The organism is Mycobacterium scrofulaceum, assembly GCF_001667885.1.
Classification (GTDB): Bacteria; Actinomycetota; Actinomycetes; order Mycobacteriales; family Mycobacteriaceae; genus Mycobacterium; species Mycobacterium scrofulaceum_C.
The window spans coordinates 1-46446 of sequence record NZ_LZJW01000111.1 but is presented as its reverse complement, the minus strand read 5'-3'; the positions used below and the strand labels follow the sequence as shown (position 1 = coordinate 46446).

The 46446-nt window shown below is 69.6% G+C and carries 43 protein-coding genes and 1 riboswitch; of the genes, 21 read left to right on the top strand and 22 right to left on the bottom strand.

The annotated features are described in order from the left end of the window. On the bottom strand, window positions 1-856 hold an 856-nt coding region (locus A5681_RS17430), incomplete at its 3' end, for a PPE family protein (RefSeq protein ID WP_156738028.1). A gap of 166 nt (window positions 857-1022) precedes the next feature. After that, window positions 1023-1204, bottom strand: a riboswitch (cobalamin riboswitch). Between the two features lie 42 nt (window positions 1205-1246). Beyond that, window positions 1247-2824, bottom strand: a complete 1578-nt coding sequence (locus A5681_RS17425; protein ID WP_067277560.1) for a PucR family transcriptional regulator — start codon at window positions 2822-2824, stop codon at window positions 1247-1249. Window positions 2825-2905: 81 nt separating this feature from the next. On the opposite strand from A5681_RS17425, the gene pruA reads away from it, so the two are divergent. The 3 genes from pruA to A5681_RS17410 all read left to right on the top strand — a co-directional run bounded on the left by pruA (window position 2906) and on the right by A5681_RS17410 (window position 6346). Further along, complete coding sequence (gene pruA, locus A5681_RS17420) at window positions 2906-4537, top strand: L-glutamate gamma-semialdehyde dehydrogenase (RefSeq protein ID WP_067277558.1); 1632 nt, start codon at window positions 2906-2908, stop codon at window positions 4535-4537. Continuing rightward, entirely contained in the window at window positions 4537-5499 is a 963-nt protein-coding gene (locus A5681_RS17415; protein ID WP_067277555.1) for a proline dehydrogenase family protein, read from the top strand. The genes pruA and A5681_RS17415 overlap by 1 nt, the downstream gene beginning before the upstream one ends. A 100-nt stretch (window positions 5500-5599) precedes the next feature. Beyond that, entirely contained in the window at window positions 5600-6346 is a 747-nt protein-coding gene (locus A5681_RS17410; RefSeq protein ID WP_067277554.1) for an MBL fold metallo-hydrolase, read from the top strand. Window positions 6347-6426: 80 nt separating this feature from the next. Here A5681_RS17410 and A5681_RS17405 read toward each other — a convergent pair whose 3' ends face one another. From A5681_RS17405 to A5681_RS17365, 9 genes are read right to left on the bottom strand one after another with little or no spacing between them, the layout of a single operon-like run. Further along, window positions 6427-7026: a TetR/AcrR family transcriptional regulator gene (locus A5681_RS17405; protein ID WP_156738027.1), complete on the bottom strand. Its 600-nt coding sequence runs from the start codon at window positions 7024-7026 to the stop codon at window positions 6427-6429. After that, the gene (locus A5681_RS17400) at window positions 7026-8096 is read right to left on the bottom strand and encodes a zinc-binding dehydrogenase (protein ID WP_067277545.1); all 1071 of its coding nucleotides are present in this window, start codon (window positions 8094-8096) and stop codon (window positions 7026-7028) included. Before A5681_RS17400 ends, A5681_RS17405 begins: the two co-directional genes overlap by 1 nt. A gap of 11 nt (window positions 8097-8107) precedes the next feature. Further along, entirely contained in the window at window positions 8108-9277 is a 1170-nt protein-coding gene (locus A5681_RS17395) for a lipid-transfer protein (RefSeq protein WP_067277541.1), read from the bottom strand. Further along, window positions 9274-9729 carry a MaoC family dehydratase gene (locus A5681_RS17390; RefSeq protein ID WP_067277529.1) on the bottom strand — a complete coding sequence of 152 codons (456 nt, stop codon included), beginning with the start codon at window positions 9727-9729 and terminating at the stop codon, window positions 9274-9276. Before A5681_RS17390 ends, A5681_RS17395 begins: the two co-directional genes overlap by 4 nt. After that, window positions 9726-10838 (bottom strand): acyl-CoA dehydrogenase family protein, encoded by a 1113-nt coding sequence (locus A5681_RS17385; RefSeq protein WP_067277570.1) that lies wholly within the window; start codon window positions 10836-10838, stop codon window positions 9726-9728. Before A5681_RS17385 ends, A5681_RS17390 begins: the two co-directional genes overlap by 4 nt. 8 nt (window positions 10839-10846) lie before the next feature. Then, a complete protein-coding gene (locus tag A5681_RS17380) occupies window positions 10847-11242 on the bottom strand; it encodes a Zn-ribbon domain-containing OB-fold protein (protein WP_067277525.1) in 396 nt (131 codons plus the stop codon). Next, entirely contained in the window at window positions 11242-11787 is a 546-nt protein-coding gene (locus tag A5681_RS17375) for an FAS1-like dehydratase domain-containing protein (protein ID WP_067277521.1), read from the bottom strand. Before A5681_RS17375 ends, A5681_RS17380 begins: the two co-directional genes overlap by 1 nt. A 14-nt stretch (window positions 11788-11801) precedes the next feature. After that, window positions 11802-12989 carry an acyl-CoA dehydrogenase family protein gene (locus tag A5681_RS17370; protein WP_067277518.1) on the bottom strand — a complete coding sequence of 396 codons (1188 nt, stop codon included), beginning with the start codon at window positions 12987-12989 and terminating at the stop codon, window positions 11802-11804. A 4-nt stretch (window positions 12990-12993) separates the two neighbouring features. Next, window positions 12994-14178: a cytochrome P450 gene (locus A5681_RS17365; protein ID WP_067277515.1), complete on the bottom strand. Its 1185-nt coding sequence runs from the start codon at window positions 14176-14178 to the stop codon at window positions 12994-12996. Window positions 14179-14378: 200 nt separating this feature from the next. Between A5681_RS17365 and A5681_RS17360 the strand changes: the two genes are divergently transcribed. Further along, a complete protein-coding gene (locus A5681_RS17360; RefSeq protein WP_067277568.1) occupies window positions 14379-15848 on the top strand; it encodes an aldehyde dehydrogenase family protein in 1470 nt (489 codons plus the stop codon). Continuing rightward, window positions 15845-18076: a CaiB/BaiF CoA transferase family protein gene (locus A5681_RS17355; RefSeq protein ID WP_067277512.1), complete on the top strand. Its 2232-nt coding sequence runs from the start codon at window positions 15845-15847 to the stop codon at window positions 18074-18076. Before A5681_RS17360 ends, A5681_RS17355 begins: the two co-directional genes overlap by 4 nt. A gap of 125 nt (window positions 18077-18201) precedes the next feature. On the opposite strand, the gene A5681_RS17350 is transcribed toward A5681_RS17355, so the two are convergent. Beyond that, the gene (locus A5681_RS17350; RefSeq protein ID WP_067277509.1) at window positions 18202-18768 is read right to left on the bottom strand and encodes a dihydrofolate reductase family protein; all 567 of its coding nucleotides are present in this window, start codon (window positions 18766-18768) and stop codon (window positions 18202-18204) included. 240 nt (window positions 18769-19008) lie between these two features. Between A5681_RS17350 and A5681_RS17345 the strand changes: the two genes are divergently transcribed. The 3 genes from A5681_RS17345 (at window position 19009) to A5681_RS17335 (ending at window position 22792) form a co-directional block, all read left to right on the top strand. Beyond that, a complete protein-coding gene (locus A5681_RS17345; RefSeq protein WP_067277505.1) occupies window positions 19009-19917 on the top strand; it encodes an alpha/beta fold hydrolase in 909 nt (302 codons plus the stop codon). A gap of 29 nt (window positions 19918-19946) precedes the next feature. Beyond that, the gene (locus A5681_RS17340) at window positions 19947-21368 is read left to right on the top strand and encodes an acyl-CoA synthetase (RefSeq protein WP_067277502.1); all 1422 of its coding nucleotides are present in this window, start codon (window positions 19947-19949) and stop codon (window positions 21366-21368) included. A gap of 128 nt (window positions 21369-21496) precedes the next feature. After that, window positions 21497-22792, top strand: a complete 1296-nt coding sequence (locus A5681_RS17335) for an MFS transporter (protein WP_067277566.1) — start codon at window positions 21497-21499, stop codon at window positions 22790-22792. A 6-nt stretch (window positions 22793-22798) separates the two neighbouring features. Here the strand turns inward: A5681_RS17335 and dapD are convergent, their stop codons facing one another. Next, window positions 22799-23752, bottom strand: a complete 954-nt coding sequence (gene dapD, locus A5681_RS17330; RefSeq protein WP_156738026.1) for a 2,3,4,5-tetrahydropyridine-2,6-dicarboxylate N-succinyltransferase — start codon at window positions 23750-23752, stop codon at window positions 22799-22801. 36 nt (window positions 23753-23788) lie between these two features. Between dapD and dapE the strand changes: the two genes are divergently transcribed. Continuing rightward, window positions 23789-24853: a succinyl-diaminopimelate desuccinylase gene (gene dapE / locus A5681_RS17325; RefSeq protein ID WP_067277498.1), complete on the top strand. Its 1065-nt coding sequence runs from the start codon at window positions 23789-23791 to the stop codon at window positions 24851-24853. 47 nt (window positions 24854-24900) lie between these two features. Here the strand turns inward: dapE and A5681_RS17320 are convergent, their stop codons facing one another. Further along, window positions 24901-27015 carry an AAA family ATPase gene (locus A5681_RS17320; RefSeq protein ID WP_067277497.1) on the bottom strand — a complete coding sequence of 705 codons (2115 nt, stop codon included), beginning with the start codon at window positions 27013-27015 and terminating at the stop codon, window positions 24901-24903. 60 nt (window positions 27016-27075) lie between these two features. Here A5681_RS17320 and A5681_RS17315 point away from each other — a divergent pair, with 60 nt between their 5' ends. The 7 genes from A5681_RS17315 (at window position 27076) to A5681_RS17285 (ending at window position 32816) form a co-directional block, all read left to right on the top strand. Beyond that, window positions 27076-27639, top strand: a complete 564-nt coding sequence (locus A5681_RS17315) for a TIGR00730 family Rossman fold protein (protein ID WP_067277493.1) — start codon at window positions 27076-27078, stop codon at window positions 27637-27639. 69 nt (window positions 27640-27708) lie between these two features. Continuing rightward, entirely contained in the window at window positions 27709-29493 is a 1785-nt protein-coding gene (gene fadD6, locus A5681_RS17310) for a long-chain-acyl-CoA synthetase FadD6 (RefSeq protein WP_067277491.1), read from the top strand. Window positions 29494-29662: 169 nt separating this feature from the next. Continuing rightward, window positions 29663-30487, top strand: a complete 825-nt coding sequence (folP, locus tag A5681_RS17305) for a dihydropteroate synthase (protein WP_231996344.1) — start codon at window positions 29663-29665, stop codon at window positions 30485-30487. Then, a complete protein-coding gene (locus A5681_RS17300) occupies window positions 30484-31470 on the top strand; it encodes a glucosyl-3-phosphoglycerate synthase (RefSeq protein ID WP_067277485.1) in 987 nt (328 codons plus the stop codon). The genes folP and A5681_RS17300 overlap by 4 nt, the downstream gene beginning before the upstream one ends. A gap of 50 nt (window positions 31471-31520) precedes the next feature. Then, window positions 31521-31868 carry a DivIVA domain-containing protein gene (locus tag A5681_RS17295; RefSeq protein WP_067277480.1) on the top strand — a complete coding sequence of 116 codons (348 nt, stop codon included), beginning with the start codon at window positions 31521-31523 and terminating at the stop codon, window positions 31866-31868. A 2-nt stretch (window positions 31869-31870) separates the two neighbouring features. After that, complete coding sequence (locus A5681_RS17290; protein ID WP_067277478.1) at window positions 31871-32449, top strand: DNA-3-methyladenine glycosylase I; 579 nt, start codon at window positions 31871-31873, stop codon at window positions 32447-32449. Window positions 32450-32642: 193 nt separating this feature from the next. After that, the gene (locus A5681_RS17285) at window positions 32643-32816 is read left to right on the top strand and encodes a DUF3117 domain-containing protein (RefSeq protein ID WP_003878471.1); all 174 of its coding nucleotides are present in this window, start codon (window positions 32643-32645) and stop codon (window positions 32814-32816) included. Window positions 32817-32839: 23 nt separating this feature from the next. On the opposite strand, the gene glgA is transcribed toward A5681_RS17285, so the two are convergent. Then, on the bottom strand, window positions 32840-34003 hold the full coding sequence (gene glgA, locus A5681_RS17280) for a glycogen synthase (RefSeq protein ID WP_067277476.1): 1164 nt from the start codon (window positions 34001-34003) through the stop codon (window positions 32840-32842). Between the two features lie 149 nt (window positions 34004-34152). On the opposite strand from glgA, the gene glgC reads away from it, so the two are divergent. Continuing rightward, window positions 34153-35367, top strand: a complete 1215-nt coding sequence (gene glgC, locus A5681_RS17275) for a glucose-1-phosphate adenylyltransferase (RefSeq protein ID WP_067277474.1) — start codon at window positions 34153-34155, stop codon at window positions 35365-35367. Window positions 35368-35471: 104 nt separating this feature from the next. Here the strand turns inward: glgC and A5681_RS17270 are convergent, their stop codons facing one another. The 6 genes from A5681_RS17270 to A5681_RS17245 all read right to left on the bottom strand — a co-directional run bounded on the left by A5681_RS17270 (window position 35472) and on the right by A5681_RS17245 (window position 41878). After that, window positions 35472-37157, bottom strand: a complete 1686-nt coding sequence (locus A5681_RS17270; RefSeq protein ID WP_067277472.1) for a CocE/NonD family hydrolase — start codon at window positions 37155-37157, stop codon at window positions 35472-35474. An 18-nt stretch (window positions 37158-37175) separates the two neighbouring features. Continuing rightward, window positions 37176-37850, bottom strand: a complete 675-nt coding sequence (locus A5681_RS17265; RefSeq protein ID WP_067277470.1) for a methyltransferase family protein — start codon at window positions 37848-37850, stop codon at window positions 37176-37178. A gap of 7 nt (window positions 37851-37857) precedes the next feature. Further along, window positions 37858-39501, bottom strand: a complete 1644-nt coding sequence (locus A5681_RS17260; RefSeq protein WP_156738025.1) for an ABC transporter permease — start codon at window positions 39499-39501, stop codon at window positions 37858-37860. Further along, window positions 39498-40412, bottom strand: a complete 915-nt coding sequence (locus A5681_RS17255; RefSeq protein WP_067277468.1) for an ABC transporter ATP-binding protein — start codon at window positions 40410-40412, stop codon at window positions 39498-39500. Before A5681_RS17255 ends, A5681_RS17260 begins: the two co-directional genes overlap by 4 nt. Then, the gene (locus A5681_RS17250) at window positions 40402-41040 is read right to left on the bottom strand and encodes a TetR/AcrR family transcriptional regulator (protein ID WP_067277466.1); all 639 of its coding nucleotides are present in this window, start codon (window positions 41038-41040) and stop codon (window positions 40402-40404) included. Before A5681_RS17250 ends, A5681_RS17255 begins: the two co-directional genes overlap by 11 nt. A gap of 169 nt (window positions 41041-41209) precedes the next feature. Further along, window positions 41210-41878 (bottom strand): O-methyltransferase, encoded by a 669-nt coding sequence (locus A5681_RS17245; protein ID WP_067277464.1) that lies wholly within the window; start codon window positions 41876-41878, stop codon window positions 41210-41212. A gap of 202 nt (window positions 41879-42080) precedes the next feature. Between A5681_RS17245 and sigE the strand changes: the two genes are divergently transcribed. The 4 genes from sigE (at window position 42081) to tatB (ending at window position 45455) form a co-directional block, all read left to right on the top strand. Beyond that, window positions 42081-42848 carry an RNA polymerase sigma factor SigE gene (gene sigE / locus A5681_RS17240; RefSeq protein ID WP_067277459.1) on the top strand — a complete coding sequence of 256 codons (768 nt, stop codon included), beginning with the start codon at window positions 42081-42083 and terminating at the stop codon, window positions 42846-42848. A 105-nt stretch (window positions 42849-42953) separates the two neighbouring features. Beyond that, a complete protein-coding gene (gene rseA / locus A5681_RS17235) occupies window positions 42954-43349 on the top strand; it encodes an anti-sigma E factor RseA (RefSeq protein WP_067277456.1) in 396 nt (131 codons plus the stop codon). A gap of 186 nt (window positions 43350-43535) precedes the next feature. Beyond that, window positions 43536-45062, top strand: a complete 1527-nt coding sequence (locus A5681_RS17230) for a S1C family serine protease (protein ID WP_067277452.1) — start codon at window positions 43536-43538, stop codon at window positions 45060-45062. After that, complete coding sequence (gene tatB, locus A5681_RS17225; RefSeq protein ID WP_067277449.1) at window positions 45063-45455, top strand: Sec-independent protein translocase protein TatB; 393 nt, start codon at window positions 45063-45065, stop codon at window positions 45453-45455. Here the strand turns inward: tatB and A5681_RS17220 are convergent. After that, window positions 45456-46446 (bottom strand): Mrp/NBP35 family ATP-binding protein (locus A5681_RS17220; protein WP_067277447.1); only part of this gene is annotated, 991 nt, incomplete at its 5' end.

Genomic DNA, 46446 nt, shown 5'->3' with positions numbered 1-46446 from the left:
CGGCGAGGTCGGCCGCGATGAACGAGAAGGTCTGCGCCAGATAGGCGAAGTACGAACCGAAATCCATCGGATAGCCGAGGGCGAACGCGATGTTGAACGGGTTCAGAAAGCTCAGCGGATTGCCGAGGACCGGCAGCCACGGGTCGAAACCGGAGAACAGCGCCTTGAAGAACGGGTTGTTCATCAGCAGGTCGATGAGCGGCTGGATGAACCGGTTGTAGAAGTCGGTGAAGCCGATCCGGTCCAGCCAGTCCAGGACGTCGTTCTGCCGGTCGGGGGGCAGCGCCGACACGGAGGAGGCGGCCGCCAGCGTGTCGGCGGCCACGACCTGAGGGGCCGGCGTCGCTTCGGGGGCGGCGGCCACCGCGGCCGTGGCGACGCCCTCGTACGCGGTCATCACCGTCGCGGCCTGCCCCCACATGCGGGCGTAGTCCGCCTCGTTGAGCGCGATCGGAATAGTGTTGATGCCAAAGAAATTCGTCGCCACCAGCGCGGCGTGGGTGGCGTGGTTGGCGGCCAACTCGGGCAGGGTCGGCATGGCGGCCAGGGCGGTGCAGTAGGCGACGGCCGCCGCTTGCTGCTGGGCGGCCATGGCCGCGCTGTCGGCGCCGGCGCGCGCCAGCCACGCGAGATACGGCGTGTGCGCGGCCAGGTAAACCTCCGCGGTCGGTCCGTCCCAGGCGCCGGCCTGCACCGCGCCCAGCAGCGTGGTCAGCTCGGCAGCGGCCTGGCCGTACTCGGCGCTCAGCGAGCTCCAGGTCGCCGCGGCGGCCAGCAGCGGGCCCGGCCCGGGGCCACTGCTGAGTAACGCCGAATGCACCTCGGGAGGGGAGGCCATCCATATCGGGGCGGTCATCGGACGCCGCCTTCGGTGGCGGCCAAAGCCCTTGTCGCGGAGGCCATGCGGGCGGGGGCGGTGTGGGCGCGGCGGTGAGCCGCCGATTTGGTGGCGGCGTCGACGGCCGCCCATGCCTGGGGACGGGACATGGTGAGTGACAGCTCTCTCGGGGTGCTCCGCCCCGGGTCGCAGGATGCGATGACGCGAGTGTCCTGGCTCTCGGATCGCTGCTCGCCTCGCCTTCCAGCTTTTCAGCCGTGGCCGTTGAGGGTCGCTCCCCGATGACAGTGGCGGGACCGCGCCGGATTCGCACCGGCTTCCTGCATCGTCATCACCTTACGGGTGACATTCTCGCATGCGTTGCGACCGCCGGTTGGCAAATCCCCCACAGCGCTCGGCGAAGCCGGGTCAGCCGCCGTCCGATACCCGCAGGGCCAGCGAAAAGAGCAGTCGCGCCTCGGGATCGGCCAGGGACGTGTCCAGCAGCTGCTCGATTCGCCGGATGCGATAGCGAACCGTGTTCGGGTGCACCCGCAACTGACGCGCGGCGGAGGCGACATCGCCGAAGCCGTCCAGATACACGCGCAGCGTCTCGGCGAGGACCGGATCGTTGGCCCGCAGGCCGACGATCCGGGGGTCGGTCAGGCGCTGCTCGCGGCCGATCAGGGTGACGATCTCGTCGAGCAGCACGGTGGTGCGCGCCTCGGCCAGCGACGTCACCTGCGGAATCGAAATCGGGTGCCGCGCAGCGCTGTCCAGCACGCGGTCCAGCTCGGCTCGCGCGGTGGCGATCCCGTTGAGGCCGGCGACGGGTGCGGCGATCGCGGCCCGCAGTTGCACGCCCAGCTCCGTGCGCATCGCCGCAATGGTGCCGCGGACCCAGGAGGTGACCGCGCGGGTCTGCGTCTGGGGTAGCAGGACGTAGATGCGCGACCCCCGAGACGCCACCTGGGCGTCCCGGCGAAAAGCGCTGGCGCTGAGCGCCATTACATCGGCCAGCCGGACCTGCCGGGGCATGTCGTCCCCGGCGTCCCAGCCGATCAGCGCCGCGGCGCCGTCGGCGGTGAGGCCGAGCTCACGGGCGACCGCATCCACGTCGGCTTCGCCGTCAACCAGGCCCAACAGCTGCTGCACCCGCCGCGCGTGGGTGGACGGCCGGGCGGCCAACCGCGCCATGATGCGCGCGGCCAGCACCGCCGCGCCGCGCAACATCTCCTCGGCGTCGTCGGCCAAAGGTTGGCTGCCCTGCTGCACCCAGATGGTGCCCGCGAACTCCGGCGGCCGGCGCGCGTCGGGTTGGTAGATCCCGACGGCCAGCCGCGGGCGCAGACCCAACTCCGGGCGCTCGGCCACGCGGACCACCCCGTCGCCGGCCCGCAGCGCGTCGAAAATGCCCCACTGGCCGATCCATTCGAGATGCTCGGGCGGTCCCGCCCTGCCCAGGATCGACAGGCGGCGCAGCTCGTCGGCTTCGTCGTTGGAAGCCGAATACGCCAACACATGCGATTGGGCGTTTTCGATGCTGACCATGCCGTGGATGCGGTCGGCCAGCGACTGCGCCAGGCCGAACAGGTCGGTGCCCGAGTCGTCCGCCGCATCGGCGCGGTCGCCGTGATGTGCCAGGACGTGATTGACCAACTGATAGAGCCGCTCCCAGCGCGCCCGCGGCTCGACGGCCACCACCGCGGCCCCCGCCCCGACCGCCGCGCTCACCAACGCGTCCGACGGCTCCTTGGCGAAGATGGCCGCCGGCACGCGCTCGCGCGCCTGCTTGGCGATCCACCGCAGCGCCTCGTCGTCGGCGACCCCCAGCAGGAAGAACACGTCAGCCGAGCCCGCTGCCGCCGCCAGTCCCAGCCGCACGTCGTCGCTGTCGATCAGCGCCGCCGAGCCGACCGGAAGGTCCAGCCCCCGCGGCGCCTCGACGAGACTGACCAGGGTCGCGTCCAGCGCCAGCAACAGCTGCCCCAGCCCCACACCGACCATTGTTCGATCGTACTATCGAATGGCCTTGATCTTGTCCGATCGGCTAGTCCGGCCAGTCGCCGTGGCGAGGATCCTGGCAACATGGACACGATCACCGAAGTGCCGTTGCCGGCCAACGAACCGGTCCACGACTATGCGCCGCACTCGCCCGAGCGCGGCCGGCTGCGCGGCGAATTGGCCGCGCTCACCGACCACCCGATTGACCTCCCGCACGTCATCGGTGGCACACACCGAATGGGCGACGGTGATCGCATCGACGTCGTTGCGCCGCACCGCCATTCCGCCAGACTGGGCACCCTGACCAACGCCGGCCACACCGACGCGGTGGCGGCGATCGACGCCGCGATGGCGGCCAAGGGCGCTTGGGCCGCAATGCCTTTCGACGAGCGCGCCGCCGTGTTCTTACGGGCCGCCGACCTGCTGGCCGGGCCATGGCGGGAGAAGATCGCCGCCGCGACGATGCTCGGCCAGTCCAAGTCGGTCTACCAGGCCGAAATCGACTCGCCCTGCGAGCAGGTGGACTTCTGGCGCTTCAACGTGGCCTTCGCGCGCCAGATCCTGGCGCAGCAGCCCATCAGCGGACCCGGGGAATGGAACCGCAGCGACTACCGCCCGCTCGACGGATTCGTCTATGCCATCACGCCGTTCAACTTCACCTCGATCGCCGGCAATCTGCCGACCGCGCCCGCGTTGATGGGCAACACGGTGGTGTGGAAACCGTCGGTCACGCAGACGCTGTCGGCCTATCTGACCATGCGGCTGCTCGAGGCGGCCGGGTTGCCGCCCGGCGTGATCAACCTCGTCACCGGTGACGGCTTCGCGGTTTCCGATGTCGCGCTGGCCGACCCGCGGCTGGCCGGCATCCACTTCACCGGGTCGACGGCCACATTCCAGCACCTGTGGCAGCAGGTGGGCGCCAACATCGGCCGTTACCACAGTTATCCGCGGCTGGTGGGCGAGACCGGCGGCAAGGACTTCGTGGTGGCGCACCCGTCGGCGCGGCCGGATGTGCTGCGCACCGCGCTGATCCGCGGCGCGTTCGACTATCAGGGGCAGAAGTGTTCGGCGGCGTCGCGGGCGTTCGTTCCGCATTCGGTGTGGCGGCGCATGGGTGACGAGTTTCTGGGTGAGACGGCCGCGCTGCGCTACGGCGACGTCACCGACCTGACCAATTACGGGGGCGCGCTGATCGACCGGCGGGCGTTCGCCAAGAACGTCGACGCCATCGAGCGGGCGAAGAGCGCGGCCCACGTCACGATCGCGGTGGGCGGCGAATACGACGACAGTGTCGGCTATTTCGTGCGCCCCACGGTGCTGCTCTCCGACGACCCGACCGATGAGTCGTTCGCCACCGAGTACTTCGGTCCGCTGCTGTCGCTGCACGTCTACCCCGACGACGACTACGAACGAATCCTCGACGTCATCGACACCGGCTCGCGGTATGCGCTGACCGGGGCGGTCATCGCCGACGACCGCGACGCCGTGCTGACGGCGCAGGAGCGCCTGCGCTTCGCCGCCGGAAACTTTTACGTCAACGACAAGCCCACCGGCGCGGTCGTCGGGCGCCAGCCGTTCGGCGGCTCGCGCGGTTCGGGCACCAATGACAAGGCCGGGTCGGTGCTGAACCTGCTGCGCTGGACGTCGGCCCGCACCCTCAAGGAGACGTTCGTGCCGGCGACCGACCACACGTATCCGCACATGGCGGCCGACTGATGGCCGGCCTGTTCGCCAGCACGCTGCGGCCGGCGATCATGGCGGCCAGCCGGCGATCGGGATTGCGCCGCGCCGCCGAGGGGTTGCCGGTGACGCGCCGCGTGGTGCATCGCTTCGTGCCCGGGGAGACGGTCGGCAGCGCGCTGGACAGCGTTGCGGCGCTGCGCTCTTCGGGCCGCTTTGTCAGCATCGACTATCTGGGGGAGGACGTGACCGACGCCGCCGACGCCGACGCGGCGGTGCGGGTCTACCTCGACCTGATCGACCGCCTGGGGCGCTTGGACGACCGCGGCGCCGTCCGGCCGCTCGAGGTGTCGCTGAAGTTGTCGGCGCTGGGACAGGCGCTGGGGCGCGACGGTGCGCAGGTCGCCCGGGAGAACGCCCACGGGATTTGCGAAGCGGCGGAGCGGGCCGGCGTGTGGGTGACGGTGGACGCCGAAGACCACACGACGACGGATTCGACGCTGGCGATCGTGCGCGATCTGCGGCTCGACTTCCCCTGGGTCGGGCTGGCGTTGCAGGCCTACCTGCGGCGCACCCTCGCCGACTGTGCTGAATTCGCGGCGGCCGGTGCGCGGATTCGGTTGTGCAAGGGCGCGTACGACGAACCGGCGGCGGTGGCCTATCGCGACCCCGCCGCCGTCACGGACGCGTACCTGCATTGCCTGCGGGTGCTGATGGCCGGCTCGGGCTACCCGATGGTGGCCAGCCACGACCCGGCGATCGTCGAGGCGGTGCCCGCGCTGGCGCGCGAAGCGGGCCGCGCCACAGCCGATTTCGAGCATCAGATGCTGTACGGCATCCGCGATATCGAGCAGCGCCGGCTGGCGGAAGCGGGAAACCAGGTCCGCGTGTACGTGCCGTTCGGCACCCAGTGGTACGGCTACTTCATGCGCCGGCTGGCCGAGCGGCCCGCCAACCTGACGTTCTTTCTGCGGGCGCTGGCGCAGCGCGGGCATTGATGGTTTTGAGCGTGCCGGCAGGGCGACGACACGCCGGCGATCACCGCCCCGGCCGCCCGGTCAAAGCCCACAGCGCATTAACGGGCGTAGCCTTTCGGCCATGAGCCTGGTCATCGAGGAGATGCCCGATCTCGGTATCACCCGGGTCTCGCGCTGGGTCTTCAACTGCTACGTCCTGCGCGGCAGCGACGGCGCGGTGGTGGTCGACGCCGGATTGCCCCGCGTCGCCAGCGATCTGGCGGGGATGCTGTATCGGCTCGGCGGCACGGTGCACGCCGTGGTCGCGACGCATGGACACAGCGACCATGTCGCCGGCGCCGCCGAACTGGCCGCCCGCTATCCCGCCCCCATCTGGTTGCCCGCCCGCACGCTCACCTACCTCGACGGGGCGAAGCCGCGCACGCCGACTCTCGGCCGGGCCGCGAGCATCTGGCCCACCTTGATCGACCAACCACTCGATCGGGTCGGGTTCGGCGGGTTCCTCGGCGGCGCCCGCGTGGCGGGATACGGCACGCCGGCCGGCATGCGCTGGACCGGTCCGCCGCCCGACGGGGGACTGACCGACGGCCAGTCGCTGCCCGGCGCGCCGGAGTGGACCGTCGTCAACGCGGGCGGGCACACCGACGACAGCATCGCGCTGTGGAACCCGACGACCCGGACGCTGCTGTCCGGCGACGCCGTGCTGACCGTTCGCGGCAAGGTTTGGCACACACCGGAAATCGTCGACGCCGCCAGCGCCGCGGCCACGCGAAAGCGCCTGGAGCAGTTGCCGGTTGCGCATCTGCTGCCCGGCCACGGCCGACCGGTGCACGCCGCCGAGACCGTGTGGCCGGGGCAGCGGCGTTGACGTCAAGGAGCGTGCGCTCAGGGCTTTGAGTGTGCGCACCGGGCGGCGACACGCCGATGAGCGACGCCAACGGCGCACACTCAACGTCGTCGCGGCCGGTCGCCCGCGAAGCCGCGCACCACGTGCGCGCGCACGAACTCGGCCGCCACCTCGGGATCGTCCATGTCCCGCATCGACGACGGCGTGCTGAAGAGCGAGAACAGGATGCGCGCAAACCATTCCGCGGCGGCCTCTACGTCGAGGTCCTTGCGCACCTCGCCGGTGAGCCGCGCGGCCGACAGGTAGGGCGCGAAGAAGTCGACGCACTCCCGCAGCAGCACGGCGGCGTCCTTGGTGAGCAGCAGGCTGACCGCGTCCTCGTCGAAGTACTTCTCGGACGCGATCGACCGGCGGGCCTGGGTCACGAAAACCGCCGCCTGGCTGAGCTTTTCCTCAAGCGAGCCGCCCCGGTCCATGGCCTTGGACATCTCGCGATAGAACCGCTCGGAAGCGTGTTCGGCGCACGCCTCGATGATCGCGGCCTTGTCGCTGAAGTACTCGTAGATGGTGCTGCGGGAAACGCCTGCTGTCCTGGCGATGTCGACGATCGTCGCCTTCTGCAGCCCCTGCTTGCCGAAGCAGGCGTAAGCGGATTCCACGATCAGCTCGCGGGTGTCGATGGCCTGGGCCGCTTGGGTCATCACGGCACCAACGCCCCCCGGGGCACCAGCCCCGCGTCGGCCGAGGCGAAGGCGGCGTTGACGTCGGTCAGGTGAAACGGTTCGGGCATCAGGCGGTCGAACGGAAAGTCGGTATGCTGCAGGAAGGTCAGCCCGATCGCCAGCGTCACGGGATCGTAGAACATGACGCCGCGCACGGATTTGTTCCCGTAGACCAGCGCGCTCGGATCCAGCTCGAAGGTCCGCCCCATCCCGACGTTGCCGACCTCGAGCAGCGTGCCGCCGTTGTTGAGGAAGCCAACCCCGTCCGGGATGACGCCGGGCACCCCGACGACCTCGAGCACCCAGTCGGCGCCGATGCCGTCGGTGCGCGCGCGGACCTGCTCGGTAACGTCCGCGGTCGAGATGGCACTCGCGTCGATGCAGTGCGTGGCGCCGAAATCGGCCGCGACGTCGAGGCGTTCGGCGATCTTGTCGATGACGATGACCTCCGCGGCACCGGCGCTGCGCGCCACGGCCGCGGCGTTGATGCCGAGCCCGCCCGCACCCTGGATGACCACCGTGTCGCCCAACCGCACATCGCGCAGCGCGAACAGCACCTGGGCCAGCGCGCAGTTCAGCGGGGCGACGGCCTGGTCCGGCAGATCCTCGGGCACCCTGTACAGCGGCTGCCACCGGCTGGTGTAGTAGTACTCCCCGTAGGCGGCGACGAAGTGCGGCGCCTGATCGTGCGTTCGGTATTCGCCGGCCATCAGGTTCTGGCAGGCATACGACCGGCCCCGCGCGCAGGCGTGGCACCGGCCGCAGAACCAGAAATACGGCGTCACGACGCGATCGCCGACCGCCAGCGGCTTCCCGGTGGCGTCGGTGGTCAGTCCGTCGCCGAGTTCCGCTATCTCGCCGACCATTTCGTGACCCATGGCAAACGGGCACGGCAACGGCAGTTCGCCGCGGAAGATGTGCAGGTCGGATCCGCAGATGCCGGCCATCCGCAACTTGAGCGCCGCGGTGCCGGGTGCCGGCGCGGTCAACGGGAATTCGGCGAGCTCGATGGGTCCGCCGTGGGCGGTCAACAACGCGAGCTTCGGCATGATGGTTCCCCTCAATCGGCGGGCGCGAGGATCAGCCCGCTGGTCGGCACCCCGGTGCCCGACGTGACCAGGACGTGCTCGACGCCCTCGACCTGGTTGTACGACGTTCCGCGCACCTGGCGCACCCCCTCGGTGATGCCGTTCATGCCGTGAATGTAGGCCTCGCCCAACAGGCCGCCGTTGGTGTTGATTGGGAATTCCCCGCCCAGCGAGAGCCGCTCGACGGTGGCGAAGTCCTTCGCCTCGCCGCGCCCGCAGAACCCGAGTTCCTCCAGCTGGGTGAACACGAACGGCGTGAAATGGTCGTAGATGAAAGCGGTTTGGATGTCCTGCGGCTTGAGACCCGAGTCGCGCCACAGCCTTTCGGCGACTACACCCATCTCGGGCAGGCCGGTGATGTCGTCGCGGTAGTAGCTCGTCATCATCTCGCCGTTGGCGGCCGCGCCCTGGGCCGCCGCGGTGATGATTGCCGGCGGCTGCCGGAGGTCGCGCGCGCGTTCGGCGCTGGTGATAACGAGCGCGACGCCGCCGTCGCTTTCCTGACAGCAATCCAGCAGCCGCAGCACCGGTTCGACGATCCAACGCGAATTCTGGTGGTCTTCCAGCGTGATCGGGCGCTGGTAGAACCAGGCGTCCGGGTTACGGGCCGCGTGGGTGCGGTCCACGACGGCGATGCGGCCGAAGTCCTCGTTGGTGACGCCGTAGGTGGACATGTAGCGCTGGGCGTGCATCGCGACCCACGCCGCGGGGGTGAGCAATCCGAACGGCGCGTAGTGCGCCATGAACAGCGGGGTCCCCAGGTCGGTGCGCCCGCTGCCGCCGAACCGCATGCCGGAGCGTTCGTTGAAGGCGCGCCAGCACACCACCACGTCGGCGACGCCCGTCGCGACGGCCATCGCGGCGTGCACGACGGTGCCCGCGGCCGCCCCGCCGCCGTGGTGCACGCGGGAGAAGAAGCTCAGGTCCCCGATGCCGACGTTGCGCGCGATCTCGATCTCGTCGCTGGAATCCATCGTGAAGGTGACCATGCCGTCGACGTCGCCGGGTGTCAGCCCGGCGTCGTCGAGCGCAGCGCTCACCGCCTCGCAGGCCAATTGCAGTTCACTGCGCCCGGATTCCTTGGAGAACTCGGTCTGGCCAATCCCGACGATGGCGGCGGCGCCGGGCAGCGAGCCGCTCACGCGGACGCCCCGTCGAGCAGGCTCAGGACGGCGGTGCCCGAGACGTGGTCGCCGAGGCTGTTGGACCCCTTGAACGTCACCTCGACGAAGTTCTCACCCCCGGTGCCCTCGGTCTTCCCGGTGACGCTTCCGGTGAAGCGCAGCGGGTCGTCCGGAAAGCACGGCACGCCAAGGCGAATCGACAGGTTCTTGACCATCGCCTCGGGTCCCGCCCAGTCGGTGAGGAACCGCACGCAGTAGCCGTTGGTGGTCAGGATGTTCATGAACAGGTTGGGCGAGCCCTGCTTGTTGGCGTAGTCGCGGTCGTGGTGCACGGGCATGAAGTCGCGGGTGGCGATGGCACCGGCGACGATCATCGTCGTGGTGATCGGGACTTCGAGCGGGGTGACCTCGTCGCCGACGGAGATGTCCGCCCAGCGCAGGGTGGTGGTAGGGCTGGCGGTGGTCGTCATGGGAGTCCTTCCGAATACGTCGCGCCGAGGTGGGCGAGTTGAGCCGCGGCCGGGCCGAGCGTGAGCTCGTTGTGTTTGGCCCACAAGAAATAACGATGCAGGGGATAGGTGGTGTCGATGCCGATGCCGCCGTGGACGTGTTGGGCGGTCGCGGCGACGCGCGCGCCGGCCTCGGCCGCCCAGAACTTCGCGATCCGGGCGGCGCGGTCGGCCGGCCGGTCGTGCGCGATCAGCCACGCCGCGTGCCAGGTGGTCCACCGGATTGCCTCGACGTCGATGAACGCGTCGGCCATGCGCTGCTGCACGGCCTGGAAGCTGCCGATGGGGCGGCCGAATTGCTCGCGCCCCGTTGTGTATTCGGCCGCGATCCGCAGGGCCCGCTCCGCGACGCCCAGCTGGACCGCGCACAGGGCGACCAGCGCGCGGGTGCACAGCGACTCGATCAGGCCCGTCCCGACGAGCCGGTCGGCGTCGAATACCGTTGCGCCGTCGAGGTATACGTCGGCGTGTGGCTCGCGGTTGGTGGTCGGCACCGGCCGGATTTCGACGCCCTGGGCATCGGCCGCCAACAGGAACAGGCCGACCTGGCCGTCGTCCATCGACGCCGGGATCAGCACCGTGTCGGCGATTTGCGCGGCGGGAACCAACTCCTTGGCGCCGTCGAGCCGCCACTTGCCGCCGTCGCGCCGCGCGGTGGTGGCCGGCGCCGTCGGATCGGAGCGGCCCGGCTCGGCCAGCCCCGCGGTCAGGATGCGGTTACCGGCGGCGACGCCCGGCAGGAAACGTTGCCGCTGTTCGGGATTGCCGTGCCGCGCGATCGGGTCGGCGCCCAGCGCCAGCGTCGCGTAGGCCGGCGCCGGCGCGACGGCCCAGCCCACCTCGGCCAGCAGCACGCCGAGTTCGACGAAGCCGCCGCCGTTACCGCCGACCGACTCCGGCAGCGCGGTGCCCAGCAGGTCGGCGGCCGCGAGCTCCTTCCAGAGGGCGTCGTCGAAGCGGAGGTCGCCGCCCTCCAACTCGGTCAGACGCTCGGGGGCCGCCCGCCGCTCGAAGAGGTCGCGGGCGAGCTTGGAGATGGTCTCCTGCTCTTCGGTGAACGTGAAGTCCATGGCCACGCCTAGCCGGCCGGCCGAAACTGATGCAGCACCAGGTCGTCGAAATCCTGGTAGTACACCTCGACCGGCATTCCCGTTCTCACGTCCGCCGGGTCGATGCCGGTCAGGTTGGATACCAGCCGCACGCCCTCCTCGAGCTCGACCAGCACGACGATGTAGGGGTATTCGAAGAACGGGAACTTCGGTTCGTGCGGCATCACGTAGCTGTAGACGGTGCCGCGGCCCGACGACTCGACGGCCTCCCAGTCCAGGGAACGGCAGTGCGGGCACATCGGGCGCGGCGGGTGGCGCAGCCGCCCGCATCCGCCGCAGCGCTGGATCAGGAGCTTGTGGTCCCGCAAGCCATTCCAGAAGAACTCGGTGTCCTTGGTGATGGCCGGCGCCAGTCGGGTCGCCATCAGCGCTCCGGCCTGAATCGCAGCACCCGGAATCGTTGCCGTCCCAGAACCTCCCCGTTCTGGTCGGTGTAGGTGGTCAGCCAGGTCAGGAAGAAGCCGGTGCCCAGGGCCGTCTTCTTTTCCTCGGAGACCGTTTCGTAGACCGTCGTCGCGCTGATGACGTCGCCCAGGCGCGGGTAGCGCTCGATCTCGAACTCCGAGTTGGTCGCCACCGTGCTGGTGTATCCGGCTTCGTCCAGGAACGCCGTGGGATTGCCTTTGATCTCGACGGGAGCGCCACCGCGCTCGCCGATGCCCTCGAGGAGCGGTGACGGCATGGTCCAGGTCTGCAGCATCACCGGCGGTGACACGATGCCGCCGAACCGCGATTTCTCGGCGAACTCCGGGTCGAGGTACACGGGGTTCATGTCGGCCATCGCGTACGCCCAGTGCCGGATCATCGGCTGGTTGACCGGATCCGGCGCGAGCGATGGCTTTCCGGTGCCGCCGGTCGGCTGGCCGACGAGGGCCCGGACCTTGGCGCTGACGGTTTCTGAGTCGGTCACTTCGTGCTGTCCTCCTAATTTGCGGTGGCGCGAAGGTCACGAGGGGCGCGCGGCATGCCCAACCCCGCCATGGCGATGATGTCACGCTGAATTTCGTTGGCCCCGCCGCCGAACGTGTTGATGACGGCCTGACGGTATGCGGATTCCAGCGCGCCGCGCAGGGGCGCGCCGGCGCCGCGGCGCACGCCGTTGCGGTCGAGCACCTCGAGCAGTTGGCGGGCGACCTGCTGAGTTAGTTCGGTGCCGAACACCTTGGCCGCCGACGCTTCCCCCATGCTGAGCACCCCTTTGGTCATCGCGGCGTTGACCCGCAGGTTGACCAGCTTGTACGCGGCGACCTGGGCTTCGACCCGGGCCAACGCGAGCTGCACCCACGGCTGGTCGATGACCCGGCCGCCGTCGAGTTCGGTGTCGGTGGCCCACCGCAGCGTCCGCTCGAACAGCGGTTCCAGCGCGCCGAGGTTGCCCAGGGCCGCCCGCTCGAAATTGAGTTGGGTGGTGATCAGCTGCCAGCCCTGGTTCTCGCCGCCGACCAGCGCGCTCGCGGGGACCCGCACGTCGTCGTAGAACGTGTAGAAGGTGGAGATGCCCGGCATGGTGTGCAGCGGTTGCCAGGAGAACCCCGGTGATGAGGTCGGCACGATGAAGATGGAAATGCCCTTGTGCTTCTTGGCGTTGGGATCGGTGCGGGCGGCCAGCCAGATGTAATCGGCGTAGGCCGCGCCGCTGGTGAACATCTTCTGGCCGTTGATGATGTAGTCGTCGCCGTCGCGCACCGCCGTCGTCCGCACCGACGCCAGGTCGCTGCCCGCCCCGGGTTCGGAGTAGCCGATCGCGAATTCGACGCTGCCGTCCAGAATCGCGGGCAAGAACTTCTGCTTCTGTTCCTCGGTGCCGCACTGCATCAGCGTCGGGCCGACCGTGTTGAGCGTCACCAGCGGGATGGGGGCGTTGACGCGCCGCGCCTCCTCGGAGAAGATGAACTGCTCGATCGCCGAGAAGCCACGTCCCCCATACTCTTTGGGCCAGCCGACGCCGAGCAGGTTTGCGGCGGCCAAAGCGCGCACACACTCCCGCACCGCGGGTCCGCCCTCGATGTTGTCGCCGATCGCCGCGACGCGCTCGGGGGTCATCACCTGTTCGAGGGTCGCGCGGATTTCGGCGCGCAGCCGTTCCTGCTCGGGTGAGTACTCCAGCTCCATCGGTTCAGGTCCCCAGCCGCACCGGCATGCGCTTGACCCCGGGCACCATGGTGGCGCGCATTCGGTCCACCGCACCCACAAGCTCTAGTTTGGGGAAGCGGCGCAACAGCTCGTCGAACATCACGCACGCCTCCAGGCGGGCCAATTGCGCACCGACACAGGAGTGTTCGCCGCATCCGAACGCGATGTGCGGATTCGGGTGTCGCGTCACCTTGAACTCCTCGGAGTCGGCACCGAAGATCTCCTCGTCCCGGTTGGCGGAGCCGTAGAGCATCACGACCACGTCGCCCTCGGCGATTCGCTGGCCGCGGATCTCGACGTCGGTCGTCGCGGTGCGCGCCATGTGGACGACGGGGCTGGTCCACCGCAGCATTTCCTCGACGGCGCCCGGGATCAGCGCCGGATCATCGACCAGCAGGCGGCATTGGTCGGGGTGCGCGATCAGCGCCAGCGTGCCCAGCGCGATCAGGTTGCGGGTGGTTTCGTTGCCGGCGACCAGCAGCAGGTAGGCGAAATTGAGCAGGTCCTCGTCGGTCAGGCTTACGCCGTCGATCTCCGCGCCGGCCAGCACCGACAGCAGGTCGTCGCGCGCGTCCACGCGCCTGGCGGCGATCAGGTCCTGGAAGTACTCGTACAGCTGACCCATGGCGACCAACGGGTCCAGCTCGATCTCGGGGTCGGCCGTCCCGGTGGCCGCGTCCGACCACACCCGGAACTGCTCCCAGTCATCGGCCGGGGCACCGATCAGCTCGGCGATCATCCGGGTCGGCAGCGGGGCGGCGATTTCGTCGGCGAACTCGTGGACCGAATCCGGTTGGACCCCATCGAGGATGCCCCGGACGATCTCGCGGATCTTGGGCTCCAGCACGGCCACCCGCCGCCGGGTGAAGCCGGAGTTGATCAGCTTGCGCAACTGCCGGTGCCGGGGCGGGTCGGTGAAGATGAGGTTGCCGTCCTGCACCGCGTTGCCCATTTGCGGATCGGGGATCGTGATGCCCCGGGTGGAGGTGAACGTGGCCGGGTTGGTGGACACGAACCGGATGTCCTCGTATTTCAGCAGCGCCCAGAAGTTGGTGACGTCGTTCCAGCACACCGGCGCCGTCGCGCGCAGTTCTCGGTACGTCGGGTACGGATCGCCGGCGTAGAAGTCGGGGGAGTGCAACAAAGACGCGGGAAATGTGGTCCGCACGGCGGCCTCCCTGACCAGACGATCCGACACATTGACGCAATGTGTCTTGCGGCCTTGTGTCTACTCCGCGTCGCGCACCCGTGTCAATACCGGCGCGAAGCGGGAAAATACCGGGCAATTCGCGTGGTTGGTGATTGACGCCACGGGGGCATGGGTGTACACCAAGTGGTTAGATGACCGACGTTCGGGTGAGGAACCGCATGACCGACCTGCAAACTCCGGGATCTCTTGTCGACACCTATCAGCTCTACATCGACGGCAGATGGGTCGAGCCGGAGGACGGTCGCTACGACGACATCAACCCGGCGACCGAAGAGTCCATCGGCACCGCGCCGGATGCGAGTGTCTCCCAGGTCGGCGCGGCGATCGCCGCCGCGCGTGCGGCGTTCGACACCGGGCCCTGGGGCCGGATGGGCCCCGACGAGCGGTCCGGCTGCCTCAACCAGCTGGGGGAGGCCCTGCTCAAGCACGCCGACGAGATCTTCGCGCTGTCCCAGGTCGAGTGGGGCTGCGTAACCAACGAGCGCATGATGCAAATCGACGGCGCCGGCTACATGTCCATGCATGCCGCCCAGCTCGCCACCAAGCTGGTCGACGAGCCGGTCACCGGGATCGGCGCCGGAACGACGCTGCTGCGTCACGAGCCGCTCGGTGTCGTATCGATCCTGACGCCGTGGAACTTCCCGCACTGCCTCAACGTCATGAAGGTCAACAACGCGCTGGCCGCGGGCAACACCGTCGTGCTCAAGCCCTCACCGCTGACGCCGCTGGCCGGGCTCGCGCTCGCGCGCATCATCGACGAGGAGACCGACATCCCGCCCGGTGTCGTCAACGTGGTCACACCGTCGGGCCTCGAGGCCGCCAAGCTGCTGACGACGGATCCGCGCATCGACATGATCAGCTTCACCGGCAGTTCCGCGGTCGGGTGCGAGGTCATGCGGGCCGCGGGCGACGCCATGAAGCGGCTGCTGCTGGAGTGCGGCGGCAAGTCGGCGAGCGTCATCCTCGACGACACGCAGGTGACCGACGACATGCTGCGGCAGATGCTGTTCGACTGCTGCTCGTTGCACGCCGGGCAGGCCTGCATCCTGCACAGCCGGCTGCTGCTTCCCGATTCGTTGCACGACGAGGTCGTCGACCGGCTCGTCGCGCTGGCCCGCGAAGTCAAGGTCGGCGACCCCATCGACCCGGCGGTGCAGATGGGCCCGCTCATCAGCGCGGCGCAACGCGATCGCGTGCAGGCACACGTCGACGGCGCGGTCCGCGACGGCGCGACGCTGGCCACCGGCGGTGGCCGCCCGGCCGGCCTGGACGTCGGCTACTACTTCGAACCGACGATTCTCACTGGCGTGCAACCGGATTCGACCATCGCGCAGGAGGAAGTGTTCGGGCCGGTGCTGTCGGTGCTGCGCTACCGCGACGACGACGACGCCGTCGCGATCGCGAACAACTCGTGCTACGGGCTCTCGGGCGCCGTGTGGGGCGCCGATGTGGACCGCGCGCTCGCGGTCGCGCGGCGGATGCGCACGGGCCAGGTCGCGGTGAACGGCATCGGGCCGGGCGACGCGCCGTTCGGCGGGTTCAAGCTGAGCGGGTTCGGGCGGGAGAGCGGTGGCGTCACCGGGCTGCACCAGTACATGGAGGTGAAGGCCATCGGGATCCCGGCATGACGGGACCCCTCGCCGGGCTCCACGTCGTCGAAATCACCAGGGAGATCTCGGGCCCTTATGCGGCAAAGCTTTTCGTCGACCTCGGCGCTGAGGTCACCAAGATCGAGCCACCGGGCGGGGATCCGCTGCGCCATTGGGGCCCGTTTCGCGGCGGGGTTGTGGATCCGGACCGGAGCGGATTATTTCAATACCTGAACGCCGGTAAGCGAATCGCGGCCTTTTCCGATGCCCGCGAGCTGATCGCGGGTGCGCGTGTGCTCGTCGAGAACTTCCCGCCCGGAAGCCTGGAAGGCTGGGGATTCGACCGCGACGCCCTTCGCGGGCTCAACCCGAACCTAGTGCTGCTCCGCATCTCTGCTTTCGGGCAGTCCGGGCCGTGGCGGGACCGGCCGGCCACGTCGCTGACGCTGCAGGCGGCGTCGGGCTGGGTCAGCGCCCGCGATCCCGACCGGCCGCCGGTGCAGGTCGGCGCGCGGATCGCCGAGTACGTCGCGGGTGGCTACGGCGCGCTGGGGGCGCTGACCGCATTGCGCTGCGCGTCCGATGATGTTGTGCAGGTGGATGTTTCGGAATTCGAGGCGTTGCTGTCGACGCTGCCGTATCCCATGCTGATGGCGGAGAAGATGCTCAGCCTCGGCCTGCCCGCCAACGCTCGGGGGGCTCCGATGCTGGGAGTGGTCCGCGCAGCCGACGGTTGGGTGGGAATCAACTGCTTGACGGGCCAGCATTGGCTGGACGTGTGCGCGATGCTGGGCCTGCCCGAGTTCGGCGAGCAACAGATCCCGATCATGTTGGGCGGTCCCGAACGCGCCGAATTCTTTGCTCGCGCAGAGCCATTGCTCGCTGAGCAAACGGTCGCCGAGATCGTCGACCTGAGCCAGGCGTTGCGGATTCCGGCGACTCCGGTCAACGACGGCGCCACCGTGCTGGAATGTCCGCAGTACGCCAAGCGCGAGTTCTTCGTGGCGGGTGGGTGTGGGGGGAGCGGCACCGCCGGGGGATTCCAACGCCCCGGCTCGCCGTTCCGCCTGACCAAAGGCCCTGTGACACAGCATCGTCCGGCATCCACTCGGACGCCGGGCGCCCGTCCCTTTGCGGGCCTGAATGTGCTTGACCTGAGCACCTTCTGGGCGGGCGCCTATCTGACCTGCTACCTGGGCGCGTTCGGCGCCGAGATCGTCAAGGTCGAATCGATCCAACGCCCTGACGGTTTTCGCTACTCTGGCGCGTTTCCCTTCGAGGGTGACGACTGGTACGAGCGTAGCGGCCTGTGGCAGGCCACCAACCTCAACAAGAAAGACCTCACCCTGGACCTGACCTCGCGGCGCGGCCTGGAGATCGCCCGGCGGCTGGCCGCGCGGGCTGACGTTGTGGTGGAGAACTTCTCACCGCGAGTGGTGGAGCAGTTCGGTCTGGACTACGAGTCGCTGGCGGCGCTGAGGCCCGACGTGATCATGGTCCGGATGCCGGGTTTCGGCTTGCACGGCCCCTGGCGCGACTACGTGGGCTGGGCGTTGAACTTCGAGCAGACCGGTGGGATGTCGGCGGTCACCGGGTATGCGGAGGGGCCGCCGTGCAACCCGCAGGGCCCCGCCGATCCCGTCGTCGGTGTGCACGCCGCTGTCGCGCTGCTGGCCGCGCTCGAGCATCGAAGCCGCACCGGCGAGGGCCAGTTGATCGAGGTCGCTCAGATCGAGGTAGCCGCCGCCGTGACCGCCGAACCGGTCATCGAATATTCGATGAACGGCGTGGTACAAACGCGCGAAGGCAACCGCCGGCGTGGCTACCTGCAGGGTGTTTACCCGACGAACGAGGAGGGCGCGTGGGTGGCCCTGTCGCTGCCCGAAGAGGCGGGAGTCGATCACGACGCGTTCGACGCCCTGGTCGCCGCGTGGACTCGCACCCAGAGCCCGGAGGCGATCGTCGAAGGCCTTGCGGTGCAAGGAATCCCGGCCGAACGCGTGATCACCGGCGACCGGATGTACGAGATCGCCCAGCTCGACGCCCGCGGCTACTACCAGGAGCTCGTCCACCCGATCACCGGACCGCACCGCTACCCGGGGTGGCCGTTTCGGATCAGCCCCGGGTCCGCCCGCCACCACCGCGGCGCCGCGCCGACGTTGGGCCAGCACAACGACGAGATCCTGCGTGGGCTGGGCCTTTCCGACGACGAGCTGGCCGGCCTGCGGGCCGCGCGGGTCACCGGTGACCGGCCGCTCGGGTCATAGCGCGCCGACCGGAACATCGAGACCCGTCTGGGCGTGGTCGTGGAAACTGATGAGTGTCGAACGGGGCGCCGTGCAGCAGCGGTAACGGTATTGCGTCCACGGCTCGTCTGGCTGTGGGTGTCCGATCAGTCGTGTTTCGCTTCGTAGCGCAACAGGACCGTGCCACACGGGAAGGTGCGGCTCTCCAGCAGTCGCAGCGATATCCATGACGGCAGTGTCGGGAAGAACGGGGTGCCGCCGCCGACGGCGATCGGCGCTACCACGATCCGGTATTCGTCCACCAGTCCGGCCCGCACGATCGGCGCGGCCAGCGTCGCGCCGCCCACCTCCAGCCTGCCGTCGGTTTCGGCCTTCAGCTTCGTCACCACCTCGACGGGGTCGCCGCGTTCCAGGCGGGAGTTCCAGTCGACGGAATCCAGGGTGTGCGAGAACACGACCTTGGGCATGTCACGCCAGATGCGGGCGAAGTCGGCGATCAGGGGGGTGGCGTCCGGGGCCTCGTCGGCTGTCGGCCAGTACGCGGACATCAGTTCGTAGAGCCGCCGCCCGTAGAACGCGCACGCGGTCTGCCGCTCGAAGTCGTTCCAGTACTGGTGCAGTTCTTCGCTCGGATCGGTCCAGTCGATGTTGCCTCGTGCATCAGCGATGTAACCGTCCACCGACACGTTGAAGCCATAGATGAGTTTGCCCATGCAGATCAGACTGCCCCTAAGGGCAGAACTCATCGGTCATTGGTCGCGAGCGGCCGCCGCTGACCCCAGTCGGCCAGTCCAGGGATGCACCGTGGTTTCAGCCGCCCTCGAAGGCGTTGTTCCCCAATGCACGCCAATTGAAGGTGCGAAGGGGCAACCACTTTCCGAGGCGTACGGCCCGGACTTCGTGGCGCTTGTGAGCCTTTGGTAAACGGCTCGTCACATGCAAAGCTTCTGGGCATGGCCATCGAGATCGCCCGCCCCAAGCTCGAAGGAAACATCGCCGTCGGTGAGGACCGCCAGATCGGCTTCGCCGAATTCGGTGACCCGCAGGGGCGCGCGATGTTCTGGCTGCACGGCACCCCCGGTGCCCGGCGGCAGATCCCGGTCGAGGCGCGGGTCTACGCCGAGCACCACCACATCCGCCTGATCGGCCTGGACCGCCCCGGAATCGGCTCGTCAACGCCGCACCGGTACCACAACATCCGCGCATTCGGCGACGACCTGCGCACCATCGCGGACACGCTCGGGATCGACAAGATGGCCGTCATCGGCCTGTCCGGCGGCGGGCCGTACGCGCTCGCCTCCGCCGCGGTGCTGCCCGACCGGGTGGTTGCGCTCGGCGTGCTCGGCGGCGTAGCGCCCTTCCTCGGCGACGAGGGCATCACCAGCGGGCTGATGAACCTGGGCAAGCGGGTGGCGCCCCTGCTGCGGCTCGGCGGCGACCCGCTGCGCATCGGCGCCAGCCTGGTGGTCCGGATGATCCGTCCGGTCGCGAACCCCGCGCTGTACCTCTACGCCGCGATATCGCCCGAGGGCGACCGCCGCCTGCTGACCCGGCCGGAGTTCGGGGCGATGTTCCTCGACGACCTGCTCAACGGCAGCCGCAAACAGTTGGCGGCCCCGTTCAACGACATCATCCTGTTCACCCAGGACTGGGGATTCCGGCTCGATGAGGTCAAGGTCCCGGTGCGCTGGTGGCACGGCGACAGCGACCACATCGTGCCGTTCGCGCACGGCGAGCACGTCGTGTCCCTGCTGCCCGACTGCGAGCTGATCGTGCTCCCGGGCGAAAGCCACCTCGGCGGCCTGGGCCGCGGCGAGGAGATCCTGTCCACCCTGACCAAGATCTGGGACGAGCAAGACTGACCGTCCCGGCGGCCGGGTAGCCTGCTGACGTGCTGCTGGCGTCCCTGAATCCCGCGGCGGTCACCGCCACCGACATCCCCGACGCGGTGCGCATCGACGGCGCCGTGCTGAGCCGCAGCGACCTGGTCGGCGCCGCGACGTCGGTGGCCGAGCGGGTCGCCGGCGCGGAGCGGGTCGCGATCCTGGCCACGCCGACCGCCTCGACCGTGCTGGCGGTCACCGGCTGCCTGATCGCCGGTGTGCCCTTCGTCCCGGTGCCCGCCGACGTCGGCGCGGCCGAGCGTCGCCACATGATCACCGATTCGGGGGTGCGGGCCTGGCTCGGCCCCGTCCCGGACGAGCCGGAGGGCCTGCCGCACATCCCGGTGCGGCTGCACGCCCGGTCCTGGCACCGCTATCCCGAGCCGTCGCCCGACGCCACCGCGATGATCATCTACACCTCCGGCACCACCGGGCTGCCCAAGGGGGTGGTGCTGAGCCGTCGCGCGATCGCCGCCGATCTCGACGCCCTGGCGGAGGCGTGGCAGTGGACGCCCGACGACGTGCTGGTGCACGGCCTGCCGCTGTTTCACGTGCACGGGCTGGTGCTGGGGTTGCTCGGCTCGCTGCGGGTGGGAAACCGCTTCGTGCACACCGGGAAACCGACACCGGCCGGGTACGCGCAGGCCTGTTCGGAGGCGGGCGGCACGCTGTTTTTCGCGGTGCCGACGGTGTGGTCGCGGGTGGTGGCCGACGAGGCCGCCGCCCGGGCGCTGCGCCCGGCGCGGCTGCTCGTCTCGGGGAGCGCGCCGCTGCCGGTGCCGGTCTTCGACCGGCTGGCCGAGCTGACCGGGCACGAGCCGGTCGAACGCTACGGCGCCTCCGAATCGCTGATCACGCTGTCCACCCGCGCCGACGGCGAGCGACGCGCCGGCTGGGTGGGCCTGCCGCTCACCGGCGTACAGACCAGGCTGCTCGACGACAATGGCAACCCGGTGCCGCACGACGGCGAAACCGTTGGGCGGCTTGAGGTTCGGGGCCCGACGATGTTCGACGGCTACCTGAACCGGCCGGAGGCCACCGCCGAGGCTTTCGACGCCGACGGCTGGTATCGCACCGGCGATGTGGCCGTCATCGACGGCGGCGGCATGCACCGCATCGTGGGCCGCGAGTCCGTCGACCTGATCAAGTCCGGCGGCTACCGCATCGGCGCCGGCGAGATCGAGACGGCGCTGCTCGGCCACCCCGGCGTGCGCGAGGCCGCGGTCGTCGGCATGCCGGACCAGGACCTGGGCCAGCGGATCGTCGCGTTCATCGTCGGCGCGCCCGACCTCAACTCCGACGAACTGATCAACTACGTGGCGCAAGAGCTTTCGGTGCACAAGCGGCCCCGCGAGGTGCGCCTGGTCGACACGCTGCCCCGCAACGCGATGGGCAAGGTGCTGAAGAAGCAGCTGCTGGCCGACGGCTGACACGCAGGAAGTTGCCAGCTTCGGCGCCGGGCGCGACCGGCAGGCTTCACCTACCGTCGTATCCGTGTATCGACGCAACCGGACAGCGAGCGGCCGTGGGTGAGCTTGGCGCCGCCGCCCCGACCCCCATGCGGCGGATCGCCGCCGCCTGCCTCGTCGGCTCGGCCATCGAGTTCTACGACTTCCTGATCTACGGGACCGCGGCGGCGCTGGTGTTTCCGACGGTGTTCTTCCCGGCCCTCGGCCCGACGCTGGCCACCATCGCGGCCATGGCGACGTTCGCGACGGCGTTCCTGTCCCGCCCGCTCGGGGCGGCCGTTTTCGGTTACTTCGGGGACCGACTCGGGCGCAAGAAGACGCTCGTCGCCACGCTGCTGATCATGGGCGCGTCGACGGTGAGCGTGGGCATGGTCCCGAGCACGGCGTCGATCGGCATCGCGGCGCCGCTGATCCTGATCGTGCTGCGGCTGTTGCAGGGGTTCGCGGTCGGCGGTGAATGGGCGGGGTCGGTCCTGCTGAGCGCCGAGTACGCCCCGACCGGCAAGCGCGGCTGGTACGGCATGTTCACCCTGCTCGGTGGCGGCACCGCCGGGATTTTGGCCAGCCTGACGTTTCTCGCCGTGAACCTCACCATGGGCGAGAACAGCTCGGCTTTCATGGCGTGGGGATGGCGGGTCCCGTTCCTGATCAGCAGCGGCCTGATCGGCATCGCGTTATACGTGCGGCTGAACATCGAAGAGACTCCGCTCTTCGTGGAGGAAAAGGCCCGCGACCTGGTGCCCAAGGCGCCGCTCGCGGAGCTGTTACGGCTCCAGCGGCGCGAGATCGTCCTGGTCGCCGGCAGCTTTCTGGGCGGTATGGGCTTCGTCTACCTGGGCAACACGTTCCTTGTCATGTACGCCCACAACCATCTCGGCTACTCGCGCAGCTTCATCTGGTCCGTCGGCGCGCTGGGCGGGCTCACCAGCATGGTGTTCGTGGCGTTCTCGGCGTGGATCTCCGATCGGGTCGGGCGGCGCCGGGTGATGTTGTGCGGGCTGGTGGCCTGCCTGCCGTGGGCGTTCGCGGTCATCCCGCTGTTGGACACCCGCGAGCCGGTGTTGTACGCGGTCGCCATCGTCGGCATGTTCGGCGCCGCCGCGGTGGCCAACGGCCCCACCGCGGCCTTCGTGCCCGAACTGTTCGCCACCCGCTACCGCTACAGCGGCGCGGCCGTGGCGATGAACCTGGCCGGCATCCTCGGCGCGGCCGTGCCGCCGTTGATGGCCGGCACGCTGCTCGCGACCTACGGCAGCTGGGCGATCGGGCTCATGATGGCCACCCTGGTGGTGGCCAGTTTCGTGTCGGTCTACCTGCTGCCCGAGACCAAGGGAACCGCGCTGGGCGCCGCCCCCGCGGCGGAGAAGGTCGCCGCGGACGCATAACCGCGCTCAGTTGGCGTGCAGGTCCGCGTTCAGGGCGATGCCCTGACCGCCGCGGGGCACCACCTCGACGGCCCCGCTGACCGAGTTGCGCCGAAACAGCAGGTTGTTGCCCCCGGAAAGCTCCAAGGCCTTCAGCAGCTGGCCGTCGGGCGTGGCGACCTTGGTGCCCGCGGTCACGTACAGGCCGGCTTCGACGACGCAGTCGTCGCCCAGCGAGATGCCCAGCCCCGCGTTGGCGCCGAGCAGGCACCGCTTGCCGATCGAAATGACTTCCGTGCCACCGCCGGACAGCGTGCCCATGATGGACGCCCCGCCGCCGATATCGGACCCGTCGCCCACCACCACGCCGGCCGAGATGCGGCCCTCGACCATCGACGCGCCCAGGGTGCCGGCGTTGTAGTTGACGAAGCCCTCGTGCATCACCGTCGTACCGGGCGCCAGGTGGGCGCCCAGCCGCACCCGGTCGGCGTCGGCGATGCGCACCCCGGTGGGCAGCACGTAGTCGACCATCCGCGGGAACTTGTCGACGCCGTAGACCGTCACCGGGCCCTGCCGGCGCAGCCGCGCCCGCACGGCCTCGAACCCGTCGACCGCGCACGGCCCGCGGTTAGTCCACACGACATTGGTCAATACCCCGAACAGGCCGCCGGCGTTCAGCCCATGCGGCGCCACCAGCCGGTGCGACAACAGATGCAGCCGCAGGTAGGCGTCGTACGCGTCGGCGGCCACGTCGTCGAGCGAGCCGATTACCGTCCGCACCGCGATGCTCTCGGTGCCGCGGTCGTCGTCGCGGCCGACCAGCGCCGCCAGCTCCTGCGGAATGTCCGACAACGCGAGGCGCGAGGTGCCGCCGGTGCCCGATTCGGTCAGTTCCGGTGCGGGAAACCACGTGTCGAGGATCGATCCGTCGGCGGCCAGCGTCGCCAGGCCGATGCCTACAGCTCCAGTCACGGCGGCCAGGTTACTTGCCGCTCGGCAGCGGATAACCTTGGACCCGTGCTGGACTTGCGCGGGGATCCGATCGAGTTGACCGCGGCTTTGGTCGACATCCCCAGCGAATCACGGGACGAGGCGCGCCTGGCCGACGAGGTGGAGGCCGCGCTGCGCGAGCAGACGTCCGGCTTCGAGATCGTCCGCCACGGCAACGCCGTGCTGGCGCGCACCCGGCGGCAGCTGCCGTCGCGGGTCTTGCTGGCCGGGCACCTGGACACCGTGCCGGTTGCGGGCAACCTGCCCAGCCGCCGCGCAAACGGCGACCTGTACGGCTGCGGCGCCGCCGACATGAAATCCGGGGACGCGGTCTTCCTGCATCTGGCCGCGACCGTGGCCGAACCGGTCCACGACCTGACGCTGGTGTTCTACGACTGCGAGGAAATCGACGCGGCGGCAAACGGTTTGGGCCGCATCGAGCGTGAGCTCCCGGACTGGCTGTCCGCCGACGTGGCCATTCTCGGCGAGCCCACCGGCGGCTACATCGAGGCCGGCTGCCAGGGCACGCTGCGCGTCGTGGTCAGCAGCACCGGGACGCGCGCCCACTCGGCGCGGGCGTGGCTGGGCGACAACGCCATTCACAAGCTGGGCGCGGTCCTGGATCGGCTGGCCGGCTACTCCGCGCGCACCGTGGATATCGACGGCTGCGAATACCGCGAGGGACTGTCCGCAGTGCGCATCGACGGCGGCGTGGCGGGCAACGTCATTCCCGACGCGGCCGCGGTCACGGTGAACTTCCGCTTCGCCCCCGACCGGTCGGTGGCCGCGGCGCTGCAGCACGTGCACGAGGTGTTCGACGGCCTCGACGTGCACATCGAGCAGACCGACGCCGCCGCGGGCGCGCTGCCCGGATTGGCCCAGCCGGCGGCCAAGGCGCTGGTCGAGGCCGCCGGGGGACAGGTCCGGGCGAAGTATGGGTGGACCGATGTCGCCCGTTTCGCCGCGCTGGGCATCCCGGCCGTCAACTTCGGCCCGGGCGATCCCAACCTGGCGCACAAGCGCGACGAGAGCGTTCCGGTCGCCAACATCACCGCCGCGGTGGACATGCTGCGCGGCTACCTCGGCGGCTAGTCCATCGCCGGCCGGCTATCGAGCGTGACGCTCGGCGTGCGGGCCAGTCAGCTCCCGCACCGCCGGGCCTGCGCGGCCGCGTCCGCGGCCGCCGCGCGCATCCCGACCGCGGCCAGCTCTTCCGACACCGCCAGCAACGCCGGACCGTCACCGGCCGCCAGCGCCTGCGCGTGGGCAAGCGCCAACTTGCCTGCGGCGCAGTCGATCTCGTCGCAAAGGCGGCCCAGCGGATCGGCGGCACGGACATCGCCGAGCCGCACCGCCTCGTGCCACACGCGCACCGCCACCGCCCGTTGGCCGCCGCGCTCGGCCATCCGGGCGGCGTCGCGGGCGGCGGCCACCGCGCCGTGCCCGTCGCGCATCGAGGCCAGCCGCCACGCCCGCGCGACACCGAGCTCCGGCGCGAACAGCGCCGACTTGGTTCCGTGTCGAGATTCGGCCCGTCCCAACGCCTTTCCCGCGGCCGCGATGTCACCCTGCTGGGCCAGGGCCGTCGCCAGCAACGTCAACGACAGCGGCCCCCATGAATAACCGGTGCGTTCCAGCGTCGCGGCCGCCGGAGCCAATAGCGCAGCGGCTCGGGCGAATTCACCGTCGGCCAGCAGCACATGGGCCAGCAGCACCTCACCGATCGCGCGGCCCGGCTGCTGCAACTCGGCGAAATCGGTGAACTGCTGGGCGAGCTCGCGCGCCGCCTCCAGCCGGCCCGCCATCAACAACGCGGTGGTCTGGCCCAACCCGATGGTGAAGCGCAGCAACCCCGGATGCTCGGCGCCCAGCGCGCGCTGGGCCAGCGGCTCGACGTCGTCGAAACGCCCCTGCCGCGCCGCGCACAGCGCCGCCGCGCTGGCCGCCCAGGCCACCGCCTGGTCGTCGGCTTCCGGCGCGGCCAGCACCTCGCCGGCGACCTTCACGGCGTGCCCGACGTTGCCCGCGTTCATCGCGAACGTGGCGCTCAGCGCGTCGAGGGTGGTCCGCGCGCCCGCGTCCGCGACGCGGTTGCGGACGGTGCGCAGGAACGCGGTGGCCCGCTCGGGCTCGCTGAGCATCCAGAACTGGTTGGCCGCGCGCAGCAGCGCCCAGTCCATCAGGGCGGCTTCGGTCAACGCGGCGGGATCCAGGCCGGCCAGCACCGCGTCCGCCTCACGCCCGCGGCCCTGCCACCCCAGGGCGTGCGCCAGCGCCAGCCGCGCCGCCAGCCCGCCGGAGCGCTGCAGCGCCGAGGAGGCCAGCCGTTCGCCCAGGGCCAGGTCGCCCAGCCGCAGCGCCTGCTGCGCGGCGGCCACCATGTCGGCCGTCGGCTGCGGGGCGTCGCTGTCCAGGGCCAGCGACGCCAAGCGCAGCCGGTCGCTGAGGTGGTCCGGCGGATGCTGCGACAGTAGCCGCACCAACTCGGTGCGCCGGTGCCGCGCACCGTCGGCACCGAGCGCCGCGCGCGCCCGGTCGGCGAACAACGGGTGGGCCGTGAACACCACCGGCTCGTCGGACTCCCCGCCGCGGGCCCGCGTCTCCACCGCCCCGCAGTCGACGGCCTGGCGGACCGCGTCCTCGCCGGTGAGGGCGCTCAGGTCCTCGAGCGACAGCGGCTCCGCGACGGCAAGATAGTCCAGCACCGCTCGGGCCGCGGCGGGGATTTCGGCGAGGAACGCGTCGACCTCGGCCGCCGTGGTCATCCCGCCGGTCGGCTCGATGTCGATTCGGGGGAGCAGCCCGTCGGTCCACAGCGCCGCGATGGCGTCGGGAGACGAATCGGCGCGGCCCGTGACGATCATCCTGCCCGCGCCCGCCAACGCGAGCTGGTACACCAGGGTTGCCGACAGGAGGTCCAGGTCATGGGCGTCGTCGACGACCAGCAGCAGGTCCTCACCGTCCAGTGACGCCCGGGCGGCGCGCAACAGCGCGGCCGGCTTGCCGATGTCGGCGATCTCGACCAGGTGGCCGAAGGCGCCGAAGGGCACCGCGCGCTCGGTCGGTGTGCCGGTCACCCAGCGGATGCGGGTGCCGGGGTTCTCGCGGCCGAAGTCCTCGGCGGCCATCCGGGCCAAGGTGGACTTGCCGCAGCCGTCCGGTCCGAGGACGACCGCCCCCCTCCCGGTCGCGAGCGCCGCGGCCAGCCGCTCCAGGGCCGACGCGTGCTGGGGGACGTTCCATCGAATCGGCATCGCCGGATTTTATTGCGCGCGGTATGCGGCCCGCAGCAAGCTTGGTCTACCTTTCGTTGTATGCCCCCGGAACGCGAGCCAGCAGGCGCGCGGGCGGTGTGTGTGTACTGCGCGTCCGGCCCCGAACATCCCGAATTGCTTGCGGTCGCTGCCGAACTCGGCGAGGCCATCGCCGAGCGCGGCTGGACGCTGGTGTGGGGCGGTGGCCGGGTTTCGGCGATGGGCGCGGTCGCATCCGCGGCGCGCGCCCGCGGGGGCCGAACCGTCGGCGTCATCCCGCAGATCCTGATGCGCCGCGAGATCGCCGACACCGACGCCGACGAGCTGATCGTCACCGAGACCATGCATGAGCGCAAACAGGTCATGGAGGAGCGCGCCGACGCGTTCATCGTGCTCCCCGGCGGCGTCGGAACCCTCGACGAGCTGCTCGACTCGTGGACCACGGGCTACCTCGGTCTGCACGCCAAACCCATCGTCCTGCTCGACCCGATGGGCCATTACGAGGGCCTGTGGCTGTGGTTGTGCGGGTTGCTCGACAGCGGCTACGTCTCGCAGCCGGCGATGGACCGGTTGTTGCTGGTCGACAAGGTGAGCGCCGCCATCGAGGCGTGCGCGCCCGATTGAGGGCGCGGGCACCCGAGCCACCCCTACTAGGCTGTGCGCCGGGTTGTTTACGCAGAATCGAGGGATGACGTGTCGAATCACGACGGGGGAGCGCGCACGGCGGTCAAACTGACCGATATCGCGTCTCGGGCGCCGGGCTTGCTGGCCGATATGCCGGTGATCGTGCGCGGGGCGATGACCGGGCTGCTGGCCCAGCCGGGGTCGAAGAAGTCGATCGGCACGGTGTTCCAGGACCGGGCCGCCCGCTACGGCGACCGGATCTTCCTGCGGTTCGGCGATCAGCAACTGACCTATCGCGACGCCAACGCCGCCGCCAACAGGTACGCCGCGGTGCTGGCCTCGCGCGGTGTCGGCCGGGGCGACGTCGTAGCGATCATGCTGCGCAACTCGCCGAACGCCGTGCTGGCGATGCTGGCCGCCGTCAAGTGCGGCGCCGTGGCCGGGATGCTCAACTACCACCAGCGCGGCGAGGTGCTGGCGCACAGTCTGGGCCTGCTGAAGGCCAAGGTGTTGGTCGCCGAGACCGACCTGGTCAGCGCGGTGGCCGAGTGTGGGGGCGCCGGCGACACCGAGACAATGACCGTGGAGGACCTGGAGCGATTCGCCGTCAGCGCCCCGGCCATCAATCCGCCGTCGGCGTCGGCCGTGCAGGCCAAGGACACCGCGTTCTACATCTTCACCTCGGGAACCACGGGCTTCCCCAAGGCCAGCGTGATGACCCACCTGCGGTGGCTGAAGGCGCTCGCGGCGTTCGGCGGCATCGGGCTGCGGCTGAAAAGCTCGGACACGCTCTACAGCTGCCTGCCGCTCTACCACAACAACGCGCTGACGGTCGCGTTGTCGTCGGTGATCAACTCCGGGGCCACGCTGGCGCTGGGCAAGTCGTTCTCGGCGTCGAAGTTCTGGGACGAGGTCATCGCCGCCGAGGCGACGGCCTTCATCTACATCGGCGAGATCTGTCGCTACCTGCTCAACCAGCCGCGCAAGGCGACCGACCGCGCGCACCGGGTGCGGGTGATCGCCGGCAACGGGCTGCGACCGGAGATCTGGGACGAGTTCACGAATCGGTTCGACATCGCGCGCGTCTGCGAGTTCTACGCCTCCAGCGAGGGCAACACCGCGTTCATCAACGTGTTCAACGTGCCGCGGACCACCGGTGTCTTCCCGATGCCGCTGGCCTACGTGGAGTACGACCCCGACACCGGCGCCCCGCTGCGCGACGACAACGGGCGGGTGCGCCGGGTGCCGCCGGGTGAACCCGGCCTGCTGCTCAGCCCGGTCAACCGGCTGCAGCCGTTCGACGGCTACACCGACAAGGAGTCGAGCGAGAAGAAGTTGGTGCGCAACGCCTTCCGCGAGGGCGACGTGTGGTTCAACTCCGGTGACGTGATGAGCCCGCAGGGCATGGGGCACGCCGCGTTCGTCGACCGCCTCGGCGACACGTTCCGCTGGAAGGGCGAGAACGTCGCCACCACCCAGGTGGAGGCCGCGCTGGCGTCCGACGAGCATGTCGAGGAGTGCACGGTCTTCGGTGTCGAGATCCCCCGCACCGGCGGTCGCGCCGGGATGGCCGCGGTCAAGCTGCGCGACGGCGCGGAGTTCGACGGCAAGTCGCTGGCGAACGCGGTCTATGACCAGTTGCCCGCCTACGCGCTGCCGCTGTTCGTGCGGGTGGTCGAGTCGCTCGAGCACACCACGACGTTCAAGAGCCGCAAGGTGGAACTGCGCGACCAGGCCTACGGGCCGGACATCAAGGACCCGCTCTACGTGCTGGCCGGCCGCGACGAGGGTTACGTGCCGTACTACGACGAGTATCCCGACGAGGTGGCCGACGGTAAGCGGCCGAAGGGCTGAGCGTGCGTTGACGGCGGCGGGCGTGCGCTCGCGGCGACGACACGCCGCGGCGGCGCGCCCTGGCCGCACACTCGATCCCCGGCCCGCGTCCGGCGCGGCGAAAGGGCACCATAGACGTGTGCATTCGACCTTCTGCGGCCGCCCGGTCGCCGGCGATCGCCCGCTGATCATGGCGATCGTCAACCGCACCCCCGACTCGTTCTACGACAAGGGTGCGACCTTCAGCGACGAGGCCGCCCGGTCCGCCGCGCACCGGGCCGTCGCCGAGGGGGCCGACGTCATCGACGTCGGCGGTGTCAAAGCAGGCCCCGGCCAGGAGGTCGACGCCGACACCGAGATCGCCCGGTTGATCCCGTTCATCGAGTGGCTGCGCGACGCCTACCCCGACCAGCTGATCAGCGTGGACACCTGGCGCTCCGAGGTGGCCAAGGTGGCGTGCGCGGCCGGGGCGGACCTGATCAACGACACCTGGGGCGGCATCGACCCGGAACTGGCGGCGGTCGCCGCGGAGTTCGGCGTGGGGCTGGTGTGTTCGCACACCGGCGGGGCGCTGCCCCGCACCCGCCCGTTCCGGGTGAGCTATGGAACCAGCACCCGCGGGGTGGTCGACGACGTCATTCGCCAGGTCACCGCCGCCGCCGAGCGCGCGGTCGCGAGCGGGGTGGCCCGCGACCGGGTGCTGATCGACCCGGCCCACGACTTCGGCAAGAACACCTTCCACGGGCTGCTGCTGTTGCGGCACCTGAGCGATCTTGTTAATACCGGATGGCCCGTGCTGATGGCTTTGAGTAACAAGGACTTCGTCGGGGAGACTCTGGGGGTGGAATTGACCGAGCGGCTCGAGGGCACGTTGGCGGCCACCGCGCTGGCGGCGGCCGCCGGGGCGCGAATGTTCCGCGTCCACGAGGTCGCCGCGACCCGACGGGTGCTCGAAATGGTCGCCTCGATCCAGGGAATCCGCGCGCCGGCGCGCACGGTCAGGGGGCTGGCATGACGGCATCCGACCTGTTCGCCGGCGACCTCACCGACGCGGTGCTGGCCGCCCGTCCGGGCGACACCTGGCTGGCGGACCGCAGCTGGAACCGTCCCGGCTGGACGGTCGCCGAACTCGAGGCGGCGAAGGCGGGCCGCACCATCTCGGTGGTGCTGCCGGCCCTCGACGAAGAAGAGACGATCGAATCGGTGGTCGACAGCATCTCACCGCTGGTCGACGGGCTGGTCGACGAGCTGATCGTGCTCGACTCCGGCTCGACGGATGACACCGAGATCCGCGCCGTCGCCGCGGGCGCCCGCGTGGTCAGCCGGGAGCAGGCGTTGCCCGAGGTGCCGATCCGGCCGGGCAAGGGCGAGGCGCTGTGGCGTTCGCTGGCGGCCACCAGCGGTGACATCGTCGTGTTCGTCGACTCCGACCTGATCAACCCGCACCCGATGTTCGTGCCGTGGCTGGTCGGCCCGCTGTTGATGGGCGACGGCATCCACCTGGTCAAAAGCTTCTACCGGCGCCCGCTGCGCGTCGGCGACGTGGCCGGCGCGACCGGAGGGGGGCGGGTCACCGAGCTGGTGGCCCGGCCGCTGCTCGCCGCGCTGCGGCCGGAGCTGGGCGGCATTCTGCAGCCGCTCGGCGGGGAGTACGCCGCCACCCGCGAACTGCTCACGTCGGTGCCGTTCGCGCCGGGCTACGGCGTGGAGATCGGCCTGCTGCTGGACACCTTCGACCGGCTGGGCCTGGGGGCGATCGCCCAGGTCAACCTCGGTGTGCGGGAGCACCGCAACCGGCCGCTGGCCGAGCTGGGCGCGATGAGTCGGCAGGTCATCGCGACCCTGCTCTCGCGCTGCGGGGTCCCCGACTCCGGCGTCGGGCTGACGCAGTTCTTCGCCGACGACACCGAGGGCACCGACTTTCAGGGCTACACCCAGCGCACGTCGCCGGTGTCGCTCGCGGACCGGCCGCCGATGAAGGTCTTGCGGCCGCGCTAAGGCCCCGCTGCGTCATCGCGGTGTCGGTGCCATAGGGCAATATCGACGACGTGGCGTTGGTGTTGCTCTACCTGGTGGTGCTGGTGCTGGTGGCGATCGTGCTGTTCGGCGCGGCGAGTCTGCTGTTCGGACGGGGTGAACAGCTGCCGCCCCTGCCGCGCGGGACGACCGCGACGGTGTTGCCCGCCTACGGTGTGACCGGCGCGGACGTCGACGCCGTCAAGTTCACCCAGGTGCTGCGCGGATACAAGACCAGCGAGGTGGACTGGGTGCTGGACCGGCTCGCCCGCGAGCTCGAGGCGCTGCGTGGCCAGCTGGCCGCGGTGCACGCCCCCGCGAAGGCCGAAGACGAACCCGAGGCCGTGGAACCCGGGGACGGCGACGATCGTCAGGACTAGATGTGAGCGATGACGGGCTGGTTCGGTGTAGCTGGGCGGCCATCCGGCCGGGACCCGATTTCGAGATGTACCGCGATTACCACGACCAGGAGTGGGGCCGCGCGGTGCACGACGGGGTGGCGCTCTTCGAGCGGATGAGCCTGGAGGCCTTCCAGAGCGGGCTGTCGTGGCTGATCATCCTGCGCAAACGGGAGAACTTCCGGCGCGCGTTCGCCGGCTTCGATTTCGAGCGGGTCGCCGGGTACACCGACGCCGACGTGCAGCGGCTGATGGCCGACACGGGGATCGTGCGCAACCGCGCGAAGATCGACGCGACCATCGCGAACGCCCGCGCCGCCGCTGAGCTGGGAACTCCCGAGGACCTGTCGAAGCTGCTGTGGTCGTTCGCGCCGGAACCGCGCCCCCGGCCGGCCGACGGCTCCCAGATTCCCTCGGCCACTGAGGAATCGAAGGCCATGGCGCGTGAGCTCAAGCGGCGCGGGTTCCGCTTCGTCGGGCCGACCACGGCCTATGCGTTGATGCAGGCGACCGGGATGGTCGACGACCATATCCGCGGTTGTTGGGTGCCTTCCTCCCGCTGACGGCGCGGGCCGCGAACGGCCCGCTAAGCCCGGAGAACCGGGTCTTTGTTCAACTCGTGACCTGGATAGGGAACAATAGAGGGGTGATTTGGCAGTTCGATGTCGGGTATGGCTGGAAAATCGCTGGCGGGGCATGCTCGGCGCCGACCAGGCCCGCAAAGGCGGGCCAGCTCGAACCTGGAGGGAGCACTCGATGGCGGCGATGAAGCCCCGGACCGGCGACGGTCCTCTGGAAGCAACCAAGGAGGGGCGCGGCATCGTGATGCGGGTACCACTTGAGGGAGGCGGACGACTGGTCGTCGAGCTGACGCCCGACGAAGCCGCCGCCCTCGGTGACGAACTCAAGGGTGTCACGAGCTCCAGCTGACCGCGCGCCGACGGACGGCTGCGCTACGCACACACCTTTCGGTAGATCTCCAGGGTCTGCTCGGCGACGTAAGCCCAGGAGAACTCCTCGACGCAGCGCTGCCGACCCGCCTCGCCGTAGCGCTTCGCCCGCTCGGGATCCGCGACGAGCTCATTGACCGCTTCGGCCAGCCTGGCCTGATAACCGGTCGGGTCGCTGGGGTCGTAATGCACCAGCAATCCGGTCACCCCGTCGGCGACCACCTCCGGTATCCCGCCGACGTCCGACGCCACCACGGCCGTCGCGCATGCCATTGCCTCCAGGTTCACGATGCCCAGCGGCTCATACACCGAGGGGCACACGAATACCGTTGCCGCCGATAATATTTCGCGCAGCTCCCCAATGGGCAGCATCTCCCGGACCCAGAACACGCCCCGTCGGCTATCGGCCAGGCGCGCCACCGCGGACCGCATCTCGTCGGCGATCTCCGGGGTGTCGGGGGCGCCCGCGCACAGCACCACCTGCACCTCGGGGTCGAAGTGGTGCGCCGCCGCGACCAGGTGCGCGACGCCCTTCTGCCGGGTGATTCGGCCGACGAACGCCACGATGGGCCGGTCCGGGTCGACCCCGAGCTCGGCCAACAGCGACCCCGTTTGCATCGGCCCGGCGGGATGCCAGACATCGGTGTCGACCCCGTTGCGGATGACGTGCACCAGGCTGGGATCCAAGGCGGGGTAGACCCGCAGGATGTCTTCGCGCATCGCGGAGCTCACCGCGATGACGGCGTCCGCGGCCTGGACGGCGGTGTGCTCCACCCACGTCGAGATGCGGTAGCCGCCGCCGAGCTGCTCGGCCTTCCACGGCCGCAGCGGCTCGAGCGAATGGGCGGTCAGGACGTGCGGGATGTCGTGCAGCAGGGCGGCCAGATGGCCGGCCATGCCGGTGTACCAGGTGTGCGAATGCACGACGCTGGCGGCCGACGCGGCGTTGGCCATCAACAGGTCCGAGGACAACGTCGACAGCGCCGGGTTGGCGCCCTGCAGGCGCGGATCGGGCTGGTGCACGAAGGCGTTCGGCCGCGGCGCGCCCATGCAGTGCACGTCGACCGCGCACAGTCGGCGCAGTTGGGCGACCAGTTCGGTGACGTGTACACCGGCTCCCCCGTAGACCTCCGGTGGGTACTCCCGAGTCATCATCGCCACCCGCATACCCGCACGGTAGTTCGGCGTCGGCGGGGCCCGCGAGTCGGGCTGGACAATCGGCTGGAAACCAACGACATTGACGGACAGCTGCGCAGCCGGCCGCCAATAGAGCGGTCCCTCTGGCAGCGGTTCGCGACGGCCGATAGGTTTGAACCATGAGGGAAGCGCCACACGTGCTGGGCATTGTCCTGGCCGGGGGTGAGGGCAAGCGGCTGTATCCGCTCACCGCGGATCGGGCCAAGCCCGCGGTTCCCTTCGGCGGCGCCTACCGGCTGATCGACTTCGTGCTGTCCAACCTCGTCAATGCCCGCTATTTGCGGATCTGCGTTCTCACCCAGTACAAGTCGCATTCACTGGACCGTCACATTTCGCAGAACTGGCGGTTGTCGGGTCTGGCCGGTGAGTACATCACGCCGGTGCCCGCGCAGCAGCGGCTGGGCCCGCGCTGGTACACCGGTTCCGCCGACGCGATCTACCAGTCGCTCAACCTGATCTACGACGAAGACCCCGACTACATAGTCGTTTTCGGCGCCGACCACGTCTACCGGATGGACCCCGAGCAGATGGTCCAGTTCCACATCGAAAGTGGGGCAGGGGCAACGGTGGCCGGCATCCGGGTGCCGCGCGGCGAGGCCAGCGCTTTCGGTTGCATCGACGCCGACGACTCCGGCCGCATCCGCGATTTCGTGGAGAAGCCCCTGGATCCTCCGGGCGTCCCGGACGACCCCGAGTCGACCTTCGTGTCGATGGGCAACTACATCTTCACCACGAAGGTCCTCATCGACGCCATCCGCGCCGATGCCGACGACGACCACTCCGATCACGACATGGGCGGCGACATCATCCCGCGACTGGTCGACGACGGAATGGCCGCGGTGTACGACTTCAACGACAACGAGGTGCCCGGTGCCACCGACCGCGACCGGGCCTACTGGCGTGACGTGGGGACGCTGGATGCCTTCTACGACGCGCACATGGACCTGGTGTCGGTGCATCCGGTGTTCAACCTCTACAACAAGCGCTGGCCGATCCGCGGCGAGTCGGAGAACCTGGCCCCGGCCAAATTCGTCAACGGCGGGTCGGCGCAGGAGTCGGTCGTCGGCGCCGGCAGCATCATTTCGGCCGCCTCGGTGCGTAACTCGGTGCTGTCGTCCAACGTCGTGGTCGACGACGGCGCGATCGTTGAGGGCAGCGTGATCATGCCGGGCGCCCGGGTCGGCCGGGGCGCCGTGGTGCGCCACGCCATCCTGGACAAGAACGTGGTCGTCGGACCGGGCGAGATGGTGGGCGTGGATCTGGAGAGGGACCGCGAGCGTTTCGCGATCAGCGCCGGCGGCGTCGTCGCGGTGGGCAAGGGCGTCTGGATCTAGTGGCGATCGCGAGCGCGGCGTAGCCGGGCGAAGCGGGTCGCCACCATCGGGTTAGGCGATCGCGAGCGCGGCGTAGCCGGGCGAAGCGGGTCGCCACCATCGGGTTAGGGGATCTCCGGGATCAGCAGGTGCGCGTCGTAGCGCGGCCCCCAAAGCAGTCTGATGCGCCCGGGCGGGGAGCCGGCGTAGGCCGCGGGAAGCTGTCCGGTGAGCGGGTTTCTCGGGCACAACCATCGCCCGGCGACCACCAGCCGCAGCTGCTCGCCGGCGCGGAACAGCGTCGCGGACGGGCCCAGCGCGACATTGACCTCGACCGCCTCGTGAGCGGAAACCGGCTGCGGGTCGGTGCACGCCGCGACGGGTTCCCACGGCCGCGAAAGCTTCGGGTCCAGCGCCCGCAGCGCGACCCGCTGCCACCCGGTGGTCACCCTGTCGCGGCCGTAGCCGTAGGAGCCCTCGAATCCGACGAACCGCCCGCCACGCCACTTCTCCACGCCGACGAACAGGTTGGCGTCGTTGCACCCGTCCAGCTCGATCCACAGCCGCGCAGCCATCGGGCCGGTCAGCTCGACGTCCGCAGGCACCGTCCAGCTGAAAGCAGCTGCGCCGGAACGGGTTTCGAACACAATGTCACCGTCGACCGGCGGCCGCTGGGCAGTCAGCAGCCCATCCCCGGCCAAATACATTGGGCGCCAACGGGTCCGCGCGAGCGGCCATTCGGCCTCTTCGCGCACCGCGGCGACCGTGTCGCGGTCTTCACGGACTTCGAGGCGGACGCTGCGAGAACCGGGTGCCCCGTCCAGCACCGCGCGAAAGAACGCCAGCTGCTCGGCGAGCGCTGGCGCGGAGTAGAACGTGGCCCACTTGCCGGCGCGGTGGGTGTAGAGGCGGGCGTGGCCGGAGGCCGCCTGGGTGAACGCGCGGATGGAGCCGCGACTGTGCAGGTTGTTGTCGGAGAAGCTGCCGCACACCAGCATCGGCACGTCGACCGCCGAGAGATCCGGCACCAGCGAGCGCCAGAATTCGTCGCGCAGCGGGTGGGCGTCCTGCATCCGTTCCAGGTCGTAGGCCTGGCGGGTGTCGCGCCGCACGTTGCGCGACCACAACCGGGTGAAACCCCGTTCGGCGACGCCGCCGGGAAAGGTGAGGTCGCGGTATGCGTCGGTGAAGCCTTCCCACGGGCAGATCGCCCGCAGCGCAGGCGGTCGCAGGGCCGCGGCGGCGTACTGGCTGATGGCCAGGTACGACACCCCAAGCATGACGACCCGCCCGTCGCTCCACGGCTGCGCGGCGATCCACTGCACCAGGTCGTAGGTGTCCTCGGCCTCCCGCCCCGACAACAGCTCCCCGGTGCCGTCGGAGTGACCGCAGCCCCGCGAGTCGGCGTTTACCACGACGAAGCCCTGCGCGGTCCACCACGCGGGATCGGGCGCCTCCCAGCCGGTCAGCGCCGAGAACGTCACCGGTCGCGGCTGGCGCAGTATTCGGTACTGGATGGAGAACGTCCAACCGTTGCCGCGCCGCCGCTTCGGGAGATCGTCCTTGCCGTACGGGTGAATGCTGAGAATGACGGGCCGGGGGCCGGCGTCGGCATGCCGGAAGAGGTTGATCCGCAATGCCGTTCCATCGCGGGTGGGCACGGCGACGTCACGTTCGACGTCGACCTCGGCCGGTGGGTCGGTCACCGTGACGGGCGGCTTGGCGATGCCGCGTATCCGGCTCAGCGCGTAGCGGAGGGCGCCGGGGCGACGCCACGGCCGATCTCGGGCGGGCGCGGAAGTGCGGGCCACGCGATCAGATTAAGCGGCTCACCACACGCTTGGCAGCAGGCGATAGCGGACGCGTTGCGCGTATTCGCGGTAGCCCGGGAGCTCCGTCTTCAGCAGCTTTTCCTCGTCGAGAATGCGCAGCACGAGGATCGCGACACCCGGGACGACCAGCAGAAGCGCCCAGTATGAGCCCAGCGCCAGGGGCATCCCGACCATCATGATCACGTTCCCCGCGTACATCGGGTGCCTGACGACCCGGTAGAGACCGTCGGACGCGACCTTCTGGCCGCTCTCCACCGTGACCGTCGCAGCGGCATAACTGTTCTCGATGATCACCCGCATGGCGATGGCCAGGCCGGCGGCCATCAAGATGTCACCGACCACGCACAGCCACACCGGCACCGTCGACCAACCCATCCGATGATCGAACGCGCTGAACGCCATGACCACGAAGAGGGTGCCGAACGCGCCGGCACTGATGATCTTTTGGGCCGTCCGGGTTTCCGCCTGGGGGCCCGCATGCATGCGCCGTTGCAGGGCCGCCGGGTGTTTGCGCGCCAAATAGATTGTGGGAACGATCGATACCACCGTGAACAGGGCGATGAAAACCCAGCCCTGCCAATAGCGGAAGGTGCCGGCCGGCAGGAACAGGACCAAAGCGTAGGCGGCGATTCCGAGAATCGATGATGCCGCCAGTCGAACACCGATCTTCATGACGCTCCTAAACTCGCAGATCGCGTCGTCGAAAAGCCACCGCTCCCAGGCCGATCAGTGTGGCATCTATGACGAGCAACCACAACAGTGGCGTGGCCGTGAAATCGCCGCTGACGCGCGGTATGTGGGCGAACGGCTCGAGGTCGAGCAACCATTGTGAGAACCCGGCCAGGGAACCGATCAGGTACAAGGCGATGAACCCGACCAGAACGCCCCACGCCACGGGCGTGAATCGCGGCGCGAGCCCGAACACGGCGACGGTCACCGCGCACAACAACCAGACGGCGGGCAGCTGCACCACCGCGCTTCCCATCACGACGGCCACCTTGCCGCCGACGTCGCCGGCCGCGGCGCCGTAGACGAGCCCACCCGCCAGCCCGCTGAGCAGCATCGCGACCGCGGATCCGAGCAGCGCGGCCAGCACGTGGCTGGCCAGCCAACGGGTTCGCGACACCGCGCCGGCCAGCGTCGCCTCGGCGCGTTGCGCCGACTCCTCCTGGTGCAGCCGCAGCGTCAGCGAAATCGCGAACGCGGCGGCCGCCATGCCCATCATGGTGAAGGCGACGGCGATGAAAGCCTCCGCCAAGGCGTTGGTGCCGCCCATCCGGACGACGATGTCGCGCGCGGCGTTGCTGTCGCCGAGCTCGTCGCCGATGCCGTGCACCACGCTGCCCATCAGCACGCCGTAGAGGCACAGGCCCACGGTCCACAGGACCAGGGCACCGCGGTCCAGCCGCCACGCCAGCCCGAACACGTTGCCCAGCGCCGGGGCGGCGGAGCCGGGACCGGGGCGTTCCGCGAACAGGCCGGCGCCCACGTCGCGGTTCGCGAGGAGCCGGTAGGCCACCGCGGTGAAGGCGACCGTCGTCGCCAGATGCAGCAGCAGCACCGGCCAGTGATCGCCCGCGTAGGGCCGGACCTGCAGCGACCAGCCCAGCGGCGAGACCCAGGACAGCGCGCCCGAACCGGCGTCCCCGAGGGCGCGCAGCGTGAACGCCGCTGCCAGGACCGCGAACGCGGCGCCGCGGGCGGACCGCGCGCTCGGCGACACTTGGGCGGCCACCGCGGCGACGGCGGTGAACACCAGGCCCGAGCAGGCCAGCGCCGCGCCGAAGGCGAGCGACCCGCCCGGGGCCACGTCGGTGGTGAGCAGCCCCGCCGCGCCGATGACGCCGGTGGCGACGCTGGCCCCGAAGGACAACAGCAGGGCGGCGCTGAGGCTGGCGTAGCGCCCGACCGCGGTCGAGTCCACGAGCTCGGTCCGGCCGGCCTCCTCGTCGGCGCGGGTGTGCCGGATGACGGTCAGGATGACGGCCACCGAGATCAGCAGGTGGAACATCCCGGCCTTCCAAATGCCCACCGCGCCAAGGCTGTCGTTGTAGATCTGCCCGTAGAGCGCACGCTGGGCGGGGCTGGCCATGATGGAAGCCGCGAACCCGGCGCGCGCCGTCTGGGTGGGGTAGACCTTTTCGATGCTGCCGACGTACACCGTTGCCAGCGGCACCGAGAGCAGCAGCACCCACAGCGGCAGCGAGATCCGGTCGCGCCGTAGGTAGAGGCGCAGCATGCCCAGCGTTCCCGTGAAGTTCGGCCGCCGTTGCGGTGCCGGGTGGGCCGGGCGGTGTGACCGATCCAAGGTTGCGGTGCTCATGACGCCGAGACCTTGTCCGCGGTGTCGTAGTGGCGCAGGAAGAGTTCCTCGAGCGTCGGCGGCTGGCTGACGAGGCTGCGCACGCCCGCGTCGCCCAGCGCCCGGATCAGCTCTCCGAGGCTCTCGCCGTCGACCTGGGCGCGCACGGTGTTGCCTTCGACGCTGACGTCCTCGACTCCCTTGATTCGCGTGAGGTCGCCGGGGTCGCCGGTCATTTCGGCCCTGATCGAGGTGCGGCTGAGATGCCGCATCGACTCCAGCGAACCGCTCTCGACGGTCCTGCCGGCCCGGATGATGGTCACCCTTTCGCACAGCGCCTCGGTCTCGGCCAGGATGTGGCTGGACAACAAGATGGTCGCGCCGCGGTCGCGCGCCTCGGCGACGCATTGCTGAAAGACGTTCTCCATCAACGGGTCCAGGCCGCTGCTCGGCTCGTCCAGCAGCAGCAGGCGGGCGCGGGACGAGAAGGCGGAGATCAGCGAGACTTTCTGTCGGTTGCCCTTCGAATACGTCCGCGCCTTCTTGTGGGGGTCGAGGTCGAAGCGCTCGATCAACTCGGCGCGCCGTCTCTCGTCGATGCCACCGCGCATGCGGGCCAGCATGTCGATGGTCTCCCCGCCGGTCAGCGTCGGCCACAGCGTGACATCGCCGGGTACGTAAGCGATCTGGCGATGTAGGGCGACCGCGTCGGTCCACGGGTCGCCGCCGAGCAGCCGAATGCTGCCGCCGTCGGCCTTGACCAGGCCGAGCAGGATGCGGATGGTCGTCGATTTACCCGCGCCGTTGGGGCCCAGGAAGCCATGGACTTCGCCTTCCCGCACAGTCAGGTTGAGGCCGTCCAGGGCGCGCACGGCTCCGAAGTTCTTTGTCAGCCCACGGATTTCGATGGGCGCGACACTGTCAACTGGCATGTGATCCTCCTTGATCTTCGGCGGCCAGGAATGCGTCGTACATGGTGCGGTCCACCATCAGGCCCTCGCTGTAGATCTCGAGGGCCGGCAGGATCATGTCCCTGGCGTAATCGCGCAGGACCGCCCGCAAATCCGTTGGTGTGTCGTGCATTTGCATGTAGAGCAAGAGGCCGCCGCCTCCCGTGATGCCGAGGTATTTGGCCCTGGCCTTCGGATCGCGGCTGGGCTTGATCGTCCCGGCGCGCACGCCCTCTTCCATGTATTCTTCGGCGTTGTCAATCATCTTCTGCCACAACATCTTCGCCAGGTCGCCACCCGTCTGCATGCTGCGCAACAGGTAGGCCGTCAGCGGGGCGAATTCCTCGATCTCGGCGAGCTGCGCGAACCAGGTGGCGGGGTCGTTGGACCGCATCGCCTCCGACTTGCTGCTGCGGATCTCTTCGGCGACGTAGTCATCGCAGGCCTTGCGCAGGCCTTCCTTGGAGCCGAAGTGGTGGATGACCAGCGCGGCGCTCACCCCCGCGGCTTCGGCGATGGCCCGCAGTCCCACGCCGAAGCCGTGCTGTCCGAACTGCTCGATGGCCGCGTCGCGGATTCGAGCGGTTGCGGTCAGGTCGGCTGAACGCATGTTCAGTACACTAAACATCCGTTCAGTCGGGAGTCAAGGCGGTATCGCGTCAAGACTTCGTATAGATCGGTCGGCCGCGTCTCCGACCGTCACCGAACGTGCGCTCAGTGCGAAATTTCGGTCAGAAGTTCGCAGTCAGAGCACGCTGGGCGCAGCTAGGCACTGCGATCTACTCGCGGACCGCGGCCAGAATCCCGTCGCCCAGCGGCACCAGGGCGGGCGTCAGCCGCTCGTCCTCGGCGATCAGCCGTGCCGCTTCCCGCACCGCGACCACCTCGGCGTCGCGGGCGGCGGGGTCACCGGCACGCCCGCCGAGGGCGGCCCGATGCACCACGATGACGCCGCCGGATCGCAGCAGTCGGATGCCCTCGACGACGTAATCGGGCTGATCGATCGGGTCGGCGTCGACGAACACCAGGTCGTAGGACTCGTCGGCCAGCCGGGTCAGCACGTCTTGGGCGCGGCCGCTGATCAACCGGGTGCGCGACGGCCCGATCCCGGCTTCGGAGAAGGCCTGCTTGGCCAGCCGCAGGTACTCGGGCTCGATGTCGATCGTCGTCAAGACGCCGTCGTCGCTCATGCCGGACAGCAACCAGAGTCCGCTGACCCCGGCGCCGGTACCCACCTCCGCCACGGCCTTGCCGCCGCTGAGTTTGGCCAGCAGGCTCAGCAGCGCCCCCACCGCCGGCGTCACCGCGCCCGCCCCGATGTCCACTGCCCGTTCGCGGGCGGCCGCCAGCAGCGCATCCTCCGAGATCGACCCCTCGGCGTGCGCGAAGAGGGATTCGGCTCGACTGGGCGCCGGCTGGCCAGGGGTCTCTGCGTCGGTGCCGTCCATGCCCGCAGCGTATTCCACTTCGGTGCGCACCCCGGCATGGCACGCCTAAGCCGCGCCGCCTGGACACGCCCGGCGAAGCGACTGCGTTTAACTTCACCCCGCGGCGGATATGTCCTGCACAGCGCTGGTAACGAAATGGTTTCTCAGGCTGAGCTCAGACTGTTCATATATCGCACATACGCCCATACGCGACGGTGTCCCTATGGATCGCGGAGCGGGTGGGACCGGGAATACGGATTGGCGGCTGCGTGTTGCCGCCGGTGACGACTTGTCGCTTTGTGACAGGACGGATTCGGAGGATTCGATCATCACCACGCTTTTGGGCCCGACCAGCATGTCGCACCCGCAAGACTGCCCCGCCGACGAATGGGTGGAGCCGTCCGACGGGCTGCAGGGCACCGCGGTTTTCGACGCGACTGGGGACAAGTCCACGATGCCCTCGTGGGACGAGCTGGTGCGTCAGCACGCCGACCGGGTCTACCGGCTGGCTTACCGCCTCTCGGGCAACCAGCACGACGCGGAAGACCTCACGCAGGAAACCTTCATCCGGGTTTTTCGGTCGGTGCAGAACTACCAGCCGGGAACGTTCGAAGGCTGGCTGCACCGCATCACCACCAACCTGTTCCTCGACATGGTGCGCCGCCGCGCCCGCATCCGGATGGAGGCGCTGCCCGAGGATTACGAGCGCGTGCCCGCCGATGAGCCGAATCCCGAGGAGATCTACCACGATTCGCGGCTCGGGCCGGACCTGCAGGCCGCCCTGGATTCGCTGCCGCCGGAATTCCGCGCCGCCGTTGTGCTGTGTGACATCGAGGGCCTTTCCTACGAGGAGATCGGCGCGACGCTGGGCGTAAAGCTCGGCACCGTGCGCAGCCGCATCCACCGCGGACGTCAGGCGCTGCGCGACTACCTGGCCGCTCATCCACAGCCGGGCACCGGCCGCGAGGCGTTGCACGCCGAGTCCGCCTAGGGTTCGCCGCCTGGGCGCGAGCCAGCGGCTTTGCGCTCTTGAACGCGATATTGCGCGCCCCCTCGCGCTACATTCGAGGGGTAGGCGCAACGAAAGGACCCGGTGATGCCCGATCGAGGACATCTGTTCCGCCGCGCGTTCTCTTGGCTTCCCGCCCAGTTCGCCTCCCAGAGCGATGCCCCCGTCGGCGCGCCGCGCCAGTTCGGCTCCACCGAGCACCTTTCCGTCGAGGCCATCGCGGCGTTCGTCGACGGTGAGCTGCGGATGAACGCGCACCTGCGGGCGGCCCATCACCTGTCGCTGTGCCCGCAGTGCGCCGCCGAGGTCGACGGTCAGAGCCGGGCCCGTGCGGCGCTGCGCGATTCGCACCCGATTCGCATCCCGAGCGCGCTGCTCGGGCTGCTCGCCGAGATTCCCTACGATTCGCCCGACGACGCGACCACCCGGGCGTCCGATCGTTTTGCTGACCGCGACGCCCGTGAGCAGCGCAAGCGCCCGTAGCTGCACGCCTTCCGAATGAGCCCCCGTCATTGATCCAGCCCGATTTTGCGCACCCCGCCCGCGCGCTCATGGGCGACCGGTCCCGAACCGTGGATACTAGGGTGGACACGACCATGCCGGTGTCGTGGGTATCGCCCGGTGCAGGGCCTGTCTCGAGCGCTCAAGAAGAGGATCCAAAGGGATAACGTGACCTCCGATCAAGGCTTCGATCAGAAGCAGGACAGCGGCAAGAACAGCGGCAACCGCCTAGCGCCGCGCCCCGTCTCCCGTCCACCGGTGGACCCCGCATCGCGCCAACTGTTCAGCCGTCCCGATGGGCTGCGGGGCTCCTTCGTGGCCGATCGGGTCCGCCCGCAGAAGTATCGGGACCAATCCGAATTTTCCCCCCACGACGAGCCGGCCGATCCGGTCCTGCAAGAGGCGTTCAGCCGTCCCGTCGGAAGCCCCGACTCATTGCAGCGCCACCCCGTCGACGCCGGCGCGCTGGCGGCCGAGAAGGACGGGGCGGAGCCCGACGAAACCGACGACCCCTGGCGCGACCCGTCGGCCGCCGCGGCGCTGGGCACCCCGGCGGTCGCCCCCGCGGGTCCCCGCGGTCCGCAGGGTTACAGCGGCAAGCTCGGCGTGCGCGACGTGCTTTTCGGCGGCAAGGTGTCCTACCTGGCGTTGCTCGCCCTGCTGCTGATCGCGCTGCTGATCGGCGTCATCGGCGGGGTGATCGGGCGCAAGACGGCCGAGGTCGCCGAGGCGTTCACCACCTCAAAGGTGACTCTGTCGACCAACGGCAACGGTGAAGGCCCGGCCGGCCGGTTCGCCAAGGTGGCGGCGGCGACGGCCAACGCGGTGGTCACCATCGAGTCCAAGAGCGACCAGGAGGGCATGCAGGGCTCGGGCGTGGTGGTCGACGGACGCGGCTACATCATCACCAACAACCACGTGATCTCCGAGGCGGCCAACAACCCCAGCCAGTTCAAGACGACCGTGGTATTCAACGACGGTAAGGAAGTGCCCGCCAACCTGGTCGGTCGCGATCCGAAGACCGACCTGGCCGTGCTGAAGGTCGACAATGTCGACAACCTGAGCGTGGCCCGGTTCGGTGACTCGGACAAGGTGAGCGTCGGCGACGAGGTCCTCGCGGCGGGTGCGCCGCTGGGACTGCGCAGCACCGTGACCCACGGCATCATCAGCGCCCTGCACCGTCCCGTCCCGTTGTCGGGTGAGGGCTCGGACACCGACACCGTCATCGACGCGCTGCAGACCGACGCGTCGATCAACCACGGGAACTCCGGCGGCCCGCTGATCGATATGGACTCGCAGGTGATCGGCATCAACACCGCGGGTAAGTCCTTGTCGGACAGCGCAAGTGGGTTGGGCTTCGCCATCCCCATCAACGAGGCCAAGATGGTGGCCCAGACGCTGATCAAAGACGGCAAGATCGTGCACCCGACGTTGGGTATCAGCACCCGGTCGGTGAGCAACGCGATCGCCTCCGGCGCGCAGGTCGCCAACGTGAAGGCCGGCAGCCCCGCGCAAAAGGGCGGGATTCTGGAGAACGACGTGATCGTCAAGGTCGGTAACCGCAAGGTCGCCGACGCCGACGAGTTCGTCGTCGCCGTGCGGCAGTTGACCATCGGCCAGGACGCCCCGGTCGAGGTGGTCCGCGACGGTCGGCACGTCACCCTGACCGTCAAGCCCGACCCCGACGGCAGCTAGATGTTCGGCAGCCTGAGCTGGGAGCACATCCTGGTCCTCGTGGTGGTCGGGCTGGTGGTCCTGGGCCCGGAGCGGCTCCCCGGCGCGATCCGCTGGACGTCGACCGCGCTGCGGCAGGCCCGCGACTACCTGAGTGGGGTGACCACCCAGCTGCGCGAAGACCTCGGGCCCGAGTTCGACGACCTGCGCGTTCCGCTGAGCGAATTGCAGAGACTGCGGGGGATGACCCCCCGCGCCGCGCTGACCAAGCACCTGCTGGACGGCGACGACTCCTTCTTCACCGGCAACTTCGACCGGCCGGTCAGCGGGGCGGCGGCCGGTGCGCCGGAGCCGCCCGCACCGGTCGAACAACGCGCCCCCGGCCAGACCCCGTTCGACGCCGACGCGACCTGATCAGGGCAAGCGCCGCGTCGGGTCGAGCCCGAGGGACACGCCCGCCAAACCGCGCCGACGCGCCGACAGCTTGTCGGCCACGCTGCGCAATTCCTTGCCCGCCGGGGAGTCGGGGGCGCTCAGCACGATCGGGGTGCCGGAATCACCGGCGGCCACCAGGGCCGGATCCAACGGGATCTGGCCCAGCAGCGGAACATCGGCACCCACCGCGCGGGACAGCCGCTCGGCCACCTGCCGGCCGCCGCCCTCGCCGAACACCTGCATCGTCGAACCGTCCGGCAGCGTGAGGCCCGACATGTTCTCCACCACGCCGGCGAGGCGCTGCCGGGTTTGCATCGCGATGCTGCCCGCCCGCTCGGCGACCTCGGCCGCGGCCAGTTGCGGCGTGGTCACCACCATCAGCTCGGCGCTGGGGATCAGCTGCGCCACCGAGATGGCGATGTCTCCGGTGCCCGGCGGCAGGTCCAGCAGCAGGACGTCCAGATCGCCCCAGTAGACGTCGGCCAAGAACTGTTGCAACGCCCGGTGCAGCATCGGCCCACGCCACACCACCGGGGTGTTGCCCTCGGTGAACTGGGCGATCGAGATGACCTTCACCTCGTGGGCGATGGGCGGCAGGATCATCGACTCGACCTGGGTGGGCCGGTCGGTGGTGCCCATCATCCGCGGGATGGAGTGGCCGTGGATATCGGCATCCAGCACGCCTACGGACAGGCCGCGCGCCGCCATCGCGGCGGCCAGGTTCACGGTCACGGTGGACTTTCCCACCCCGCCCTTGCCGGACGCGACCGCATAGACCCGGGTCAGCGAGTTCGGCTGGGCGAAGGGGATGACGGGCTCACGAGCATCGCCGCGCAACTGCTTGCGCAATTCGGTGCGCTGCTCGTCGTTCATCACGTCCAGGGTGACTTTGACGGCGCCCGTGCCCGGGACGTCGGAGACGGCCTGGGTGACCCGCTCGCTGATTTCCGTCTTCTTCGGGCAGGCGGCC

Bases quoted from the DNA above. Each gene is read 5' to 3' on its own strand.
- A5681_RS17425 (WP_067277560.1), bottom strand. From the start codon at position 2,824: ATGGTCGGTGTGGGGCTGGGGCAGCTGTTGCTGGCGCTGGACGCGACC.
- pruA (WP_067277558.1), top strand. From the start codon at position 2,906: ATGGACACGATCACCGAAGTGCCGTTGCCGGCCAACGAACCGGTCCAC.
- A5681_RS17415 (WP_067277555.1), top strand. From the start codon at position 4,537: ATGGCCGGCCTGTTCGCCAGCACGCTGCGGCCGGCGATCATGGCGGCC.
- A5681_RS17410 (WP_067277554.1), top strand. From the start codon at position 5,600: ATGAGCCTGGTCATCGAGGAGATGCCCGATCTCGGTATCACCCGGGTC.
- A5681_RS17405 (WP_156738027.1), bottom strand. From the start codon at position 7,026: ATGACCCAAGCGGCCCAGGCCATCGACACCCGCGAGCTGATCGTGGAA.
- A5681_RS17400 (WP_067277545.1), bottom strand. From the start codon at position 8,096: ATGCCGAAGCTCGCGTTGTTGACCGCCCACGGCGGACCCATCGAGCTC.
- A5681_RS17390 (WP_067277529.1), bottom strand. From the start codon at position 9,729: ATGACGACCACCGCCAGCCCTACCACCACCCTGCGCTGGGCGGACATC.
- A5681_RS17385 (WP_067277570.1), bottom strand. From the start codon at position 10,838: ATGGACTTCACGTTCACCGAAGAGCAGGAGACCATCTCCAAGCTCGCC.
- A5681_RS17380 (WP_067277525.1), bottom strand. From the start codon at position 11,242: ATGGCGACCCGACTGGCGCCGGCCATCACCAAGGACACCGAGTTCTTC.
- A5681_RS17370 (WP_067277518.1), bottom strand. From the start codon at position 12,989: ATGGAGCTGGAGTACTCACCCGAGCAGGAACGGCTGCGCGCCGAAATC.
- A5681_RS17360 (WP_067277568.1), top strand. From the start codon at position 14,379: ATGACCGACCTGCAAACTCCGGGATCTCTTGTCGACACCTATCAGCTC.
- A5681_RS17355 (WP_067277512.1), top strand. From the start codon at position 15,845: ATGACGGGACCCCTCGCCGGGCTCCACGTCGTCGAAATCACCAGGGAG.
- A5681_RS17350 (WP_067277509.1), bottom strand. From the start codon at position 18,768: ATGGGCAAACTCATCTATGGCTTCAACGTGTCGGTGGACGGTTACATC.
- A5681_RS17345 (WP_067277505.1), top strand. From the start codon at position 19,009: ATGGCCATCGAGATCGCCCGCCCCAAGCTCGAAGGAAACATCGCCGTC.
- A5681_RS17335 (WP_067277566.1), top strand. From the start codon at position 21,497: ATGCGGCGGATCGCCGCCGCCTGCCTCGTCGGCTCGGCCATCGAGTTC.
- A5681_RS17320 (WP_067277497.1), bottom strand. From the start codon at position 27,015: ATGCCGATTCGATGGAACGTCCCCCAGCACGCGTCGGCCCTGGAGCGG.
- A5681_RS17315 (WP_067277493.1), top strand. From the start codon at position 27,076: ATGCCCCCGGAACGCGAGCCAGCAGGCGCGCGGGCGGTGTGTGTGTAC.
- folP (WP_231996344.1), top strand. From the start codon at position 29,663: ATGGCGATCGTCAACCGCACCCCCGACTCGTTCTACGACAAGGGTGCG.
- A5681_RS17300 (WP_067277485.1), top strand. From the start codon at position 30,484: ATGACGGCATCCGACCTGTTCGCCGGCGACCTCACCGACGCGGTGCTG.
- A5681_RS17285 (WP_003878471.1), top strand. From the start codon at position 32,643: ATGGCGGCGATGAAGCCCCGGACCGGCGACGGTCCTCTGGAAGCAACC.
- glgA (WP_067277476.1), bottom strand. From the start codon at position 34,003: ATGCGGGTGGCGATGATGACTCGGGAGTACCCACCGGAGGTCTACGGG.
- glgC (WP_067277474.1), top strand. From the start codon at position 34,153: ATGAGGGAAGCGCCACACGTGCTGGGCATTGTCCTGGCCGGGGGTGAG.
- A5681_RS17265 (WP_067277470.1), bottom strand. From the start codon at position 37,850: ATGAAGATCGGTGTTCGACTGGCGGCATCATCGATTCTCGGAATCGCC.
- A5681_RS17260 (WP_156738025.1), bottom strand. From the start codon at position 39,501: ATGAGCACCGCAACCTTGGATCGGTCACACCGCCCGGCCCACCCGGCA.
- A5681_RS17255 (WP_067277468.1), bottom strand. From the start codon at position 40,412: ATGCCAGTTGACAGTGTCGCGCCCATCGAAATCCGTGGGCTGACAAAG.
- A5681_RS17250 (WP_067277466.1), bottom strand. From the start codon at position 41,040: ATGCGTTCAGCCGACCTGACCGCAACCGCTCGAATCCGCGACGCGGCC.
- A5681_RS17245 (WP_067277464.1), bottom strand. From the start codon at position 41,878: ATGGACGGCACCGACGCAGAGACCCCTGGCCAGCCGGCGCCCAGTCGA.
- sigE (WP_067277459.1), top strand. From the start codon at position 42,081: ATGGATCGCGGAGCGGGTGGGACCGGGAATACGGATTGGCGGCTGCGT.
- rseA (WP_067277456.1), top strand. From the start codon at position 42,954: ATGCCCGATCGAGGACATCTGTTCCGCCGCGCGTTCTCTTGGCTTCCC.
- tatB (WP_067277449.1), top strand. From the start codon at position 45,063: ATGTTCGGCAGCCTGAGCTGGGAGCACATCCTGGTCCTCGTGGTGGTC.